At 62.8% G+C, this 57,671-nt stretch carries 51 protein-coding genes (2 of these 51 running past the window's edge); 20 read left to right on the top strand and 31 right to left on the bottom strand.

Annotated features, from left to right (window positions below; all coding sequences use genetic code 11):
* From ACT6Q8_RS04580 to tyrS, 3 genes are all read right to left on the bottom strand, one after another.
* On the bottom strand, positions 1-662 hold the 5' portion of the coding sequence (locus ACT6Q8_RS04580; RefSeq protein WP_444734568.1) for an ATP-dependent helicase. It extends 1,663 nt beyond the left edge of the window; the window shows 662 of its 2,325 coding nt (coding positions 1-662); the start codon lies at positions 660-662; the stop codon falls past the left edge of the window.
* A gap of 61 nt (positions 663-723) precedes the next feature.
* On the bottom strand, positions 724-1,308 hold the full coding sequence (locus ACT6Q8_RS04575; RefSeq protein ID WP_082372172.1) for a hypothetical protein: 585 nt from the start codon (positions 1,306-1,308) through the stop codon (positions 724-726).
* A gap of 376 nt (positions 1,309-1,684) precedes the next feature.
* Positions 1,685-2,956 carry a tyrosine--tRNA ligase gene (tyrS, locus tag ACT6Q8_RS04570; protein ID WP_444739347.1) on the bottom strand — a complete coding sequence of 424 codons (1,272 nt, stop codon included), beginning with the start codon at positions 2,954-2,956 and terminating at the stop codon, positions 1,685-1,687.
* 83 nt (positions 2,957-3,039) lie between these two features.
* On the opposite strand from tyrS, the gene ACT6Q8_RS04565 reads away from it, so the two are divergent.
* Complete coding sequence (locus ACT6Q8_RS04565; protein ID WP_444734124.1) at positions 3,040-4,122, top strand: anhydro-N-acetylmuramic acid kinase; 1,083 nt, start codon at positions 3,040-3,042, stop codon at positions 4,120-4,122.
* On the opposite strand, the gene ACT6Q8_RS04560 is transcribed toward ACT6Q8_RS04565, so the two are convergent.
* Complete coding sequence (locus tag ACT6Q8_RS04560) at positions 4,106-5,368, bottom strand: MFS transporter (protein WP_156344520.1); 1,263 nt, start codon at positions 5,366-5,368, stop codon at positions 4,106-4,108. The two genes, ACT6Q8_RS04565 and ACT6Q8_RS04560, sit on opposite strands and share 17 nt — an antisense overlap.
* A 115-nt stretch (positions 5,369-5,483) precedes the next feature.
* On the opposite strand from ACT6Q8_RS04560, the gene ACT6Q8_RS04555 reads away from it, so the two are divergent.
* On the top strand, positions 5,484-6,239 hold the full coding sequence (locus tag ACT6Q8_RS04555; protein WP_054167400.1) for an AraC family transcriptional regulator: 756 nt from the start codon (positions 5,484-5,486) through the stop codon (positions 6,237-6,239).
* 127 nt (positions 6,240-6,366) lie between these two features.
* Positions 6,367-8,499, top strand: coding sequence for a prolyl oligopeptidase family serine peptidase (locus ACT6Q8_RS04550; RefSeq protein WP_444734123.1), 2,133 nt, complete (start codon positions 6,367-6,369; stop codon positions 8,497-8,499).
* A 217-nt stretch (positions 8,500-8,716) separates the two neighbouring features.
* On the opposite strand, the gene ACT6Q8_RS04545 is transcribed toward ACT6Q8_RS04550, so the two are convergent.
* The 11 genes from ACT6Q8_RS04545 to ACT6Q8_RS04495 all read right to left on the bottom strand — a co-directional run bounded on the left by ACT6Q8_RS04545 (position 8,717) and on the right by ACT6Q8_RS04495 (position 18,575).
* Positions 8,717-9,256 carry a thioesterase family protein gene (locus tag ACT6Q8_RS04545; protein WP_444734122.1) on the bottom strand — a complete coding sequence of 180 codons (540 nt, stop codon included), beginning with the start codon at positions 9,254-9,256 and terminating at the stop codon, positions 8,717-8,719.
* A 141-nt stretch (positions 9,257-9,397) separates the two neighbouring features.
* Positions 9,398-11,020 (bottom strand): tetratricopeptide repeat protein, encoded by a 1,623-nt coding sequence (locus tag ACT6Q8_RS04540; RefSeq protein WP_444734121.1) that lies wholly within the window; start codon positions 11,018-11,020, stop codon positions 9,398-9,400.
* Between the two features lie 209 nt (positions 11,021-11,229).
* Positions 11,230-12,411, bottom strand: a complete 1,182-nt coding sequence (locus tag ACT6Q8_RS04535; RefSeq protein ID WP_444734120.1) for a GNAT family N-acetyltransferase — start codon at positions 12,409-12,411, stop codon at positions 11,230-11,232.
* Positions 12,412-12,504: 93 nt separating this feature from the next.
* Positions 12,505-13,683 carry a GNAT family N-acetyltransferase gene (locus ACT6Q8_RS04530; RefSeq protein WP_054167395.1) on the bottom strand — a complete coding sequence of 393 codons (1,179 nt, stop codon included), beginning with the start codon at positions 13,681-13,683 and terminating at the stop codon, positions 12,505-12,507.
* 88 nt (positions 13,684-13,771) lie between these two features.
* The gene (locus tag ACT6Q8_RS04525; RefSeq protein ID WP_054167394.1) at positions 13,772-14,239 is read right to left on the bottom strand and encodes a RidA family protein; all 468 of its coding nucleotides are present in this window, start codon (positions 14,237-14,239) and stop codon (positions 13,772-13,774) included.
* Positions 14,240-14,317: 78 nt separating this feature from the next.
* Positions 14,318-15,985: an ArnT family glycosyltransferase gene (locus ACT6Q8_RS04520; protein ID WP_444734119.1), complete on the bottom strand. Its 1,668-nt coding sequence runs from the start codon at positions 15,983-15,985 to the stop codon at positions 14,318-14,320.
* Positions 15,982-16,296 carry a lipid-A-disaccharide synthase N-terminal domain-containing protein gene (locus ACT6Q8_RS04515; RefSeq protein WP_054167392.1) on the bottom strand — a complete coding sequence of 105 codons (315 nt, stop codon included), beginning with the start codon at positions 16,294-16,296 and terminating at the stop codon, positions 15,982-15,984. Before ACT6Q8_RS04515 ends, ACT6Q8_RS04520 begins: the two co-directional genes overlap by 4 nt.
* Positions 16,293-17,015, bottom strand: coding sequence for a glycosyltransferase family 2 protein (locus ACT6Q8_RS04510; RefSeq protein WP_444734118.1), 723 nt, complete (start codon positions 17,013-17,015; stop codon positions 16,293-16,295). The genes ACT6Q8_RS04515 and ACT6Q8_RS04510 overlap by 4 nt, the downstream gene beginning before the upstream one ends.
* A gap of 102 nt (positions 17,016-17,117) precedes the next feature.
* Complete coding sequence (gene pncA, locus ACT6Q8_RS04505) at positions 17,118-17,750, bottom strand: bifunctional nicotinamidase/pyrazinamidase (RefSeq protein WP_444734117.1); 633 nt, start codon at positions 17,748-17,750, stop codon at positions 17,118-17,120.
* 11 nt (positions 17,751-17,761) lie between these two features.
* Complete coding sequence (locus ACT6Q8_RS04500) at positions 17,762-18,238, bottom strand: nucleoside deaminase (protein WP_444734116.1); 477 nt, start codon at positions 18,236-18,238, stop codon at positions 17,762-17,764.
* 184 nt (positions 18,239-18,422) lie between these two features.
* On the bottom strand, positions 18,423-18,575 hold the full coding sequence (locus ACT6Q8_RS04495) for a DUF3309 domain-containing protein (protein WP_082372169.1): 153 nt from the start codon (positions 18,573-18,575) through the stop codon (positions 18,423-18,425).
* Positions 18,576-18,881: 306 nt separating this feature from the next.
* Between ACT6Q8_RS04495 and ACT6Q8_RS04490 the strand changes: the two genes are divergently transcribed.
* Positions 18,882-19,283, top strand: a complete 402-nt coding sequence (locus ACT6Q8_RS04490) for a GreA/GreB family elongation factor (protein ID WP_054167388.1) — start codon at positions 18,882-18,884, stop codon at positions 19,281-19,283.
* Positions 19,284-19,356: 73 nt separating this feature from the next.
* Here ACT6Q8_RS04490 and ACT6Q8_RS04485 read toward each other — a convergent pair whose 3' ends face one another.
* A complete protein-coding gene (locus tag ACT6Q8_RS04485; protein ID WP_444734115.1) occupies positions 19,357-19,893 on the bottom strand; it encodes a hypothetical protein in 537 nt (178 codons plus the stop codon).
* Between the two features lie 672 nt (positions 19,894-20,565).
* Between ACT6Q8_RS04485 and ACT6Q8_RS04480 the strand changes: the two genes are divergently transcribed.
* Genes ACT6Q8_RS04480 through ACT6Q8_RS04470 form a run of 3 tightly spaced genes read left to right on the top strand, consistent with a single transcriptional unit; the run spans position 20,566 to position 23,874 of the window.
* Positions 20,566-22,122: a circularly permuted type 2 ATP-grasp protein gene (locus ACT6Q8_RS04480; protein WP_444739346.1), complete on the top strand. Its 1,557-nt coding sequence runs from the start codon at positions 20,566-20,568 to the stop codon at positions 22,120-22,122.
* A 14-nt stretch (positions 22,123-22,136) separates the two neighbouring features.
* Positions 22,137-23,111, top strand: a complete 975-nt coding sequence (locus tag ACT6Q8_RS04475) for an alpha-E domain-containing protein (protein WP_054167386.1) — start codon at positions 22,137-22,139, stop codon at positions 23,109-23,111.
* A 34-nt stretch (positions 23,112-23,145) separates the two neighbouring features.
* On the top strand, positions 23,146-23,874 hold the full coding sequence (locus ACT6Q8_RS04470; RefSeq protein ID WP_054167385.1) for an arginyltransferase: 729 nt from the start codon (positions 23,146-23,148) through the stop codon (positions 23,872-23,874).
* Between the two features lie 2 nt (positions 23,875-23,876).
* On the opposite strand, the gene ACT6Q8_RS04465 is transcribed toward ACT6Q8_RS04470, so the two are convergent.
* Positions 23,877-24,266: a nuclear transport factor 2 family protein gene (locus ACT6Q8_RS04465; protein ID WP_444734113.1), complete on the bottom strand. Its 390-nt coding sequence runs from the start codon at positions 24,264-24,266 to the stop codon at positions 23,877-23,879.
* The gene (gene gstA, locus ACT6Q8_RS04460) at positions 24,266-24,874 is read right to left on the bottom strand and encodes a glutathione transferase GstA (RefSeq protein ID WP_444734112.1); all 609 of its coding nucleotides are present in this window, start codon (positions 24,872-24,874) and stop codon (positions 24,266-24,268) included. Before gstA ends, ACT6Q8_RS04465 begins: the two co-directional genes overlap by 1 nt.
* A 146-nt stretch (positions 24,875-25,020) precedes the next feature.
* Here gstA and ACT6Q8_RS04455 point away from each other — a divergent pair, with 146 nt between their 5' ends.
* From ACT6Q8_RS04455 to ACT6Q8_RS04445, 3 genes are all read left to right on the top strand, one after another.
* On the top strand, positions 25,021-25,389 hold the full coding sequence (locus ACT6Q8_RS04455) for a winged helix-turn-helix transcriptional regulator (protein WP_444734111.1): 369 nt from the start codon (positions 25,021-25,023) through the stop codon (positions 25,387-25,389).
* Between the two features lie 132 nt (positions 25,390-25,521).
* Positions 25,522-26,385, top strand: a complete 864-nt coding sequence (locus ACT6Q8_RS04450; protein ID WP_444734110.1) for a DUF2189 domain-containing protein — start codon at positions 25,522-25,524, stop codon at positions 26,383-26,385.
* 78 nt (positions 26,386-26,463) lie between these two features.
* Complete coding sequence (locus ACT6Q8_RS04445; protein ID WP_444734109.1) at positions 26,464-26,835, top strand: hypothetical protein; 372 nt, start codon at positions 26,464-26,466, stop codon at positions 26,833-26,835.
* 139 nt (positions 26,836-26,974) lie between these two features.
* Here ACT6Q8_RS04445 and ACT6Q8_RS04440 read toward each other — a convergent pair whose 3' ends face one another.
* The 5 genes from ACT6Q8_RS04440 to ACT6Q8_RS04420 all read right to left on the bottom strand — a co-directional run bounded on the left by ACT6Q8_RS04440 (position 26,975) and on the right by ACT6Q8_RS04420 (position 33,398).
* Positions 26,975-28,768 carry an acyl-CoA dehydrogenase C-terminal domain-containing protein gene (locus tag ACT6Q8_RS04440; protein ID WP_054167380.1) on the bottom strand — a complete coding sequence of 598 codons (1,794 nt, stop codon included), beginning with the start codon at positions 28,766-28,768 and terminating at the stop codon, positions 26,975-26,977.
* A gap of 132 nt (positions 28,769-28,900) precedes the next feature.
* Positions 28,901-29,266, bottom strand: coding sequence for a hypothetical protein (locus tag ACT6Q8_RS04435; RefSeq protein ID WP_444734108.1), 366 nt, complete (start codon positions 29,264-29,266; stop codon positions 28,901-28,903).
* 58 nt (positions 29,267-29,324) lie between these two features.
* On the bottom strand, positions 29,325-31,667 hold the full coding sequence (locus ACT6Q8_RS04430; RefSeq protein WP_054167379.1) for a 3-hydroxyacyl-CoA dehydrogenase/enoyl-CoA hydratase family protein: 2,343 nt from the start codon (positions 31,665-31,667) through the stop codon (positions 29,325-29,327).
* Positions 31,668-31,696: 29 nt separating this feature from the next.
* Complete coding sequence (locus ACT6Q8_RS04425) at positions 31,697-32,839, bottom strand: thiolase family protein (RefSeq protein WP_054167378.1); 1,143 nt, start codon at positions 32,837-32,839, stop codon at positions 31,697-31,699.
* Between the two features lie 124 nt (positions 32,840-32,963).
* The gene (locus tag ACT6Q8_RS04420) at positions 32,964-33,398 is read right to left on the bottom strand and encodes a MerR family transcriptional regulator (RefSeq protein WP_054167377.1); all 435 of its coding nucleotides are present in this window, start codon (positions 33,396-33,398) and stop codon (positions 32,964-32,966) included.
* A 194-nt stretch (positions 33,399-33,592) separates the two neighbouring features.
* Here ACT6Q8_RS04420 and purU point away from each other — a divergent pair, with 194 nt between their 5' ends.
* The gene (gene purU, locus ACT6Q8_RS04415; RefSeq protein ID WP_054167376.1) at positions 33,593-34,465 is read left to right on the top strand and encodes a formyltetrahydrofolate deformylase; all 873 of its coding nucleotides are present in this window, start codon (positions 33,593-33,595) and stop codon (positions 34,463-34,465) included.
* 37 nt (positions 34,466-34,502) lie between these two features.
* Here purU and ACT6Q8_RS04410 read toward each other — a convergent pair whose 3' ends face one another.
* From ACT6Q8_RS04410 to lpdA, 5 genes are all read right to left on the bottom strand, one after another.
* Complete coding sequence (locus ACT6Q8_RS04410) at positions 34,503-34,751, bottom strand: helix-turn-helix domain-containing protein (protein ID WP_054167375.1); 249 nt, start codon at positions 34,749-34,751, stop codon at positions 34,503-34,505.
* The gene (locus ACT6Q8_RS04405; RefSeq protein WP_444734107.1) at positions 34,751-35,392 is read right to left on the bottom strand and encodes a DUF2975 domain-containing protein; all 642 of its coding nucleotides are present in this window, start codon (positions 35,390-35,392) and stop codon (positions 34,751-34,753) included. Before ACT6Q8_RS04405 ends, ACT6Q8_RS04410 begins: the two co-directional genes overlap by 1 nt.
* Positions 35,393-35,714: 322 nt before the next feature.
* On the bottom strand, positions 35,715-36,146 hold the full coding sequence (locus ACT6Q8_RS04400; protein ID WP_054167373.1) for a type II toxin-antitoxin system RatA family toxin: 432 nt from the start codon (positions 36,144-36,146) through the stop codon (positions 35,715-35,717).
* A 26-nt stretch (positions 36,147-36,172) separates the two neighbouring features.
* A complete protein-coding gene (gene lipA, locus ACT6Q8_RS04395; RefSeq protein WP_054167555.1) occupies positions 36,173-37,132 on the bottom strand; it encodes a lipoyl synthase in 960 nt (319 codons plus the stop codon).
* A gap of 165 nt (positions 37,133-37,297) precedes the next feature.
* On the bottom strand, positions 37,298-38,707 hold the full coding sequence (gene lpdA / locus ACT6Q8_RS04390) for a dihydrolipoyl dehydrogenase (RefSeq protein WP_444734106.1): 1,410 nt from the start codon (positions 38,705-38,707) through the stop codon (positions 37,298-37,300).
* A 308-nt stretch (positions 38,708-39,015) separates the two neighbouring features.
* On the opposite strand from lpdA, the gene ACT6Q8_RS04385 reads away from it, so the two are divergent.
* The gene (locus ACT6Q8_RS04385) at positions 39,016-40,437 is read left to right on the top strand and encodes a methyl-accepting chemotaxis protein (protein WP_444734105.1); all 1,422 of its coding nucleotides are present in this window, start codon (positions 39,016-39,018) and stop codon (positions 40,435-40,437) included.
* A 6-nt stretch (positions 40,438-40,443) separates the two neighbouring features.
* Here ACT6Q8_RS04385 and ACT6Q8_RS04380 read toward each other — a convergent pair whose 3' ends face one another.
* The 3 genes from ACT6Q8_RS04380 to ACT6Q8_RS04370 all read right to left on the bottom strand — a co-directional run bounded on the left by ACT6Q8_RS04380 (position 40,444) and on the right by ACT6Q8_RS04370 (position 45,871).
* On the bottom strand, positions 40,444-41,805 hold the full coding sequence (locus ACT6Q8_RS04380) for a hypothetical protein (protein WP_054167371.1): 1,362 nt from the start codon (positions 41,803-41,805) through the stop codon (positions 40,444-40,446).
* Between the two features lie 179 nt (positions 41,806-41,984).
* On the bottom strand, positions 41,985-44,501 hold the full coding sequence (locus ACT6Q8_RS04375; RefSeq protein ID WP_444734104.1) for a penicillin-binding protein 1A: 2,517 nt from the start codon (positions 44,499-44,501) through the stop codon (positions 41,985-41,987).
* Positions 44,502-44,611: 110 nt separating this feature from the next.
* Positions 44,612-45,871 carry an N-acetylmuramoyl-L-alanine amidase family protein gene (locus ACT6Q8_RS04370; protein WP_444739345.1) on the bottom strand — a complete coding sequence of 420 codons (1,260 nt, stop codon included), beginning with the start codon at positions 45,869-45,871 and terminating at the stop codon, positions 44,612-44,614.
* A 576-nt stretch (positions 45,872-46,447) separates the two neighbouring features.
* Here ACT6Q8_RS04370 and ACT6Q8_RS04365 point away from each other — a divergent pair.
* From ACT6Q8_RS04365 to mutL, 8 genes are all read left to right on the top strand, one after another.
* A complete protein-coding gene (locus tag ACT6Q8_RS04365) occupies positions 46,448-49,510 on the top strand; it encodes an Rne/Rng family ribonuclease (RefSeq protein WP_444734102.1) in 3,063 nt (1,020 codons plus the stop codon).
* A 168-nt stretch (positions 49,511-49,678) separates the two neighbouring features.
* Positions 49,679-50,413 carry an SDR family NAD(P)-dependent oxidoreductase gene (locus ACT6Q8_RS04360; RefSeq protein ID WP_444734101.1) on the top strand — a complete coding sequence of 245 codons (735 nt, stop codon included), beginning with the start codon at positions 49,679-49,681 and terminating at the stop codon, positions 50,411-50,413.
* Between the two features lie 271 nt (positions 50,414-50,684).
* Positions 50,685-51,311, top strand: a complete 627-nt coding sequence (locus ACT6Q8_RS04355; RefSeq protein WP_444734100.1) for a hypothetical protein — start codon at positions 50,685-50,687, stop codon at positions 51,309-51,311.
* A gap of 3 nt (positions 51,312-51,314) precedes the next feature.
* Entirely contained in the window at positions 51,315-51,863 is a 549-nt protein-coding gene (locus ACT6Q8_RS04350; RefSeq protein WP_054167365.1) for a hypothetical protein, read from the top strand.
* Between the two features lie 196 nt (positions 51,864-52,059).
* Positions 52,060-53,724, top strand: coding sequence for a glucose-6-phosphate isomerase (pgi, locus tag ACT6Q8_RS04345; protein ID WP_444734099.1), 1,665 nt, complete (start codon positions 52,060-52,062; stop codon positions 53,722-53,724).
* A 142-nt stretch (positions 53,725-53,866) separates the two neighbouring features.
* A complete protein-coding gene (locus tag ACT6Q8_RS04340) occupies positions 53,867-54,757 on the top strand; it encodes a DUF817 domain-containing protein (protein WP_444734098.1) in 891 nt (296 codons plus the stop codon).
* Between the two features lie 119 nt (positions 54,758-54,876).
* On the top strand, positions 54,877-56,163 hold the full coding sequence (locus ACT6Q8_RS04335) for a pentapeptide repeat-containing protein (protein WP_054167362.1): 1,287 nt from the start codon (positions 54,877-54,879) through the stop codon (positions 56,161-56,163).
* A gap of 161 nt (positions 56,164-56,324) precedes the next feature.
* Positions 56,325-57,671, top strand: partial view of a DNA mismatch repair endonuclease MutL gene (gene mutL / locus ACT6Q8_RS04330; RefSeq protein WP_444734097.1) — the 5' portion only. 507 nt of this gene lie beyond the right edge of the window; the window shows 1,347 of its 1,854 coding nt (coding positions 1-1,347); it begins with the start codon at positions 56,325-56,327; its stop codon lies beyond the right edge, outside the window.

Raw genomic sequence — 57,671 nt, 5'->3', positions numbered from 1 at the left:
TGCTGCTGGAACAGCGTGATATTGTGCAGCAGCAGATCGCCGAAATCGCAGCAGTTCAGGGACAGGAGGCGGTCCTGATACTGCTTGTAGATGGACAGGATGCGGCCATTGGCGGCATCGCCGGCATCCTCGGGCTTCAGCTTGTCCGGGGTCAGGGCCCGGTCCTTCCACCGTTCAATGATCGACAGCAACATCCGCGCCGGCCATTTCTTGGCGTCGATATTCTCGGCTTCCATCAACTGTTTCACCAGACGGATCTGATCGTCGGTGTCCAGGATGGTGAAGCTGGGCTTCAATCCGATCAGTTCGGCATGGCGGCGCAGGATGCGGGCGGCCAGCGAATGGAACGTGCCCATCCACCAGCCCTCCGACTGGCTGCCCAGCAGGTTATCGACGCGGTCGCGCATCTCCCGCGCGGCCTTGTTGGTGAAGGTCACCGTCAGCACGTTCCACGGGCTGATCCGCCGCGACAGCAGCAGATGCGCCAGCCGCGTGGTCAGCACCCGCGTCTTGCCCGTGCCGGCTCCGGCCAGGACCAGGACAGGCCCGTCAAGCGCCTCCACCGCCTGCCGCTGGACCGGGTTCAACCCGTCTAGATAGGGGCGGTGCGCGGGGGCGGGCGGGTGCGCCGGAAACGGCTCGTCGATCAGATCGTCAATCATGGTGGGGAGAACATATACAGAATTCTCCGCCCTGACAAAGGGTCCGACCGGCCCTTTTTTCTCAATCCTGTACCCAGCGCGACATCACCGGATAGGGGGGTAGGCCGTTGCCGGCCCCCATCATGGCGAACACCCCCGCCGGGCCGGTCATGCCGACCCGCGCCAGAGCCGCCGGCCCGTAATGGGTGCCGCTTTCGATCCAGGTCCGCATCGGATGCTGGCCCTCATAAACATCCACTTTGTGGGAACCGGGAAAGAAGATGCAGTCCGGCGTCACGCCGATATGCAGGGCGGCGGCATAGGACCAGGCCTGGGCCATGAACTCCCCCTGCTGCTTGGGAACACCCAGAATCGGATCGTCGGGAATGCCCGGCCCCGCCTCCTGCTCAATCAACCGATGCATATCGGCATCCAGATCACTACCCAGTCCGGAACGGAACCGTTTGGGCAGCACCGCCATATGCCCCGCCTCATGCAGCAAGTCACCGGGTGCCACCAGGGTGTCGGGGTCCACATGGATCACGCCGGCACGGATATTCACCCCCGGCAGAAAGCCGCCCTGCGCGCCGGGACCGAATTCCACGCCGAACCCGATATCGCGCAGGAAGGCGACAATCGGCTCCAACGCCTCCGGGTGATACTTCAACTTCCCCTCCTGGTTTTATCAGCAGGAAGGATGATCGCGCAAAGAGGGTCGGCAAGGCAAGGGGCACGGGTGGGGCGAGACACCGCCAATGCGATTATAAGTCTATGTATTTTATCTTAAATAGTCAGAAAAAACCATGACATAACGAAAACGGCGGCCCGGAATTAGCCGGACCGCCGTCAACGGAGGTAAAGAGGCATGAGAAAGATGCCCTTTATCCTGTTGCTCCGGTTCACGATCTGGCGGCGGCGTGTCATCCACGTCACCATCACGATCCACCGGGCATAAGGAGGGTGGGCCGGTGTTAGCAGCACCGTCCCACCTTCTCCCGATTATAAGACAAATCTTCCCGTTTGACCAGAAAGACCAGACAAGGTCACACCAGTTTCACCAGCGCGTGGCGCTTCTTGCCGGCGGACAGCTTGATGACACCATCATCGCCGACATGAGAAGCGAACAGCTTGTACGCCTCGTCCGACACGGCCCCATCATTGACCTTCACGCCATTGCCCTTGATCAGACGGCGGGCCTCGCCCTTGCTGGCCGACAGACCGGCCTGCACCATCAGGTCGGCCAGATAGGCACCGTCGGCCAGGGCGGCCGATGCGACCTCGATGGTGGGCAAACCCTCGGCGGCCGCCCCTTCCTCAAACGTGCGCCGCGCGGTTTCGGCGGCCTGTTCCGCCGCGTCGCGACCGCGCACCAGGGCGGTGACTTCCGTGGCCAGGATCTTCTTGGCCTCGTTGATCTCCGCGCCTGCCAACGCCTCCAGCCGCGCGATTTCCGACAAGGGCAGATCGGTGAACAGCTTCAGGAAGCGACCCACATCAGCATCTTCGGTGTTGCGCCAGAATTGCCAGAAATCCAGGTGGGACAGGCGATCCTCATTCAGCCAGACGGCACCCGCCGCCGTCTTGCCCATCTTGGCACCCGACGCGGTGGTCAGCAGCGGCGAGGTCAGGCCGAACAGCTGCGTATTGGCGATGCGGCGACCCAGCTCGACACCATTGACGATGTTGCCCCACTGGTCCGACCCGCCGCACTGCAACGTGCAGCCGAAGCGGCGCTGCAGCTCCACGAAATCATAGGCCTGCAGGATCATGTAGTTGAATTCAAGGAAGGTCAGCGGCTGTTCACGGTCAAGGCGGAGCTTCACGCTGTCAAAGGTCAGCATGCGGTTGATGGTGAAATGCCGGCCCACATCGCGCAGGAACGGGATGTAGCGCAGTTCGTCCAGCCAGTCGGCATTGTTGGCCAGCAGGGCATCTGTCGGCCCGTCGCCGAATTTGATCAGCCGGTTGAACGGCTTCAGGATGCCCTGGATATTCTGGTCGATGACCTCATTAGTCAGCAGCGGGCGCGCCTCATCCTTGAAGGTCGGGTCGCCGATCTTGGTGGTGCCGCCCCCCATCAGGGCGATGGGGCGATGACCCGCCTGCTGCAACCGCCGCAGGATCATGATCTGGATCAGCGAGCCGACATGCAGGCTCGTCGCAGTCGCGTCGAAACCGATATAGCCGGTGACGATCCCGTCTGACAATTGCTTGTCCAGCGCCTCAAGATCGGTGGCCTGATGATAATAACCACGCTCCACCATCACGCGCAGGAATTCGGACTTGATGTTCGCGGGAACGGTGGTGGTGCTCATCTTTCATAGACCTTGATGTTCGAGAATGGCCCCAATGGCCAAGGGCGTGGTAGCACATCTAGAAATCCAGAGCATGGTGCGTGATGGCATTGCAGCGTTTCCTGACCGTCGGCTTGATGAGCGGCACCTCCATGGACGGCATCGACGCCGCCCTTGTCCGCACCGATGGCCATGGCTTTGTGGAGCCTCTGGGCTTCATCTTCACCCCCTACCGCCGTGCCTTCCGCGACCGGCTGCGCGCCATCCTGGGCGGTGTGGGCGATGTACAGGGCGTGGAAGAGGAACTGACCGACCTGCATGCCGAAGCGGTGGCAAGCCTGCTGCGCGTGCAGGAGGTTGAGCCGGCGGCTGTGGATCTGATCGGCTTTCACGGCCACACCATCCTGCACGCGCCCGACCGCCGCCACACCTGGCAGATCGGGGACGGCGCCCGGCTGGCGACCGCCACGGGCATCGATGTAGTCCATGATTTCCGCACAGCCGATGTGAAGGCCGGCGGCCAGGGTGCGCCGCTGGTCCCGCTCTATCATCAGGCGCTGGCCAGTGACATGGACCGCCCCCTGGCCATCCTGAATATCGGTGGCGTCGCCAACATCACCTGGTTGGGCGAAGGACCGCTGGATGTGGTGGCCTTTGATACCGGGCCGGGCAATGCCCTGATCGACGATTTGGTTTTGTCGCGCACCGGGGAGCCCTACGATGATGGCGGGCGCATTGCCGGCGCGGGCCATGTCGATGATGACATGCTGGCCCGGCTGCTGAACCATCCCTATTTCGCAGCAAAGCCGCCAAAATCGCTGGACCGCGACGCCTGGGCCAAGGCAGCCATGTCCAACCTGTCGACGGAGGACGCGGCGGCCACCCTGACGGCCTTCACCGCCGAAACCATCATCCGCGCCCTGGACCATGTGCCGGCAAAGCCCAAGCGTTGGCTGATCTGCGGCGGCGGGCGGCGGAACGAGACCTTGATGTGGATGCTGGCCGACCGGCTGGACGGGGTGCCCGTGGCGCCCGTGGATGGCCAGGGCTGGAACGGCGATGCGTTGGAGGCCGAAGCATTTGCCTATCTGGCGGTCCGCTCGCGCCTGGGCCTGCCCCTGTCGCTGCCCGGCACCACGGGCGTGCCGGAACCGATGACGGGCGGGCGGTTCAGCCCCCGGCCCTGACCCGCCGTTCCGGTGACGCCGGCAGCAGCGCCGTGACAAAACCCAGCAGCGGCAGATAGGCACAGAACTGGTAGACCCAGGTGATGCCGTGGATATCGGCCAGATTGCCCAGGGCCGCCGCCCCGATGCCGCTGATCCCGAACATCAACCCGAACATCAGGCCGGACACCAGCCCGACCCGGCCGGGCACAATCTCCTGCGCATAGACGACCAGGGCGGCAAAGGCCGACGACATGATCAAGCCGATGGTGATGGCCAGCACCGCCGTCCAGAACAGGTCGGCATGCGGCAGCAACAGGGCGAAGGGTGCCACGCCCAGGAAGGAGACCCAGATCACCGCCTTGCGCCCGATCCGGTCCCCCACCGGCCCGCCGGCAAAGGTGCCCGCCGCCACGGCGGCCAGGAAGCAGAACAGGTACAGCTGCGACTGCTGCACCGACAGGCCGAACCGTTCGATCAGGTAGAAGGTGAAGTAATTGGTGATGGCGCCGATATAGATGAACTTGGCAAACATCAGCACGCCGATCACCGCCAGCGCCCGGATGATCGTGCCCCGGTCATGGCGGAAGGCAGGCGCCAGCCCCGCCACGGCCACCCTGGCCTGCGGGTGATGCAGCCGCCAACGCGTGACGCCGAACAGCACCCAGATGGCCGCAACCGCCGCGATGGCGACCCAGCCGATGGACGTCTGACCAAAGGGCAGGATCACGGCAGAGGCCACCAGCGGACCGATGGCCGATCCGGTATTGCCCCCCACCTGAAACGCCGACTGTGCGGTGCCAAACCGCCCGCCCGACGCCATGCGCGCCACCCGTGACGCCTCCGGATGGAAGGTGGCGGACCCGATGCCGATGATCACCGACGACATGATCAGCATGGGATAGCTGCCCGACAAAGCCAGAAAGATAACGCCTGCCAAGGTCACCCCCATGCCCATGGGCAGCAGCCAGGGCTTGGGATGCTTGTCTGTGTAAAGCCCGATCCAGGGCTGCAACAGCGAGGCCGTGAACTGATACGTCATGGCCAGCCAGCCGATTTGCCCGAAGCTCAGCGTGTAATGCGCCTTCAGCATGGGATAGATGGCGGGCAGTACCGCCTGGATCAGATCGTTCAGCAGATGGGCGACAGCCACCGCGCCTACGATACGGACAACGAATTGCGGGGCCGCCGGGGTAGCGGCGATCGGTTCCGGGGCCGACTGCGTATCGGCAAGGCTGGCCGTCTGAAGGGTCACGATGATGCTCACTCAAACGCTGTTCTGATCGGAAGCTGACTTCTATCCCGTCACTTTAGGGGATTGGCTTTGATCCCGCTTCGTTGCGTGAGACAATAATTTCTGAAACTGGGACAGAGCGCATGCAATGCACACAGACCAGAACATCCTGGCACGGCGGCCCGCCGTGGCCCGTGGGGAGCATTATCCGCCGGCCTTTGAGCTGGCGGAGCATCAGCATCGCCGCAGCCAGTTCCTTTATGCCGCCAGCGGGGTGATGGCGGTCAGCACCCCGCATGGCGCCTGGGTGGCCCCGCCGGAGCGGGCCGTCTGGATCCCCGGCGGCACCCCGCATGCCGTACGCATGGTGGGCGCGGTGCAGACCCGCAGCCTGCTGATCGAGCCGGACCAGTGCACGGCGCGCGGGTCATCCTGTCAGGTGGTGGCTGTGTCTCCCCTGCTGCGGCAATTGATGGTGGCGTCCGCCGACATCCCCCCGGACTATGACGAAACGGGGCGCGACGGGCTGGTGATGAAACTGCTGCTGGCAGAGATCGACCGGGCGCCGCTGCTGCCGCTGGCGGTGCCGTTTCCCGCCCATGCCGGGCTGGCCCGCCACTGCCACGCCTTTCTGGGGCAGCCGCAGGCGACGGCAACCATCGATGATTGGGCCGACGCCCTGTCCATGAACCGGCGCAGCTTCACCCGCCTGTTCCGCGCTGAAACCGGCATGAGCTTCGCCGAATGGCGGCAGCAGGCCTGCATCTCGGCAGCATTGCCCCGGCTGGCAGCGGGGGAGACGGTGACGTCGGTGGCACTCGACCTGGGCTATGAAGGGCCGGGCAATTTCTCCACCATGTTCAAGCGGGTCACCGGCATGTCGCCCAGCCGGTACCTACCCTGACAGCTAACCCGATTTGTTTCAGCTTTGTATCACCCGCTTACCCCAACCACGCCGCGATGATACGCAGGAAGCCATAAGAACCGTTGGCTTCGGACGGCCATCGGAGGCAACAAAGGATACGCGGATAATGTCAGTACGGAGCGCGTTGATGACGGCGGCAGCCCTTATCGCCCTTTCGGCGACCCCCACCCTGGCGGCCGATGCGCCGGCGGGCCATCCCTTTGCCGAGGCCCAGGCCAAGCAGGACCCGTTCTTCTGGCTGGAAGAGGTGGAGGGCCAGAAGGCGCTGGACTGGGGCAAGGAGCATAATGAGAAAAGTTTCGCCCGCCTGAAGAATGACCCGCGCTTCGAGACCATCCGGGCAGAGGCCGAAAAGGTCCTGACCGCCAAGGACCGCATCGCCTATGGCAGCCTGGAGGGCGGCAAGGTCGATAATTTCTGGCAGGATCAGACGCATGTGCGCGGCATCTGGCGCCGCGCCACCCTGGACAGCTACAAGGCCGCCGACACCGCCTGGGACACGATCCTGGATATCGACAAGCTGTCGGCGGATGAGGGCAAGAACTGGGTCTATAAGGGCCATAACTGCTTTGGCGCCGATGCCAGCCGCTGCCTGGTCTATCTGTCCGATGGCGGCAAGGACGCCGTCGTGGTTCGCGAATTCGATGTCACAGCAAAGTCCTTTGTGAAGGACGGGTTCCAGACCGTTGAATCCAAACAGACTTTGGATTGGATGGACAAGGACACGCTGCTGGTCGCCACCGATTTCGGCGCCGGCACCATGACCGACAGCGGCTATGCCCGTCAGGTGCGCCTGTGGAAGCGCGGGACCGATCTGGCCGCCGCGCCGGTCGTGCTGGAGGTTGGTGTCAAGGATGTCTGGGCGCGCCCCTGGGGCATCCACCGTCCCGAAGGCAGCACCATCCTGTTGCAGCGCGGGCCCGACTTCTTCACCGAGGAATGGTTCCAGCTGACGCCCGAAGGCAAGGTCGTGAAGCTGGCCCTGCCGCTGGGTGTCGATATGAAGGGCGTCATGAATGGCGACCTGATCGTGGCCCTGCGTGAGGATTGGGCCGTTGCGGGCAAGTCCTTGAAGAAGGGTGACCTGATCGCGGTGCCGCTGGCCCAGGCGGCGGCAGGCAAGGTGGAAAAGGTCGATGTGATCTATTCTCCCGGTGAGACGGCGGCCATCCAGGGCGTGGGTATCGCCAAGGATGCGATCTATCTGGATCTGCTGGACAATGTCGTGGGCCGTCTGGTCGCCACGCGCAAGGGGGCATCCGGCTGGACCCAGGCCGATATCGCCCTGCCCGCCAATGGCAGCCTGAACATCGTCTCGACCGATGGCAGCAGCACCGATGTGCTGGTCAACTACACCAATTTCCTGCAGCCCGACACGCTGTACATCATGGAAAATGGCGGTACGCCGCAGGCCATCAAGTCTCTGCCTGCCCGCTTCGATGCCGCCAACCTGACCGCTGAACAGCGCTTTGCCGTGTCCAAGGACGGCACGCGCGTGCCCTATTTCATCGTCCATAAGAAGGACATGAAGCTGAATGGCGACAATCCGACCCTGCTCTATGGCTATGGCGGGTTCGAGATTTCGATGACCCCGGCCTATATGTCGGTGTTCGGGAAGGCCTGGCTGGAACAGGGCGGGGCCTATGTCGTCGCCAATATCCGGGGTGGTGGCGAATTTGGTCCCCGCTGGCATCAGGCGGCGCTGAAGGAAAACCGTCAGCGCGCCTATGACGACTTCCAGGCCGTGGCCGAAGACCTGATCAAGACCAAGGTGACCAAGCCGGCCCGCCTGGGCATCCAGGGCGGGTCCAATGGCGGCCTGCTGACCGGAGTCACCATGACCCAGCGTCCGGACCTGTTCGGCGCCGTCATCGTGGCGGTCCCCCTGCTGGACATGATGCGCTACCACACCATGCTGGCCGGGGCCTCCTGGATGGGTGAATATGGCGACCCGGAAAAGGCCGATGAACGCGCCTGGATCGCCAAATACAGCCCGTACCAGAATGTGCGCAAGGGTGTGAAATACCCGGAGGCCTTCGTCTACACCTCCACCAAGGATGACCGCGTCCATCCCGGCCATGCGCGCAAGTTCGTGGCCAAGCTGGAAAGCCAGGGCCACAAGGTCATGTATTATGAAAACATGGAAGGCGGCCATTCGGCGGCGGCCAACCTGAAACAGCGGGCCGAGGTCACGGCGTTGCAGGTCGTGTACCTGACGCAGAAGCTGATTGATCGTTAACGGTTACGGCGGATCAGAGAAAGGGGGGCTTCGGCTCCCCTTTTTTTATGTTGCTCCCTCACCCTGCCATTGGCCGACGCCAACGGGCCCCTCCCTCTCCCACTGACGTGGGCGAGGGGCAAATCTCATTGTTTACGCCCCTCGCCCGCGTGCGGGAGAGGGAGGGGCCCAAGCCTGCCAAGGCTTGGGAGGGTGAGGGAGCAACAGCCCGAGAGCCTCACCCCTCCTTCGCCCGGTCGCTGGCCGCCTGCTGCGCCTCCTGCCAGGCGCGGATATCGTCGGGCATGGGCGGACTTTCCAGGTCAATGCCCATATGGTGCATCAACACCGACGTATCGATGGACCGGCCACGTTCAAGGAACACGCCCTTCACGACGATCACCGCCGCCAGATGGCCGTCCATCGCCTCGAACACATGTTCCAGATAGATCCACTTGCCTTCCCAGCACAGGACGCGGGTTTTCAGGCGGTAGGGCTGAAACGGCTTCAACTCCCGCCGGAACCGGATCATGGCCCCGCCCAGCACCGGCGCCCATTTGCGCGCCATCAGCATTTTCAACATGCCGGTACGGATCATCAGATCGACGCGGCCCAGATCGGCGATGGTGAAGTACCGGCCATTATTCATATGCAGGTTCGTGTCGATATCGTTCAACCAGACACGGAAGCCCAGCAGCGATGTCCCCAACGGCTCCAGCCGCCGGCCCGACAAAAGGGCGGCCAGCACGACGCGAAGCAGACGGAAGATCAAATTCATCGACAGCACCGGAACAGCGGAAAATACAAAGGGCGGCGCCCTTTTGGCACCGCCCTTTGTTTTGGGCAAGGATGATAGGGGTTGAGGTCCGGCAAGAAATCAAGCCCCAACCATCCTTGCTTATCCGCGATCCATTTCCGTTCAGATATAGAAGTGGATCTGCGTCCGGTCATAGCCCGTGCCGATCATCACCGGCTGGCCCTTCACGACGGGCAGGTCGTGATTGAAGAAATACACGGCCTGCTTCCAATGGTTGGTGCGGGTCGGCGACTTGGAGTGGTAGTCGACCTTCTCATCCATGTGCAGGTCGAACCAGAAGGCAATGCCATGGGCGACACCCGTCTCCGAGGCGGTGACGGTCAGGACCTTGGCGTCGCTGTCGGGCATGTTCTTGTAGAAATCGAAGAACCAGGCCTTTTCCGGTTCGGACAGCATGCGGTGCGCATCGGCGGCCAGATCGATGGTGCAGTAACCCGGCGTGCGGAACTGATCGAATTTCGACATGTCAAAACCGGAGACGGTGCGCACCGGGCTGATGCGGCGCATGTCGTCGGCCTGGATCAGCGAGGCATAGACGGTAGCCGCCGCCGGGATGATCTTGGCACCGGGCTTCAGCAGGTTCTGGCGGGCATGCTGCAAAATGGTCAGCATGTCGGGCGCCAGCATGCCGACATTGATCAGTTCGGACACAAAGACATCGGCCTTTTCCGGCATATCCTGGCCCACCACCAGATCGGTGGACTTCTTGCCGATCACGGTGATGTGCTTGTCATAACCGTTCAGCGCCACCGTCTCGCGGGCCACCTCGACCAGTGGCTTGTGCATCTCGCAGGTATAGACATGGCCGGCACCGGCACGCGCCGCCATCATGGCGACCAGGGCGGAACCCGTGCCGATCTCCAGCACCGTATCCCCCGGCTTCACATTGTTCAGCAGGGCCGCCTCGTAGGCGTCGTTGCGTTCATGATCGTTGATCATCGGGATGTGCCACGCGGGAACCTGGGTGGAGCGCAGCAATTGCAGCGCGAACAGCACGGCGGCATTGTCGGGCATGCGGTTATGGGCACCGGTCAAGAGCGCAATGGCATCGTCGATGCGGCCCTGCCCCTGGAAGACCTGGGCCAGACCGATGGCTGCCTCCGCCCGGCTGGGATCACCCGCCAGGACATTGGCGAACAGGCGGCCAGCCTCGTCCAGACGGTCGGTATAGAGCAGCAGGGCTGCGAGATTATAGGCAGCGTCCAGGTTCTTCGGGCGCAGGGCCAGCGAGTGACGGAAGCAGAATTCCGCCTCGGCCAGAGAACCCATCTCGCGCAGGGTGTTGCCCAGATTATTGTGCGCCTCGGCATAGGAGGGGCGCAGTTCGACAGCCTTGCGGAAGCAGGGCTCGGCCTCGGCCAGCTTGCCCTGGGCACGCAGCGCATTGCCCAGATTGTTGTAGGACAGCGGATCGCTTTCATCCAGGGAAACGGCCTGGGCGAACTCAACCTCCGCCTCCTCAAACCGGCGGCAGCCATACATCAGCACGCCGCGGCTATTGTGGAATTCGGCCTTGGCGCCATCCAGCGCGATGGCCTTGGAAAACAGCTCGTTGGCCTCGGCAGCGCGGTTGGACCGCAGCGCGATGATACCCAGCAGGTGCGTGGCCTCCGAATGGGCCGGTTCGGCCTGAAGCGCCGTGCGGCAGCTCATTTCGGCTTCGGCCAGGTAACCGGCCATCAGGTGCTGACGGGAGATGCTGACGCAATCCTGGACGAAGGACATGGGGGTGCTCCTTGGCTTGGCGCTTCACGGCCCATCCGGGCCAAATCGGTTCGAGGCCATAAAAGCAAAGGGTATGCCAACCACCAGAACCCAAGGAAATCTGCGGATTTTTGAGCAAGGGGCAAAAGATGCCGGGTGGGATGATGTCCCTGTCGGCGTTTCTTGCCCGCAAGGGGCGGGTAAATGTCGCCGCCCCTCCGCTAATCGGCTCAACGACGCAGCAACGGCCCCCGGCGATAGGCACCCTGCCCTGCCAGATTGAGGTGCTCCCGCGCCACCAGTGCCCCCTCCTGCCTCACCAACCCTGCGATGGCATTGTCCATGGCTGGGTCCAGCATATGGTGGGCGGACCAGGTGGTGACAGGTTGATAGCCGCGCTTCAGCTTGTGCAGGCCCCCGATGCCGCCATCCAATGTCGCCAGCCCGCGTTCAATCGCAAACTCGATGGCGCGATAGTTCGTGACCTCGAAATGCAGGAAGGAAAAGCCCTCCACGCCGCCCCAGCTGCGGGAAAACAGCGTCCGGCTGCCCAGAATGTTCAATGTCGCGCCGACATAGCGCCCGTCCGCCCGGGCCATGACCAGAACCACGCGGTCGGCCATCCGTTCCCCCAACATTAGGAAATAGTCACGGGGAAGCAGGGGCAGGCAATTCTTCTTCTCGAAGGTTGAAAGATAGAAGCCGGCAAAAACATCCATATGCTCTTCGCGCAGATCAGGCCCGGTCAGGATCTGGATATCCACGCCGCGCTGCGCCACCTCGTGACGTTCCGACCGGATCATGCTGCGCCGGCGGGAGATAAGGGTATCCAGGAAATCATCAAAGCTTTGATAATCCTGATTCTGCCAATGAAACTGGATATTGCTGCGGGCATGCCATCCCGCCTTCTTGAATAAGTTCAGGTCGCCTTCATTCACATAGGTGGCGTGGGCGCCGGAAAGATTGCTGGATGCGGCCGACCGCGTGACCAGCCCGATGATCCGCGACAACAGCTGTTCCGGCGCGTCACGGCGGCGCAAAAGACGCGGTCCCGTCACCGGACTGAACGGGGCACAGATCTGAAGCTTCGGATAATAGGGACGACCGGACCGCCGATGCAGATCAACCCAGGCCTGTTCATTCACCAGATCACCGAACGGACTGGCTTTGACAAACATGGGGATTGCCGCAACCAGCCGACCGGCGGCATCCCGCGCCGTCAGATAGCGTGCCGCCCAGATCCGGCCCTCGATGGCACGACAATCTTCAAGAATACGCAGATGGGCATGCTGTAAAAACGGGTGATCGTCGCCCCCAGGTGTCTCAAGAAGACAGCCATCCCAAGCATCGGCATCAATGTTCGAGATACGATCAGTAATACTGACCGTAAATTGATTGGGGCAATCAACCACTACCAAACATCCGAATTATGTTAACGCGTTAAAACACAATTGAGATATACGATAGTGTGTTTTTTGGATTCTTGGCATCGCTCTTTTGGAAACTCAGCCCTCCTGCCGATAGGGGCTTTCCTGCATCAACTCCGCCATATGCTCCTCTATCGCCGCCCGTTCCTTCAGCAGGAAATCGGTGACAGCATAGCGCAGGCCGCGATGGGCGATGTAATGCGCGGAAAAGGTCTTCACGGGCAGATAGCCGCGCTGGATCTTATGCTCTCCCTGCGCACCGGCCTCAACCCGCGTCAAGCCATGTTCGATGGCAAAATCGATGGCGCGGTAATAACAGGCCTCGAAATGCAGGAATGGATAAGCCTCCGACCCGCCCCAGTTGCGGCCATATAAGGTCGTCTCGCCCAGCATGTTGAGCGCGCCACCCACCCAGCGCGTGCCATCGCGCGCCATGACCAGCACGACCCGGTCGGCCATGTCTTGGCCCAGTTGGAAGAAGAACTCCCGCGTCAGATAGGGTGAACCCCATTTCCGGTCGGACGTGGACCGGTACAGGCGGTCGAACGCGTCCCAATGCTCGTCCCTGATATCCGCCCCGGTCAGGGTGAACAGTTGCAGCCCGCTTTCGGCCACGCACTGCCGTTCCTTGCGCACCATCTTGCGCTTGCGGCTGCTGAAGGCACCCAGGAAGTCGTCAAAGCTGCGATAGCCGCGATTATCCCAGTGATATTGCATACCGATGCGCGACAGCCAGCCGGCCCCCACGAACCGGTCATGGTCGGCCTCATTGGGAAAGGTGACATGGGTCCCGGACAGGTCGTTGCGCCGGGCCAGACCCGACAGCGTGGCGATGATGGCCCCATGCACCCCCGGCGGCGCATCGGCCCGGACCAGCAGGCGCGGGCCGGTCACGGGTGTGAAGGGCACCGCCGATTGCAGCTTGGGGTAATAGTTGCCGCCCGCCTGGTCCAGGGCATTGGCCCAGCCATGGTCGAACACATACTCGCCATAGGAATGGTACTTCACATAAAGCGGGGCAATGCCCAGAAGACGGCCCGTACCGTCGCGCACCGCGACATGGCGGGGGTCCCAGCCCGTATCGCCGCCGACCGACCCGCTGCTTTCCATGGCCGCCAGAAAGGCGTGGCGCAGAAAGGGATTGTCGGCACCGCCCGGCGTATCCCGCAGGCAGGCATCCCAGTCGCCCGCCGATATCACGCGGATGTCATCGACAAGATCGATGCTGAGATTGTCCAGTTCCTGACCGTCGGGCATGGGCGTCGCCGTGCTGTTGAGAGGTCAGGATATAGAACGGGCAGGGTCGAGGCCAAGCGTCGCGACACCACCCGTTCAGCACAAAGCCTTACGCCACTTCCAGAATCGCCTCGATCTCCACCGCCACACCAAACGGCAGCGAGGCGGCGGACACGGCGGAGCGGGCATGCTTGCCGGCATCGCCGAAAATCTCCCCGAACAGTTCGGACGCGCCGTTGATCACCTTCGGCTGGTCATTGAAATCGCCCGTGGAATTGACGAAGCCCACCAGCTTCACCACCCGCACGATCCGGTCCAGATCACCATCAAGCGCCAGCTTGGCCTGGGCGATGATGTTAAGGGCGCAGGTGCGGGCCGCCTCGCGCCCTTCTTCAATGCTGTAGCCGGCGCCCAGCTTGCCGACATGGCGCAGTTCGCCATTCCACATCGGCACCTGGCCGGAGATGAACAGCTGGTTGCCGGTGCGCACGGCCGGCACATAGGCGGCCAGCGGCACGGCGGCCTTCGGCAGCTCGATATTCAGTTCGGCCAGACGCGCATCGATACGACCCGCCATAAAAAACCTCCATCACAAGAATGCGTTGCCGCCTTGATAGCAGCAGGCAGGCGGCAGGGCAAAGCCCGTGGCAATGGCTTATGGAGCAATAACCCGGTTTGACAGCGTGTAGAAATGCAGGACGGCCTTCTTGCCACGCGAATAGTTGAAGCCCGAAAGCTCGCTGACCAGAAGGGGCTCACGCCCGGCGGCGCGCAGGGCGGCATGGAACGCCTCCTCCTCCCGCCCCGTGGTGACCATGCCGATGGCGCAAGCCGGGTCGGACAGCAGGTGGGCCGCCACCCGTTCCCCGCCACCTAGCCGCGTTTGCGTGCCGACCAGGAAGACCATCGACGGCTCATTATAGCCACCGGCGGCAAGGATGCTGCCGGGGCACGGCTTGTTCTCGTCGAAAACCTGCTTCACCTGCGGGCTGAGCCACATCGGCGTCAGGTTGGGCAGCGCCATGGCAAAGATGCCGATATAGGCGAAAACAGTGCCCAGCACGACATAGGCCGCCGCATCGCCACGGGCCGACCGGATCAGCCACACCACCAGCCCGGCGACGGCCAGGATGGCCAGAGCCGCCAGCACAGACCCCGCCTGCACCTGCCCCATCAACTGCACCGGAAAGCCGATGATGGCCCCGGCAAAGGCGACGGAAACGATGACCGTCATTGCCGTGGCCGCCCAGACCCAGCCACGGGATAAGACCGGGCGGCGGTTATTGATCACCATGGCCGCCGCCAGCAAGGCCAGCGCCGGCAGCACCGGCAGGGTGTAATGCGGCAGCTTTGTCACCACCGCCTCATGGATCACCCAGGTCGGGATGATCCACGCCAGACAGAAGCGCACCGAAGCCTCATGCCGCCGCGCCCAGATCAGCGGCAGCGACAGAAAGACCACCGGCGCCCAGGGCCAGAAGCTGAGCCAAAAGGTCGCCAGGAAATATCCCGGCGGGCCGGCATGGTTTTCCTGTCCCGTGGCCGCCTTGCCCAGAAATTCATGCCCCACGGCGGTACCGAAGAACGCGCCCTTGGTGGCGATGGTGATGGCGATCAGCCAAGGCAGGATGATGGCCAGGAACAGCGGCAGTCCCAGGGTCGGACGCAGCCGGCGCAGCCACCACACCTCCCGGTCGATCAGCCACAGCGCCAGGATGGCAGTACCCACCACCATCAGGATCACACCCTTGACCAGCACCCCGATCCCCAGCGCCACCCAGAACAGCAGAGCCGTCGACAGGGGCAAGGCCCGGTCGGGCCGCAGATAGGCCCGCGCCAGCACGCCGAAGCAGCCCAGGATGCAGGCCAACTGTACCGCGTCCGTCTTGGCCATGCGCGCTTCCACGCCCAGGATGACGCAGGTGGCCATCATCATGGCGGCGATGGTCCCCGCCCCCGGCCCGAACAGCGCCAGTCCGGCCCATGCCGTCAGCAGGACGGCGGCGATGGCCCCGATCAGCGACGGTAGCCGGTACACCCAGACCGGCCCCGTATCATCCCCGCCGGTCAGCAGATGGACGGTCGCCGCCTGCATCCAGTAGATGCCCACAGGCTTCTTGTGCCTTGCCTCATCCTGGAACCGGATATCGATGAAATCGCCGGTTTCCAGCATCTGATGGCTGGCCTGGACATAACGGCTTTCATCCCGGTCGAAGGGCGGGATGGTGGCGAACCCCTGGATGAAGGCGGCAAAGGCCAGCAGGGCCAGGAACAGCCAGACCTTGCCGCCCATCCCCTGGTCAGGCGCCCGATCCGGGTTCATGCCCCCGCCCCCCGCCGTTCGCGGCGGATCAGGTGCAGGTTGCGGGAATAGATGATCAGGGCCGGCAACTGCCCCGCGATGATCACCAGCTCATGTTTCAGAAAGCCATAGATGGTCAGCAGCAGGCCACCGCCCAGGCTGAACCACCAGAAGGCGACGGGCATCACGCTGCGGCCTGCGCGTTCCGAACTGATCCACTGCACGACAAAACGCATCATGAACATGGCCTGGGCCGACATGCCAAACAGGACCAGCCATTCCTGACCGTCCACGGCGGCGTGCCACCATTGGCTCAACTGGGTCCAGATCATGGTGCCTTCACCTCTGTCGCCCCACCGGGCCGTTTCTGCCGCCGGATCAGCCACAGGATGCCGAACAGGTCCCAAAGCCCCACGGCGGCCCGGTGCAAATTGGTGTATTTGGAGGTGCCGGCTAGGCGCGGCCGGTCATTCACGGACAGGTTGGCATGGGTCAGCCCCCGCCCCTTCACCAGGGCCGGAATGAACCGGTGCAGACAGTCGATGGCCGGTAGGTCCAGGAACAGATCGCGGCGGATCAGTTTCAGCCCGCAGCCTGTATCCGGGCAATCATCATGCAGGATGGCCTGACGGATGGCGTTGGCGGCGCGTGATGCCAGACGCTTGGACAGCGTATCCTGCCGGCGGCGGCGCACGCCATTGACCAGGACCAGATCCTCATCCCCTTCCACCTTGCGCAGCATGGGCGGGATGTCGGCGGGATCATTCTGCCGGTCGCCATCGATGAAGGCCAACCACGCCCCCTGCGCCGCGCGGGCACCGGTGACCAGGGCCGCACTTTTGCCGGCACGGCTTTCATGGCGGATCAGGCGCAGGGTCGGGTACTCGGCCAGGGCCTTTTCGACCCGCGATGGGGTGGCATCGCCCGACCCGTCATCAATCACCAGCACCTCAAACGCCGGACAGGCGGCCAGGGCCGCGTAAATCTCTTCCAGCAGCGGCAGGATATTGTCCTGTTCATCCAGGACCGGGATCAGAACGGAAAGCTGCACGCAACCTCCAGCCGGTGCGGAACCATGACCAAGGCGGGATAATCCGTTCGGGGCAGGAAGAAAAGTGACGCTTTCATGCGCCTGCCCCCCGCCCCATGCCGATCAGACCGTTTCCACCACCGTGACCCCCGCCGCCGACAGCCGCGCCATCGCGGCCTCCAACGATCCGTGCAGGTCGATGGCCCGGCTGGAACCCGTCAGCAGGACGGACGCAAAGCCGCAGCGCGCCGCATCCTCCGCCGAATAGGCGACACAGAAATCGGTGGCCAGCCCGGCGAAGAACAGGCGCGCGAAGCCCCGTTCCCGGCAATAGCCGGCCAGACCCGTCGGTGTCCGACGGTCATTCTCGAAAAACGCGGAATAGCTGTCGATACCAGGGCGGAAGCCCTTGCGCACCACCAGCGACGCCATGGGCACATCCAGGCCTGCATGGAATTCCGCCCCCCGCGTACCCTGCACGCAATGGGCCGGCCACAGGGTCTGCTCCCCATAGTCCAGTTGTATGGCGTCGAAGGGCTTTGCCCCCGGATGGCTGTTGGCAAAGCTGGAATGGCCGGGCGGATGCCAGTCCTGGGTCAGGACGACACCGCCCCCTGCCGCATGGAACCGCCGGGCCAGTTCATTGGCCAGCGGCACCACCGCATCGCCATCGGCCACGGCCAGCGCCCCGCCGGGGCAGAAATCATTCTGGATATCGACCAGGACCAGCAGGTCGCTCGCACACAGCGTCACCATCACCTCCGGCGTCAGTAGGGCACGCGATCGGCCTTCTCCGCCCAGTCGTTGAAGACCGACAAGGCATCGTCATTGGGCCGGTGGTCGCAAGCGATGATACGCTGGTCCGGGGCCGCCGCCACCTGTTCATAGATCACGGCGTCGTCAAAGCCGATCGCCGCCGCCTGGAACCGGTCATTGGCATAAACGATACGGTCCACCCGCGCCCACAGGGCAGAGGCCAGGCACATGGGGCACGGCTCGCAACTGGCATAAAGCACGGCCCCGCGCAGGTCGAACCGGCCAAGGGTGCGGCAGGCATCGCGGATGGCCACCACTTCGGCATGGGCGGTGGGGTCGTTGGTGGAGGTGACCTGATTACAGCCACGCCCGACCACCTTGCCGTCCATCACCACCACCGACCCGAAAGGCCCGCCCTGCCCGCCTTCCATGCCCTGGCGGGACAGATCGGCGGCGAGTGACAGGAAATGCTGGTCTTGACCGGACATACGGACGCTATCCCTTAAAGCTGTTATCAGCCCCAAGGGATAGCGTCCGCATACGGGCCCTGTCACGAGCTTATACCGGGGGGCATGGTCCATGCCCCCAGGCCGGCGACCGCCGGCCCGCAGGCACGTGCCTGCGTAAGCCCAAGCTGCCGGAGGCAGCGCCCGGCGCTTGAGGGGACGGGTCTTAAATGCGTCCCAGCAGCACCAGGATCAGCAGGACGATCAGCACGGTCCCCAGAAGGCCGGACGGGCCATAGCCCCAGCCGCGGCTATAGGGCCAGGCGGGCAAGGCACCGATCAGGATGAGGATCACGATGATCAGCAGGATCGTCGTCATAGGGCACTCCATCTTCTGTTGTCATTACGCCCACCTTCTCAACAACACAGAAGCGCAAATGGGTGCGGGCGATTACGGGCTACCCCTTTCGCGGCGCGACGTCGCGGTGGGTTGACCTTTGCCAACAGATGGGGCCTGCTGTGCCCGCCCCCGTTTTCGGGGGTATTTTTACAAAGAGGTGTTTTCGGTTGACCGAAGACACCTCCGGCGGCGACTGCCGCCGCGGCGCTCATGCGCCGTGAAGCCAAGCCGCGGATGCGGTGCCGGCGTTTGAGGAACTGAACAGAACACGCTTTAGAGGAAAAGATGAATCGCAAAGTCCAGATCGGCGACCCGCCCATCCGCATCCTGCGTGATGATTTGCAGAAACTTGAGACGTTGCTTGACAGCATGCACCGTTCTTATGCGCGGATTTCGATGTTCCTGCAGCAGGAGGTCCTGCGTGCCGACATCGTGGATCAGGCGACGCGCCGGCCCTTTGTCCGCCTTGGGTCGCAGGTGCATTTCACCGATGATATCGGCACCAGCCACAGTGGCACCCTGCATATGCCGGAAGAAGGCTGCCCGGTGCCGCCCGACGCCATCTCGATCCTGACGCCTGTGGGCTGCGCCCTTCTGGGCCTGTCGCCGGGGCAGACCATCACCTATCAGACCGTGGACCGCCGGGAAAAGCGGATCACCGTGACCAGGGTGGTGAATAACGGCTGATATAGGGAACCAAGCCTGCCCTCACCCTCCCAAACCTGGGAAGGGTGAGGGGGCGCCCTACCAATCCGCCCAATTATCCGAAATTCAACATTCCCGGCGCCTTGTCGATGATCTCTTCCAGGATCAGTTCGGCCGTTTCCAGATCGCCCTTCAACTTGTCGCCCATGGTGGCGGAATATTCGGGCCGGCGCAGCTTTTCCGCCGCGTCGTGCAGGCTGCGCAGTTCTGCGATGAAGATGTCGCGGGCCCCCATGGGCAGCATGGTCTTGGCCGACAGCACAAAGAAGAACCGCATCGACGCCCGGACCAGAAGGCCCAGCATCAGCGTATCCAGCCGCGCATATTCCTCTTTCAGGTCATCGACCCGCGCCGTATCGACGGATTTCAGGCGCCCCTCGATCAGGATGCACAGCGCCCTGAACTCCCCCACCTTGTTGCGGAAGTCGTTATAGGCCAGGAAACTATCCTTGGCCGCCTCTTCCTCCGCCTGCTTGGCCAACCGAATGGCCTCCCGCGCCTGGCCTTCCAGGGCGCCCAGCAGGTCCTGCACTTCCTTGCGGGTATAGGTGCGCTTCATGATCGGGGTAATCGCCACAAGCCGGAGCATCATTGCGGCCCCTATATAGGCGGTTGTGACGCCGACCGAAAGAGTTCCTGCATGAATGGCTGGCAGGGTGGGGGCGCGGGGGCTTGGGTCACAGGCTTGGTTCCTTTTAAATGGATCGTTCTCACCATCTCAGCAATGGCCCCAACCGCTGACTTTCCGCCGCTACTGTGCTAAATTACTTCCATCATCGCCGCCCTCACACCTGCATGCCATCCCCATCACGGCATTCGGAGCTGCTTGCTTTCGGAGCGGCAATAGCCGGCCCTCCGGAACATACCCTTATTTTATGTCGCACAACGTTGCACGAGGGGCGTTGGCCCGCTCCTTCCGGGGCCGCCCCCCCAACCTTGTGAAACACCCCCTCATTTTATGGTGCACAGCGTTTCATATACCGGCCTTCATTCGCAGGTAGTGCTTTTCGGAGCGGTATCACCGCCCCCTCCGAAAAAGTGTTTCACACGGGAGTGCGGACGCCAAAGCCACAACTGTCAGCCACTCTCCGCCTCACCGCAGGGCAAAAAAATCACAACTGTTAAAACCGTTGCGAGCGTTCACACAGCCTCTGGTCAAACCTTACTGATCTGTTAATCTCAATCTCGCGGATGCGAAACGAAGCCATTGTCGGCATCGCCCTCGACAGCGGATCGCATGGCACGAAGGGCGCAGGGGGCTCTGTTGAGCGGGTCTGGAAAAGGTGTTGACGACCTGTTGTCGTCCTATGATGCCAACGGCTTCTATGATGAGCTGTTTGGATCGGCCAGCAAACCGGCATCGCATACCGAAGCCGTGAAGGACCGGCTTCGACAGTTGCAATATGATGATCTGCGACGCCGCGCGTCCGACGCGGAGCGGGAGCTGTATAATCTGGGCATCACCTTTCTGGTGTATAGCGATGCCAAGGCCGTTGACCGTATCCTGCCCTTCGATGTGATCCCCCGCATCATCGCGGCCAAGGAATGGGCGCATCTGGAAAAGGGCGTGCAGCAGCGCATCGCGGCGCTGAACATGTTCCTGCACGATATCTATCATGACCAGCATGTGTTGAAGGATGGGATCATTCCCGCCGAACTGGTGCTGGGCAATGCCAATTACCGGCCGCAGATGCAGGGCATCACCCTGCCCTTCAAGACCTATATCCACATTGCCGGCGTCGATCTGGTGCGTGACCATGAGGGCACGTTCCGGGTGCTGGAGGATAATGGCCGCGTGCCGTCGGGCGTGTCTTATGTCGTTGAAAACCGCCACATGATGCTGCGCGCCTTCCCCGATCTGATGGGGGATATTGGCCTGCGCAATGTGGAGAATTACGGCGCCAAGCTGCTGGAGGCCATGTGCGAGATCGCACCGCACCGCGCGGATGTCGACAGCTATGACCCGCAGGTGGTGCTGCTGTCGCCCGGCGCCTACAACTCCGCCTATTTCGAGCATATTTTCCTGGCGCGCGAGATGGGCGTGCCGCTGGTGGAAGGGCGCGATCTGGCCGTCATCGACGACAAGGTCTATATGAAAACCACCGGCGGCCTGCGCCGCGTGGACAGCATTTATCGCCGCATCGGCGATGATTTCCTGGACCCCAAGGCCTTCAATCCCGATAGCCTTTTGGGCGTGCCGGGGATTTTCGAGGCCTATCGCAAGGGCAATGTGGCGCTGGCCAATGCCATCGGGACGGGTGTGGCCGATGACAAGGCCGTCTATGCCTATGTCCCGCGCATGATCAAATATTACCTGGGTGAAGACGCTCTCATCCCCAATGTCGATACCCATATCTGCCGCGAGCCTGACGCGCTGCAATATACGCTCGACAATCTCGACAAGCTGGTTGTGAAGCCGGTGGGTGAGGCAGGCGGCTATGGCATCACCATCGGCCCGCGCGCCAGCAAGGCAGAGTTGGAGGAATGCCGGGCCAAGCTGCTGGAGGACCCGGCCAATTATATCAGCCAGCCAATGGTGCCGCTGTCGGTCTGCCCCACCCTGACGGAGGAAGGGATAGAGCCGCGCCATGTGGACCTGCGCCCCTTCGCCATCACTGCCAAAAGCACCTGGGTACTGCCCGGCGGGTTGACGCGCGTGGCCTTGAAGAAAGGCACCCTGATTGTGAATTCCAGCCAGGGCGGTGGGTCCAAGGATACCTGGGTGCTGACGGAAGGTGGAGAGGCGGAGACCGAGCCGGTGGCCGATGACAGCACCGATCCGTTCCATACCCAGTCCCAGTCACAGTCGCAAAGCCAGTAAGGGGAGAACCGGACATGGCAGCCCTTCTCGCCCGATACGCCGAATGCATCTTCTGGATGGCCCGCTATATGGAGCGTGCCGAAAATCTGGCCCGCATCCTGGACGTGCATGAAACCTTCGCCCGCGACAGTTTCGGGTCCACCAACTGGTTACCGATCCTGCGCCTGAACGCCGATGAAAAGCGCTTCTTTGAGCTGTACCCGACGGCCAGCGTCAAGAATGTGCTGAACTTCTACGTTCTGGACCAGAACAACCCCACCTCGATCATCGCCGCCATCGCGTCGGCACGGGAGAATGCACGGCAGTTGCGGCCCCTGATCTCGACGGAGATGTGGGCGCATCTCAACATGTTCTATAACCGCCTGCTGGCGCTGGAACCCGCCACCGATCTGGCCCAGCACAATATCCAGCGGCTGTGTGCCTCCATCAAAGAAGCCTGCCAGACCCATACCGGTATTACCGAGGGCACCTTCTTCCGCGACCAGGGCTGGTACTTCTATCAGCTGGGCCGCAATCTGGAGCGGGCAGATCAGGCAACCCGCGTGCTGGACATCAAGTATCACACCCTGCTGCCCAGCCCGCGCGACATCGGCACCCCCATCGATATCAGCCAGTGGAACAGCCTGCTGCGCTCTGCCGCCGGCTACCACGCTTTCCGCCGTGTCTATCCTAGAGGCATGACCCCGGCGGCGGTGGCGGGCTTCCTGCTGTTCAATGACAATTTCCCGCGTTCCGTGCTGGTCTGCATGCGGGAGGTGGACAGTCTCTTGAACCGGCTGAATAGCAAGTATCGCCTGCGTCGCGGCACCCTGCCGCTGGAACGGTCGGACGAGCTGTTGGGGAACCTGTCGAACCAGACCATCGAGTCCGTCATTTCGGTGGGCCTGCACGAATATCTGGACGGTTTGCAGATCAATTTCGGCAAGCTCTCCAATGACATCGCACAGGCCTTTTTCCTGATCGACGAACCGGGTACCCTATCGGCCTGATCCCCCGCCCCACCACCCCGCGCCAGGGCCACGAATGAGTGTCATCCCACCCCTGCACCGGCCCTTGCAGCAATTCTTCCGCTCCGGCCCCATGCCCTGCCCCTATCTGCTGGGCCGGGTGGAGCGGAAGCTGTTCACGCGGCTGGTGGGGCCGCAGGCTGCAGAGGTGAATTCGGCCCTGTCTCGGGCCGGCTTCCGCCGCAGCCACGACATCGTCTATCGCCCCGTCTGTCCGGGGTGCAGTTCCTGTGTGCCGGTGCGGGTGCCGGTCGCCACCTTCGCGCCGGGCCGGACCAACCGCCGCATCCTGCGCGCCAACACCGATCTGGTGCTGGATGTCGTTCCCGCCGCATCGACGATGGAGCAGTTCCAGCTTTTCGCCCTCTACCAGGATGCCCGCCACAGCGACAGCGACATGAACCGTATGACGCCCGGCGATTTCGCCTCCATGGTGGACGAAGGACAGGTCAATACTTTCATGGCCGAAACCCGTGACGAGGCGGGCCGGCTGCGCGGGGCGATGCTGGTGGACCGGCTGGAGGACGGCTATTCCGCCGTCTACAGCTTCTATGATCCTGAAGATCCCAAGCGCAGCCTTGGCACGCATCTGATCCTGGCCATGATCGAACGCTGCCGCCAGGAAGGGCTGCCCTATCTCTATCTGGGCTATTGGATCGAGGGCAGCCCCAAGATGGAATACAAAGCCAACTTCCAGCCGCTGGAAGCACTTGGCCGCGACGGCTGGGCGCCGCTGACGATTTAGGTTTACGTCAGATCAAAATGGAAGGTCTTGGCAATGATCTGCCACTGGCCCTCCAGCTTCACCAAGCTGAGAAAATCCGTGAAATGCTTGGGTCCGATGGCGCAGCGCGCCTGGACCAGGGCCGTCACGGGGCCGGCAAAGGTGATGGAGACCACCTCATCGCGCCGCGCCTCCCCCCGACTGGCCGGGGATTGCCGGGCAGCCACGATGGGCAGGTAGACATCCATGGTCAGATGGGTCAACCGCCCCTCCGTCGCGCAGGCATAGATCGCCTGCGGATGGAAAATCCGGCCAAGACGGGCCGCATCAGAATGATACAGCCCGTCGAAATAATCGGCCATCAGGGCGGTGACCCCGGCGAAGTCAGGTGCTGCCGGGGTCGTGGTGTCCATCAGATCAGGCCTTCCGCCTTCAACGCCGACTGCACGCCCGGACGGGCGGCGATGCGGGCGCGATAGGCCGACAGGTTCGGCCACTTCACCAGGTCCAGCCCGATATAGGGCGACCAGCCCAGGACCGTGAACAGATAGCCATCGGCAACCGTGAAGTCAGGCCCCAGCAGATAGGCGCGGCCATCGGCCAGCTGCGCCTCAAGCGCATCGAAGCGACGACCGACATTGGCCGGCACGGCGGCCTTGGTTTCCGGGTGCGTGGTGGGGTTGAAAAAAGGGCTGAAACCCTTATGCACCTCGGTTGCGATGAAGTTCAGCGCTTCCTGCACGCGGGCACGGGCCAGCGTGGCCGGCGGCGGCAGCAGCTTGGCATCGGGCTTCAGGTCGGCCACATACTGCATGATGGCCACGCCTTCGGTCAGCAACTCACCCTCGTCCGTGATCAGGGCGGGGACATAGCCCTTGGGGTTGATCGTATAGAAATCAACACCGCCGGCAGTCTTGTGGGTGGGCAGGTCCACCACCTCAATCTCCGGATTGAAGCCCGCCTCGCGCAGGGCGATATGGGAGGCAAGAGAGCAAGCGCCGGGCTTGTAATAGAGCTTCATCTTGTTTCCTCAGTCTGGATCATCGCCCCGTTCAGGGGCCTGGTTGATGGCGCGGAGAATGGCGAAGATGGTTGCCATTGTATAGCTGGTTACTTCTGGTAACCTGCATTTTGAAGTTTCGAACCGGTAACCGGAATCTCCCCGCCATGGCCTTGAAAATCCGCAAGAACCCCGTCGTCCCAGCCCCCTACTGCCCCGTGTCGGAATTCATGAACATGTTGAGCGGCGCCTGGACCACGCACGTGCTCTGGCATTTGCAGGCGACGCCGCGTCGGTTCGGGGAATTGCGGATCGACATGCCGCAGATCTCGGCCAAGACGTTGACCGCCCGGCTGCGCATGCTGGAACAGCATGGGCTGGTGGTGCGGACCGTCATGCCGACCTCACCACCCTCCACGGAATATGGGCTGACCGATCTGGGCCGCGAATTGATCCCGGTTTTGAGTGCGATTGCGGAGGTGGGGCGGAAACTGAAGCTGAGCCGGACCGGCGAAATCTGCCAGGAAGCGGCATAGGGCTTCAACGTTTACCGGTGCAAAAGCCGCCAAAGCTGCTATCATTTGCCGCAGTGGGTTCGACCGATCGCCCCTTGCAGCAGCCGTCACCCGGTATGCCGACTTTGATTCTCCGGGCCAAATGGCCGAACCATGACACGCCGGCCATTCATCTTGATGGTGGACAGGCTGGCCTTTGGGGAGGTTGAGGATATGGCTTATCGCATGGCCGCCGATCAGGCGGCGATGAACCACGACCGTTCCGTCAGCATGCCGGAAATCCGGCACATCACCGTGCATGATCTCATGGAAGCCCTGTCCATGGGGGTGCGCGACTTTATGGCCGCCCCAACTCAGCTGCTGTTCCTGGGCCTGATCTACCCCGTCGTGGGCGGTCTTGCGGCAGCTGCGGCGGCTCAGAATGATCTGGTCCCCCTGCTCTACCCTGCCCTGGCTGGCCTGTCGATCATGGGTCCCATTGCAGCGCTGGGTATGTATGAGCTGTCGCGGCAGCGGGAGATGGGTGTGGAGATCACCTGGCGCAACGCCCTGGATGTGCGCAGTTCGGGGCAGATCATGCCCATCGCCTGGCTGGGCGCGATGCTGCTGGCCGTGTTCCTGGTCTGGCTGGGTGTGGCAGAGCGGATTTACATGGCGACGCTGGCCAGCCAGCCGCATGACGGGATCGCCAGCTTCATCAATGCGCTGATCAGCACCCGTGAAGGCATGATGATGTTCATCATCGGCAATGGTGTCGGGTTCCTGTTCGCCATGCTGGTGCTGACCATGACGGTCGTGTCTTTCCCCATGCTGCTGGACCGGCGTGTCGGGGTGCTGGACGCTATGGTTACCTCGGCCCGTGCCGTCTGGCGCAATCCCGTCATCATGGCCGTCTGGGGCCTGATGGTGGCTGGCTTGCTGCTGCTGGGCAGCCTGCCGCTATTTGTCGGGCTGGCGGTGGTGATGCCGATCCTGGGACATGCCACCTGGCACCTGTATCGCAAGCTGGTAGTCTGAACAAGCAATGCTAAGTTGTTGAGCAGGCAGCGAAAGCATGCAACCTTTCCCCTGTTGATCATAGATGGGGGCGTTATCATGCATGCTTTCGCCAAGGCTTTGTTGGGCCTTTCAGCAACGGCACTGTTGGCCGTTCCTTCCGTATGGGCGGAGGGAAAGCAGAATTTCACGCTTAACAACAAGACCGGCTACACAATCTCTGAGGTCTATGTCTCGCCCAGCAAGGCATCCAGCTGGGAAGAGGATGTGTTGGGCCGTGATGAAATGCCCGATGGCGAAACTTTTGATATTGAGTTCAGCCGCTCGGAGAAGTCCTGCAATTGGGACCTGAAGGTGGTCTACGACGACGGTACGCCGGCCGAATGGTCCGGCTTCAACCTGTGCGAACTGTCGACCATCAGCATTTATTACGACCGCAAGAAGGACAAGACCTGGGCCGAGTATGAGTGAAGCCAGGACCTGACGTTCATGAAAGGGCCGCCGGCGGGGAACCAGCGGCCCTTTTCTTTTGCGACCACCGATAAAGAAAAAGGCCGCCGGGTCGCACCGGCAGCCTTTGAGTTGCAGAGCAGTCCACCCTGTCGAAAAATCAGAACTGTTCGACGTCCAGATCCATCATGGACTTGGCGCCGGACATCAGGCTCTTGAAGCGGAAATCCACCTCCGGCAGCATCTTTTCCACGAAGAAGCGGGCCGTCTTGATCTTGGCGTCGTAGAAGGCTTCCTTGCCATCGGCACCTTCGGCCAACTTGGCCTGCGCCACCTTCACCATCTTCAGCCACATCCAGCCGACGCTGACCAGACCGAAGATGCGCAGATAGTCGGTAGAGGCGGCACCCGCCTCATCCGGGCGGGCCATGCCCTTCTGGGCGACCACGGCCGTGGCCTGCTGCAACTTGCCGAACGCCTTGGCCACGGGAATGACGAATTCCAGCAGCGTCGGGTCTTCCTGGCTCTGCTCCAGCTCCGCCTGCATCGGGTGGAAGAAGCGGCGCAACAGGCGGCCCAGATTCTGCGGCATCTTGCGGCCGACCAGATCCAAGGCCTGAATGCCATTGGCGCCTTCATAGATCATGGCGATGCGGGCATCGCGCACGAACTGCTCCATGCCCCATTCACGGATATAGCCGTGACCGCCATACATCTGCTGGCTGTTGGTGGCGATCTCATAGCCCATGTCGGTGAAATAGGCCTTGATCACCGGGGTCAGCAGGGCGACGAAATCATCGGCCTCCTGACGGGCGACCGGGTCCGGGTGCTTTTCCACCAGATCGATCATCATGCCGACCCAATAGCCCAGCGCACGCGCGCCCTCGATGAAGGCCTTGCCCTGCATCAGGTTCTTGCGCACATCGGGATGAACGATGATGGGATCGGCGGCCTTGTCCGGCGCCTTGGTCCCCGACAGGGCCCGGCCCTGCAACCGGTCCTTGGCATAAACAACGGCGTTCTGGTAGGCGACGGACGCCACGCCCAGACCCTGCATGCCCACACCCAGGCGGGCGGCGTTCATCATGGTGAACATGGCGCGCATGCCCTTGTGCGGCTCACCCACCAGCCAGCCCTTGGCATCGTCGAAATTCATGACGCAGGTGGCGTTGGCCATGATGCCCATCTTATGTTCGATGGACCCGCACATGACGCCGTTGCGCACGCCCGGCTCGTTATTCTCGTTGGGCAGGAACTTCGGCACCAGGAACAGGCTGACGCCCTTGATGCCCGGCGGGCCATCCGGCAGCTTGGCCAGCACCAGATGGATGATGTTGCTGGTCAGGTCATGTTCGCCGGCGGAGATGAAAATCTTGGTGCCGGTGATGCGGTAGCTGCCATCATCGCTGGGGACGGCCTTGGTCTTCATCAGCCCCAGGTCGGTGCCGCAATGCGGCTCCGTCAGGCACATGGTGCCGGACCATTCGGAAGAGACCATCTTGGGCAGGTACTGGGCCTTCAACTCGTCCGACGCATGGGCGCGGATGGCGTTCATGGCGCCATGGGTCAGGCCCGGATACATGGCAAACGCCATGTTCGACGAACACATCAGTTCTTCCAGCACGAACCCGATCGTATGCGGCAGTCCCTGCCCGCCATATTCGGGATCGAAGGCCATGCCCTGCCAGCCGCCTTCCTTGTACAGATCATAGGCTTCCTTGAAGCCCTTGGGCGTGCGCACCACGCCGTTCTCATAGTGGCAGCCTTCCTCGTGACCCGACCGGTTGATCGGCTGCAACACGTTCTCGCAGAGCTTGGCAGCCTCTTCCAGGACGGACTGGATAAGGTCGGGGGTCGCATCCTCGAAGCCGGGAAGCTGGGTCAGCGACTGGGCATTCAGGACGTCGTTGAGGACGAAGTTGATGTCTTCGAGCGGGGCTTTGTACATGGGCATGGGAGGGTTCCTTCCTTCCATTGGTCGACGACGCATGGCCCCCGGCAGGAGGCGGAACTGCTCCATTCGGGGAAGACAGGCACCGGCAAACCGGGTTGCAGACGGGTTTAGGACAATGACCTAACGAATTCACTACAGTCCCAGATAGCTGAGCAACATCATCAACGGGTCCCATATCAGGGCCAGGATCACATAACCATCCATGACGCAAACTAGCAGGACAGTCGGAGCCGACAGCGCCAGAGCAAGGCCGGGCTTCTTCAGCTTCGCGTTCACCCACCGGGACAGAAAGAACGGAATAAGAAGCAGACTGAAAATCGGCATCAAAGCTTCGGCAAAATAAGAACTATCATCACGGACCACTTCCGGACTGAGAACGGAAAAGCCGATGGCGAAATAGGCAAAAAGGATCACCGGCAGGGAAGCAAAAAAAAGAATTTGGCCTCGTACGTGCCAGAGATCGAACTTCCTTCGCCTCATTTCGGCAATAGACATCATGTCTCAATCCGAAAATATGGTGGAGCCAGCTTTGACGCCAGCCCCACCATTCGACTCCTCAATTCCGCAGCGGCTTGCCGGTTTCCAGCATGTGCTCGATGCGGTTGATAGTGCCGTTGGTCTTGGTCAGGGCCAGGAACCCTTCCCGCTCCAGCGTCAGCAGGTCGTCTTCGGTCATCACCTGTGTGATGTCGGTGTTGCCACCCGACAGCACGAAGCCGATGGCCTTGGACACGACCACGTCATGCGGCGTGGCCTTGCCCTGCTGGGCGAAGCCATCCACGGCCATGGAGAAGGCAGCGGCGGCCGTCGGACCCGGCAGGCGGATTTCCGGTTCCTGCGGCGGGGTATAGTTCGCCGCCAGTTCCAGGGCCTTGGCCTTGGCATCGGCCAGCAGACGATCCTTGTTGAAGGTGATGCCGTCGGTCGGGCGCAGGATCAGCATGTCGCGCGCCTCGAACGCCGATTTGGCGACCTTGGCCGTGCTGATGGCCTCGAATGCCTGGCTCAGGGCCGGCATGGGGCCGCCCGGACGACGCTTGTTGGCCAGATGGCGGATCACCATCTCCTTGCAGCCACCCCACCCCGGCAGCACACCGACGCCGACCTCGACCAGACCCGAATAGGTCTCGGCATGGGCCTGGACGGCGGAGCTGTGCAGCAGGATTTCGCAGCCTCCCCCCAGCGCCATGCCCGACGGGGCCGCGACGGTGGGGAACGGCGCGTATTTCAGGGCCTTATAGGTGTTCTGGCCCTCGGCAATCGTCGCCTCAATCTGCGGCCACAGGCCGATATTGATGGCGAACAGGGCCAGACCCAGATTGGCACCGACGGAGAAGTTCTGCGCCTCATTATGGATGACCAGGGCCTTGTAGGCACCGGACTTGCCATCACCGATGATGCCCATGGCCTTGCGGATCATGCCCATGATGTCCTGATCCAGGGCATTCATCTTGGACGTGAATTCCAGGCACAGGACGCCGTCGCCGATATCCCACAGGCTGGCGGAACCGTTCTTGGCGACCGGCTTCGACCCGCGCTTGATATCGGTCAGCAGCAGCACACCGTCCGGACGCTTCACCTCGGCATAGTTGCCATCGGTGCCCAGGAACAGCAGCTTGGAGCCTTCCACCTTATAGAAGGGACGGCCGGCGGCCACCTTCACCATGTGCGGAACGGCCTTGCCCTCGGCGGCCAACTTTTCCGCGAACCAGCCGGTGCCCAACTGGTCGATCAGCTCAAACGGGCCGGACTTCCAGTTATAGCCCAGGCGCATCGCCTCATCGACCGCCGTGATCTGTTCGGCAATCTGCGGGACCAGATCGGCGGCGTAAGACAGCGCCTGCGACAGCACACGCCAGGCATAGGCCCCACCAGCGTCAGCGGTTTCCACGAGCGCCTTCAGGTTCTTGGCCGAAGCAGACGCCAGCGTGGCCTTTTCCGACGTGCGATAGACGCCCGTCTTCAGGTCGATGGCTTCCTTGACGCGGCGGCCATCAGCGGCCTTGGTCTGGCGGTAGAAGCCGCCCTTGCCCTTACGGCCCGTATAGCCGTCGGCGATCATCTTGTTGGCCAGCGCGTTGTCGCGATGGATACGGCGATAATCATCGTCAGCCGGCAGCGTGGACAGCAGCGACTTGGAAATCAGCGGCATCAGGTCCAGACCGACCAGATCGATCAGACCGAAAGTGCCGGTCTTGGGGATGCCCATGGGGCGACCGGTGATGGCGTCCGCCTCTTCCACCGTCAGGCCGCCATCGATGGCCTCGTTCACGGCGACGGCCATGAAATAGGTACCGATGCGGTTGGCGATGAAGCCCGGCGTGTCCTTGCATTCCACCACGCCCTTGCCCAGGACGCGGTCGCAGAAGGCGCTGACGGTGTCGAACGCATCCTGGCGGGTTTTCGGACCCTTCACCACTTCCAGCAGACGCATATAGCGCGGCGGATTGAAGAAGTGGGTGATGCAGAAATCGGTCGCAAACCGCTCCGACTGACCTTCCAGCAGGATGTTCAGCGGGATGGTGGAGGTGTTGGACGAGACGATGGAGCCGTCCTTCCGGACCGCTTCCAGCTTCTGATACAGGTCGTGCTTGACCTTGGGGTTCTCCAGCACGGCCTCGACGATCCAGTCGACATCGGCCAGCTTTTCCAGGTCATCCTCGATATTGCCGGGGGTGACGAGGCTGGCGGCCTTCTTGTGCATGAAGGGGGCCGGGTCGGTCTTCAGCATCTTGTCGATGGCGGTCTTGGCAACGACCGAACGGTCGCCGCCATTGTCCTTCACCGCCTGCGGAACGATGTCCAGCAGGTAGACGGGAATGCCCGCATTGGCGATGTGGGCAGCGATACCGCTGCCCATGACGCCGGAGCCGATGACGGCGGCTTTCTTAATAGTCATGGGTGTTTCCTCCCGCTTGAAGCCGCCGATCAGACCGCTTCCAGGACGGTGGCGATGCCCTGACCGCCGCCGATGCACTGGGTGGCCAGCGCCAGGGACTTGCCCTCACGCTGCAACAGGCTGGCGGCCTTGCCGGTGATGCGGGCACCGGTGGCGCCCAGCGGGTGACCCAGTGCCAGCGCGCCGCCATCCAGGTTCACCTTGGACGCATCGAAGCCCAGCTCCTTGGCGACCGTCATGGACTGCACGGCAAACGCCTCGTTGCTTTCCACGATGTCGATGTCGGCGATGGTCACGCCGGCACGGGCCAGCGCCTTCTTGGATGCCGGGACCGGGCCATAGCCCATGATGGTGGGATCGCAGCCGGACACGGCGATAGAGCGGATTTTAGCCAGGATCTTCAGGCCATGGGCCTTGGCAAAATCTTCCGAGCAGACCAGCGTGGCCGACGCGCCATCGGTCAGCGGCGATGAGGTGCCAGCGGTGACGGTGCCGTTTTCGGCATCAAAGGCCAGCTTCAGGGTCGCCAGACCCTCCGCCGTCGTGCCGGCGCGGATGCCGCCATCCTGGCTGACCACCTTGCCGCCGGGGACGGTGATGGGGACGATCTCAGCCTCAAACCGACCCTCGGCCTGCGCCTTGGCGGCCTTGGCGTGAGACTCGACGGCATAGGCTTCCTGCTGGGCGCGGGTGAAGCCGAACTTCTTGGCAAGGTTTTCCGCCGTGATGCCCATGGCCATGTAGGCGCCCGGATTGGCAGCATGCAGGACGGCGTTGGGCATCGGGTTGTAACCGCCCATCGGCACGCGGGACATGCTTTCCACACCAGCGGCGATGAAGCAGTCGCCAGCGCCCATGGCGATGGCGCCGGCAGCCTGATGGATCGACTGCATGGACGAACCGCAGAAACGGTTGACGGTCGCGCCCGCCACCGACTGCGGCAGACCCGCGATCATGGCCACCAGCTTGGCGACGTTGAAGCCCTGCTCACCTTCCGGGAAGGCACAGCCCATGATCAGGTCTTCCACGGCGGCGCCGTCAACACCGGTACGGGCCAGCAGTTCCTTCACGACAGCGGCGGCCAGATCATCCGGGCGCACCTTCGTCAGTTCGCCCTTGTTGGCGATGTGGAAGGGTGACCGGGCGTAACCGGCAATCACGACGTTCTTCATCTCTGGAGCACTCCTCGCCTGGGGTTGGCTGCGGCCCGTCTCTGTCGGACGGTACCGTTGATTTTGGGGACAGGATAAACCATTCAAACGAGCGTATGAAATCATTCCGCCCGGGAAAAGAAGCTTATTCGGTTTGAACCGGCACACCCTTGGAATGGAGATGCGACACGATCATGCCGTCGATCTCATGCAGTTCCTTGAGCGTCTGCTGGACATCGCGCAGTTGCTGCTCCAGATGCACGATACGGTCGCGGGCGCGGCGCAGCAGATAGGTCATCTGCTCCACCTGCGCCTCGTCCGTGTCATACAGGTCGAGGAAATCCTTTATTTCCCCAATGGAGAAGCCCAACCGCTTGCCCCGGCAGATCAGCTTCAGCCGGGCGCGGTCACGGTGAGTGTAGATTCGCGTCTGGCCCATCCGGGCCGGTGAGATCAAACCTTCATCCTCGTAAAACCGCAGCGACCGCAGGGTCAGGCCGAATTCGTCGGCCAACTGACCGATGGTGAAGGTTTGCGCCGGGTTATAGGCGGACTTGGCCTGATCGATGGTGTTCAGCATGAGAGCTGCCCTTGTCGCTGACAGGTGGCTTACGTTTACGTAATAGGTAAGTTAAGCTTCCGCGCACGTCAAGCGGTTTTTGCATGGCGGCCATCCTTTCGCCGCCTTTATCTAATCTGGGGGTGGACAAGCCCGCGCGCCAGTCGCAAGTCTCCTGCCCGATCAAATTTTTGATAAAATGGCGGGTGCGTGACATGTCGGTAATTGCTGAGCAGGGTCCTTATGTACTGATCGTGCGGTGCCCGGACCGCAAAGGGATCGTGGCGGCGGTTTCAACCTATCTTGCCAAGCATGACGCCTCGATCACGGAATCGAACCATTTCAATGACGCGCTGAACAATCTGTTCTTCATGCGCACGGTGTTCCGGGCGGACGGGGCCGATTTTCCCGATCTGGACGCGCTGAAGGAAGGTTTCGCCCCCATCGGGCGCCAGTATGACATGCACTGGGAACTGCACGACCTGTCGGTGCGGCCCAAAGTGGTGATCGCCGTATCGAAATTCGGCCACTGCCTCTATGACCTGCTGCATCGGCAGCGGTCGGGCAGCCTGCGCATGGATATCCCGGCGGTAGTGTCCAACCATGACGATATGCGCAGTTTCGTGGAATGGTCGGGCATCCCCTATCACCACCTCCCCGTACCCAAGGGTAACAAGGAAGCGCAAGAGGCGCAGTTCACGAAGATCATTCAGGATAGCGGCGCCAATCTGGTCGTGCTGGCCCGCTACATGCAGATTCTGTCGCCGGAATTCTGCGAGGTCCTGTCAGGCCGCTGCATCAACATCCATCACAGCTTCCTGCCCAGCTTCAAGGGCGCCAAGCCCTATCATCAGGCGCATGAGCGTGGTGTGAAGATCATTGGCGCCACAGCCCATTTCGTCACCAACGTCCTGGATGAAGGCCCGATCATCGAACAGGATATCCAGCGCGTGGACCACAGCCACACGCCCGAGGATCTGGTCGATATGGGCCGCGACGTCGAATGTGCCGTGCTGGCGCGGGCCGTGCGCTGGCAGCTTGAACACCGCATCATCATGGATGGATCGCGGACGGTGATTTTTAAGTGAATGTAAAAAGGGGGCCTTTTGGCCCCCTTTTTTGTTTTCAAATACCGTCATCGGCTCCCGCCCCTGGTTCCGGCGGGTGCTCATCCGGTCGATATTCCAGAATGTCGCCCGGCTGACAGTTTAGAACCATGCAAATCTGATTCAGGGTCGCAAAGCGAATACCCTTTACCTTCCCGGTTTTCAGCAAGGACAGGTTGGTCAGGGATATTCCAACCTCCTCTGCAAGCTTGGTCACCGACATTTTGCGTCGGGCCAGCATCACATCGACATTGATGATGATGGCCATCAGATGATCCCCTCCCCTTCAACCTTCAGGTTGCGTCCAATGCGGAAGGCTTCTGCCAGAGCAAGAAGAACCAGACCGCAGAGTGCCAGCCAGCCATCGAGATCGGCTTTGACCTGAGCATAAGGTGTGGATGGCAAGCCGAATGATAGAGGGCTGGTTACCAGAGCACGCCCATCCGCCAACGTGATACCGGACAGCGTCAGCGGCAACAGGCAGGAAGAGACCAGTGTCGCTGCGTTTACACCGATCAGCAGCCAACCCAGCCATCGCAGGCGCGGCACAGCCGTCTCAGCAAAAGGGTCACCCCCGGCAATATCCCCGACCAGCCGCCGCAAGGTGATGGCAGCGTAAAGCCATAACCCGACCACCAGCGCCGTTGAGACGCCAAACAGGAACTTTATCCACATCTGGTCGACTGCAACGTTCAAGGTAGCGCGGTCAGCCAACAGATGACCAACCACCGCCTGGGCGTCACCCAACAGGTCTGTAGAGCCGGCTGGGCCCAGGACAATCGGAAACATCATGAACCACGGCTTACCGGCCAAACCTCCGTAAAGGCTGACGCCAAGGATCAGCAGGATACCAAGACCGAGCAGCCAGATGGATGCGGTCAGTATCCAGTTCAGGACACGCAGTGACATGTTTTGAAACTCCATTCGTTACAGACATGGAGCTTCTATATATCATCCATAATTTTATGCAAAACATAAAATTTAATATGCGTAACGAATATCGCATCCATTGTCTGAGCAGACGTGCCCAGGCATGATGGCGGCCAGAGGCCCGCCATTCGGCGGTACTTGAAAGCGATGGGATTGCAACGGGATAGCACCGGGCAACAGCGATTGCCCGCATACCCACGTTGGGTATAGGGCGCAGCGAAATGATGTCCGCAGGACAATCGACGACGACTACGGCCGTCGCGACATTATTTAAGCGTGAAGAGCGGGAAGCGTTGGCTGCTTACCCGTAAAGCTGCTTCGCCCGCCCCTCGAACGCCGCCACCATGCGCTTGACGGCCTCGTTGAACAGCGCGCCGATGATGGTTTGCAGGACCTTGTTCTTGAACTCGAAATCCACGAAGAAATCGACGGCGCAGCCATCGGCGTGGGGTTCGAAAACCCAGTGGTTGTTCAGGTAATGAAACGGGCCGTCGACATATTCGACATCCACCCGCAGGGCTTCCGGGTTCAACGTCACCTTCGACGTGAACCGCTCACGGATCATCTTGAAGCCGATGACAAGATCGGCCCAGATCACCGGTTCCTGCCGCTTGCGGATGCGGCAGGCCACGGCCCAAGGCAGGAATTCCGGGTAGCGCTCCACATCGGCGACAAGCGCGTAGAGCTGCTCCGGCGTGTGCGGCAGGATGCGCCGTTCGGCGTGCGTCGGCATGGGATGTCAGTACCCTGGCATCAGTATCATTCGGCGGCGGGGCGGTTGCCCGCCAGCTTGGCCTCGCGTGCCGCACGCAGCTTCCGGAAATCATCCCCGGCATGGTAGGAGCTACGGGTCAGCGGGCTCGACGACACCATCAAGAAGCCCTTGCCGCGCGCCAACGTGGCGTAGCTTTCGAACTCATCCGGCGTCACGAAACGGTCCACCGGCGCATGCTTGGGCGTGGGCGCCAGATACTGACCAATGGTCAGGAAATCGACGTCGGCGGCGCGCAGATCGTCCATCACCTGCCCGACCTCTTCCTTCGTTTCGCCCAGGCCAACCATGATGCCGGACTTGGTGAAGATGGTGGGGTCCACTTCCTTCACCCGCTGCAACAAGGCCAGCGAGGTGAAGTAACGCGCACCGGGCCGGATGGAGGGGTAAAGGCGCGGCACGGTTTCCAGATTGTGGTTGAACACATCGGGCCGGGCCTTGGCCACATGCTCCACCGCGCCGGGCTTGCGCATGAAATCGGGCGTCAGGATTTCGATGGTGGTGGCGGGTGCCGTCTTGCGGATGTTCAGGATGGTGCGGGCGAAATGGTCGGCGCCGCCATCGGGCAGGTCATCGCGGTCCACCGAGGTGATGACCACATGTTCTAGGTTCAGGCTGCCCACAGCCTCGGCCACCTTCTCCGGCTCATGCGGGTCCAGGTTCAGCGGCTTGCCGGTGGCTACATTGCAGAAGGCGCAGGCGCGGGTGCAGATGGCCCCCAGAATCATGAAGGTGGCGTGCTTCTTCTTCCAGCATTCGCCAATGTTCGGGCAGGCCGCTTCCTCGCACACCGTATGCAGCTTCAGGCCGCGCATCAGGTCGCGGGTTTCCGCATATTCACGGCTGGTCGGCGCCTTTACGCGCAGCCAATCGGGCTTGCGCTGGATCGGGTTGTCCGGGCGGTTGACCTTTTCCGGGTGGCGGACGCGGGGTTCTTCGATCGTCATGGCCCTGACCTTGGGAATTGCCTTGGCGCAGAACATAAGCCGCCCCGGCCCATGAACCAAGCGTGGCGTTCCGCCACCCTCCCCCGCACAGGCTGCAAGGCGGCCAGCAAAAAAGGGCCGGAGCGACGGCTCCGGCCCTTTCTCAATCAATACATTGACGGCACATCACATATGGATGGCGCGGCCATCCACGGCCAGGGCCGCTTCCTTGATGGCCTCGGTCAGGGTCGGGTGAGCATGGCTGGTGCGGGCGATATCTTCGGCGGATGCGCCGAACTCAATGGCCAGACCCAGTTCCTCAATCATCTCACCGGCCGACGCGCCGATGATATGGGCGCCCAGGATGCGGTCGGTCTTGGCATCGGCCAGGATCTTCACAAAGCCGTCGGTGGCGTTCATGGAACGGGCGCGGCCATTGGCGGTGAAGGGGAACTTGCCGGCCTTGTAGGCGACACCTTCGGCCTTCAGCTGCTCTTCCGTCTTGCCGACAGAGGCCACTTCCGGCCACGTGTAGACGACACCGGGGATGGCGTCATAATTGATGTGGCCCGTTTGACCGGCCAGGATTTCGGCGAAGACCACGCCCTCCTCCTCGGCCTTGTGGGCCAGCATGGCGCCGGCCACCACGTCACCGATGGCATAGATGCCGCGGACATTGGTCTGGAAATGATGGTCGATCTTCACGCGGCGGCGTTCGTCCAGCGCCACGCCCACGGCTTCCAGGCCCAGGCCGCTTGTGAAGGGACGGCGGCCGATGGCGACTAGGACGATGTCGGCTTCCAGCGTTTCGGCATTACCGCCGGCGGCCGCCTCAATGGTCAGCTTCACAACCTCACCCTCGGTCACAGCGGACGTGACCTTGGTGGAGGTCTTGAAGGACAGGCCCTGCTTGGCCATGATGCGCTGCATCTGCTTGGACACTTCGCCATCCATGGTCGGCAGGATGCGGTCGAAGAATTCGACCACGGTCACCTGCGCACCCAGACGCTGCCAGACAGAGCCCAGTTCCAGGCCGATGACGCCGCCGCCGATTACGACCAGACGACCCGGCACCGTGTCCAGAGCGATGGCACCGTCGGACGACACGATGCGCTTTTCATCGATGGTGACGCCCGGCAGGGGGGCGACGTCGGAACCGGTGGCGATCAGGATATTCTTGGCCGCCACATCTTCCGCGCTGCCATCATCCTTGGTGACGGTGACGACACCGGCGGCCTTGATGGAGCCCAAACCCGTGAAGCGGGTGATCTTGTTCTTCTTGAACAGGAAATCCACGCCCGTGACGTTGGACTTCACCACCTCGTCCTTGTGCTTCATCATGCCGGGCAGGTCCAGCTCGACACCGCTGACCTTCACGCCGAAAGCACCCAGATGGTGCTTGGCCTCGCTGAACTTCTCCGACGCGACCAGCAGGGCCTTGGACGGGATGCAGCCGACATTCAGGCAGGTGCCGCCCAACGTCTTGCGCTTTTCCACGACCGCGACGCGCATGCCCAGCTGGGCGGCGCGAATGGCGGCGACATAACCGCCGGGACCGGCACCGATGACGACGAGGTCGAACTGCGTATCAGCCATTTGAATGACCATCCGTTTTTGTGCGACCCCGTCTAGGGTCCTGGAATTTGTTCGCGGGATTTATGGCAATCCCTGACGCCCATGTCCATCGCGCGACCTTGGGGACAGATGCCGCCGATGCACATGGCTGGACATAATCTGCAGCATTGATGGAAAAATCGGAAAAATTCTTTCTGCTGCGGCGCAACAATCGACTAAAGCCTATATACCTTTGGTTAGGAAAGGATGGGATGATCACCTGTTAGGGCAAAAAAGCCGGGCTGCCGCCGATCAGCGGAACAACACCGGCACCGGTAACGGGAGGAAACATGGATCAGGCCGCAGGCTGGCAGGACACCGCCACATCCACGCACCGGACACAGAACGCCATCGCCGAACTGGCGCAGGAAGTGGGAACGCTGGGCGTTTCCATTGCCGATGTCGCCGGCCATGTCGGCGATGTCTCTGTCCGCATCGCCCGGCAAGCCGCCATCTTTGAGGAACTTCGCCGGCAGGCGCACGACATGGCCGACGGTAACAGGAAGGTGACGGGCGCCGCCTCTGCCGCACGTGAGGTGACCACCCGCGCGCGGCAGGAAGTGGCGCAAAGCCGGAGCCAAGTGGATCACGCCCTGGCCGATATCCGCGCCCTGGCGGAGGATGTGAACGGCATCGAACGGCAGCTGACCGGGCTGACCGACGCGCTGAACCGGGTGGGAAGGGTTGCGGCGGAGATTAACACCATCGCCAAACAGACCAACCTTCTGGCGCTGAATGCCACCATCGAGGCGGCGCGGGCCGGCGATGCCGGGCGCGGCTTTGCGGTTGTCGCGACGGAGGTGAAGGCCCTGGCCAACAAAACGGCGGAGGCGACGCAGGAGATTGACGCCACCATGCGCGACCTGGGCGAACAGGTAAAAGCCCTGTCGGCCAGAGGGGCCGCCGGTGCCGCTAAAGCCACGGCGGTGCGCAATGATACGACCCGCATCGGCGATGTCATGACCACGCTGGACCGCGCCATGGCGGAGGTCGACAGCCAGCAGGACCAGATCGACCGCGCCGCCCGCGCCATTGCCGGCTCCATCGCCACCGTGGAGGGCCGCATTGACGGTCTGGCCGGCGATGTGAAGGACAGCGCCAGCAGCCTGTCGGTGGCCGGCGACCGGCTGAACAAGCTGCTGGCCACATCGGAACGGTTGATCGGGCACAGCGCGGAACTCGATGTTGAGACGGTGGATACACCCTATATCCGCACCGTCCGCGAAATCGCCGCCCGCATGGCCGCCACCTTTGAACGCGCGGTCGCCGACGGGACCCTGACGGTGGCTGACCTGTTCGACGACAAGTATCAGCCGATCCCTGGCACCGAGCCGGTCCAGCATCGTACCCGCTTCACCGACCTGACGGACCGTCTGCTGCCCGACATCCAGGAGCCGGCGCTGGCCCTGTCGGACAAGGTGGTGTTCTGCGCCGCCGTGGACCGCAACGGCTATCTGCCCACCCACAACCGTAAATTCAGCCAGCCGCAGCGGCAAGGCGACGTCGCCTGGAATACGGCCAATTGCCGTAACCGCCGCATCTTCGATGACCGTGTCGGCCTGGCCGCCGGACGCAACACCAACCCCTTCCTGCTCCAGGCCTATCGCCGCGACATGGGCAACGGCACCTTCGCCCTGATGAAGGACTGCTCCGCCCCCATCATCGTCGCGGGCAAACACTGGGGTGCCGTGCGGCTGGCCTATAGGGTGTGACCCAGACTACCGCCGCAACCGTCGCTCCAGTTCGGTCACTGCCTCTGCCTTGCCGAAGGCGCGGCACATTTCCAAGATGGGGGTGATGTTGGAGGCGGTGGTGTGGCGGGCCTGGGGTGCCATTTCGTGGCTGCGCAGGTAGCGGTCGATATCATCCACGGCCTTGTCACCTAGACGCATGCGCAGCTTGTGCGCGCGATTGCCGCGTTCACCATTGTCGATCAGCAGCAGCAGGGCCGGATAGATACCAGCCAGCGGGCCCAGCACCATGGTGGCTCGCATGCGCTTGTCCGCCGGCCCCATCAGCACGTCATGCAGCCAGTCCATCAAAGCCTCGCCCAGCCGTTCGACGGAGTCGAAGCCAAGGCGGGCGCGCAGAAGCTGAACCAATCCTTCCGCCCCCGCCCCTTCCGTCCCGAACAGCGGGATACGGCGCAGGCGGATGACCAGATGGTTCAGGGCAAAGACCCGGTCGGCAAGGTTCAATAGAATTTCGGTCGGTTGTGTACGCGGCGGTCGGCCCAGAAGGGTGGCCGTATCCGCCGCCAGATTATCCAGCCGGTGGTGAAGCCACTGCACAGCCAGGCCCGACGGTTCCGTCATGGTATCGAAATAAAAGGGAAAGGCGTCGATGACGTCCACAGGGTTTGGTGTCATCTCGAACAGGTACAGGACATAAAGATCGAACTGCGTATCCAGCAGTTCGAATACGCCGTACCAATTCGTGTAAAGCCGTAACGCCTGCACCTGATTGCTCTGTCGGGCCTGTGCCTGCTGGAAATAGCGGACATTCGGCATGACCAGCCGGTGCCATTTCAGGACCCGCGCGATAAAGCGCACCACCGCGGTTTCCGCCGCCGACAGTTTAAGTCGAGCTGGGATATTCATGGCGTTGTTCAAGATAAAGGCCGCCAGATCCACCACCTGATGCGCTACCTGATCCAGGGCCATCTGGTCACCGTCGAAACAGGCGGTCAGGTGACGGCGACGCAACTGGTCCACCAGATCGGCATTTGCCGCCTCGATCAGTTCCCAAAGAGGCCGCAGCATTCGGCGGGGAACCACCCATGGAACGCCCTGCACCACCTCCGTCTGGTCGGTCAGGAACCGTTCCAGTGGGCGCCAACACATGCGTTCCACCGACCCCACCCGTTCCGGCTGGACCTGACGCAGGCGTGGGCGCAGCGCCGACAACAGGTCAGGTGGCTCTCCCTCCAGCACACCTTGGAATTCCAGGGACCGAGCCAGATGGCGGACATCCGCATCCGACAGCGACGCCAACCCACGGCGCAAGGCCTCCGCCCCGCCCGCAGTGCGGACCAGATGCAGACGGTTGAACGATAGCGGCGTGGCGGGATCGGCAGGCATGGGAACGGTGCTGGCAAAAGGACCGGCACTATACAAAGACATCAGCGCCTGTCAAACGGACAAACGAAGTTAAACATGGTTAAAGATTGGTTGATATCAAGAGATCACAGCCGCGATCTCTTGACACCGACGGACAATCATCAAATCGAAACCCGATGCGGGATTCGATTTGATACCGATCAGTAAACCCCGCCCGTACCGGTGCCGACCGTTGGCTGCGGCGTGGTACCCGTCGGCTGTCCCGGTTGTCCCTGGACAAAGCCGGCACCGGCATCACCGCCATCCAGAACGCCCTGCTGTCCCTTTGGCTCCGTACCCGGAATGAAGCCTTCCCAGATGGCGTTGCGCTGACCCGGCGATGCCGGCTTGCCAGTTTCGGGATCGATACGGACCAGTTGCAGGCCGGGCGGCACGCGGAACGGCGTGGCCGGTGCATCCTTCAACGCGGCGGACATGAAGTCCTTGGCAATCGGTACCGCGATGGTCGATCCGCTTTCATGGTCACCCATGGAACGCGGCTGGTCGTAACCGACGAAGATGCCCACGGCCAGATCGGGGGAGAAGCCGACGAACCAAGCATCCATGGCGTCATTCGTCGTACCCGTCTTGCCGGCCAGCGGCTTGCCAATCTCCCGCAGGCGCACGCCGGTGCCACGCTGAACCACGCCTTCCAGCATAGACACGATCTGATAGACGGTACGCGGATCGGCAATCTGTTCGCGCAGATCGGGGATCAGCGGCAAGGCGTTGGGATCGGCGGCGACAGGGGCAACGGCGGGTGCCGCCGGCTGCACCGGCACCGTTCCGGCGGGCACGGGCGCTGCTGCCACGGGCAGGACCGTCTGACACCCGGCGCAATCGCGCATATCATGGCGATAGACGGTTTTGCCCGCCTTGTCCTGCACCCGGTCGATGAAGCTGGGATCGATCTTGCGCCCGCCATTGACCAGCATGGAATAGGCGGCGGTCAGGCGCAGAACCGTCGTCTCCCCCGCCCCCAGGGCCATGGACAAGGTGGGCTGCAGATCATCCTTGATACCGAAACGGCGGGCCACATCCACAATCGGCTCCATGCCGATATATTGTGCCAGCCGCACCGTCATGACGTTACGCGACTTCTCGATCCCGACGCGCAGCGGGGTCGGGCCATAATATTTCTCGGTGTAGTTAGACGGCTTCCACTTGCCCAATCCACCACCCTGGTCCAACGCGAAGGGGGCGTCCAGCACCAGCGTGCTGGGCGTGAAGCCCTGATCAAGCGCCGCCAGATAGACAAACGGCTTAAAGGCCGACCCCGGCTGGCGATAGGCCTGGGTGGCGCGGTTGAACACGCTGATCCGGGCGCTGAACCCGCCCGACATGGCCAGAACGCGGCCCGTATGCGGATCCATGGCGACCAGCGCGCCCTGCACCTCCGGGATCTGGCGCAGGCCCAGGCTGCTGGCCTTTTCGTCCAGCGGCTCCACCAGCACCACCTCACCCGGCGACAGGGCGTCGGATGCCTTCTGGATGCTGGGGCCGACGAACTTGCCGTCCTTGACCTTGCGCGCCCATTTCAGTTCCGACAGCGGGATCTGACCCTTGGAGCCGTCGGCCAGACCAACTTCCACCGCGTCCGCCCCCGCCGACAGCACGACGGCCAAGTCCCATTCCTCCCCGCCCGGCGGGGTGCGCACATCCTCCAACTGCTCCTGCCAGCCATCCAGGCTGTCGAAGCGGGTGATGGGCCCGCGCCAGCCGTCGCGGCGATCATAGGCCAGCAGACCATTGCGCAGCGCCGTGGACGCCGCCGCCTGGATATCGGGGTCCAGGGTGGTGCGTACCGACAGGCCACCGGCATAAAGCGTCTGCTCTCCATAAAGCTTGGCCAGCTCGCGGCGCACTTCCTCCACGAAATAATCGGCGCGGACATTGCTGTCATTGGACCGGTCGGCGAAATTCAACGGCTCGGCCCGTGCGGCCTCCGCCTCCTCCCGCGTGATGTATCCATCCTCCTCCATGCGACCGATGACATAGTTGCGGCGCGCGATGGCGGCGTCGCGGTGACGCTCGCGATAATACCGGTCCGGCGCCTTGGGCAGGCTGGCCAGGAACGCGGCTTCGGCGATGGTCAGTTCATCCATCGACTTGTTGAAATAGTTCAGGGCCGCCGCACCGACGCCATAGGCGCGGTTGCCCAGAAAAATCTCGTTCATATAGATTTCAATGATCTTGTCCTTGCCCATCGCGTCTTCGATGCGGCCGGCCAGGATGGCTTCCTTGATCTTGCGGACGTAGGAGACCTCGTTCGACAGCAGGAAGATGCGCGTCACCTGCTGGGTGATGGTGCTGGCGCCGATGGGGCGGCGGCCCTGGCCGATATTCTTCACATTCTGCAATTGCGCACGCAGCACAGCGAACCAGTCCACCCCATGATGGGTATAGAAATTCTGATCCTCGGCGGAGATGAAGGCGCTGGTCACCCGCTTGGGGATGGCCGCGAATGGCACGAATACCCGCCGTTCGCTGGCGAACTCAGCCACCAGACGTCCGTCACCCGCATGCACACGGGTAGCAACCGAGGGGTTGTAATTGGCGAGCGTCGTGTGATCGGGCAATTCCTTGCTGAAATAGACCCAGGCGCCCCCGGCGGCGGCCATACCCAGCACACCCAGCGAGACACTGGCGACCAACAAGCCCTTCACAACGCGATTCATAATTCCAACCCCTGAAGGCCCCGGACGGGACCGCATAGATATGTGCCAGCACCCGCGACGGACGGGTACCGTTCGGCCATTAGTACAAGATGACGCTGATTATGTCGCGGTCATGACCGCGGCGGCACCGCGTTGCCGGTAAAGTAGCTATCCACGGCACGCAGCAGTGAACCCGCCATACGTTTGCGGTGCGTATCGCTGCCCAGCAGCTTGGCATCCTGGCTGTGCGACAGATACCCCATCTCCACCAGGATGGCCGGCACGTCGGGCGCCGTCAGCACGGCAAAGCCAGCCGACCGCAAGGGGCCGGGCAGCACCGCGACATTGGGGTCCAGGTTCTTCAAGACCAGCGATGCAAAGCGCCGCGACTGGTTCATCGTATCACGCTGCGACATGCCGATCAGGATATTGGCGATGTCGGCGGACTGCACCGACAGGTCCATGCCGACAATGGCGTCGGATTGGTTCTCCCGCTGGGCCAGCATCTCCGCCTCGCGGTCCGATGCCTTCTCCGAAAGGGTATAGATGGATAGCCCGCGCACCTGCCGGCCCGTGATGCTGTCGGCATGGAGCGAAATGAACAGGTCCGCCCCCTTGGCCCGCGCCAGGGCTGGACGGTCGCGCAGCGGGATGAACACATCCTTGTCGCGGGTCAGGGCAACGCGGTAACGGCCCGTGGCCAGGAGCTGCCGACGCACCTCCTTGGCCATGGCCAGGGTGATATCCTTTTCATAGGCGCCACTGACCGCGACGGCGCCGGGGTCCTGACCACCATGACCGGGATCGATGACGATCATCGGCAGGGGTGGCTTCGGCTTCTCCTTCGGCACCGGCGGGTTCATCATGCTGGCGCTGGCGGGGGTCAGCACGGCACCCGGCCCAGCCTTGCCCGCCGCCAGATCCATGACGAAACGCGGGGGCATGCCATCACGCGGCGGAATGATCTCCGCCAACTGCACCCGCGCCGGGCCAGTGGTTGCCAAAATCAGGCGCAGATGCCCGGCCTTGGCACCGGGCCGTACCGAAACGGATTTGACCAGACCCTTGGCCGGCGGCAGGGCGGCATCCAAGGCCGCCTCCATCTCCACCGCCACACCACTGGCATCTGGCAGAATGGTGAAGGGCGCGTCGCGTGTCAGTTCAAGAACGAAACGCGTCTTGTCACCATGATCCCCCAGCCGGGCCGCACCGATGCGGGCGGGTTCCGGCATCATGCGGGCGGACGCGACGGAGGCGGTCTGCACCGGTGTCTGCGCCACCGCGATCCCCGTCGCCATCCACAGAAGACACAGGCACCCAATCGCCAGCAGCGCACGCGCCGCCAACGCCGTCTTCACGGCCATGGACTGGATTGCCCCCTTCTGCGACAAGCGGCCCTTCCCCCTTGGGCGAATCGGTCATGATGGTTGGTTTCACCAACACTATAAACACGGCGAATCAGTGACTTCAACGCCTATCATAACCTGCCGACTCAATCCCGCCCTCTAAACACGCCGACACGCCCATCACCGGCATGACCAAATGCGCTTTTGGCAATTCTCCCATTGTGGAATGGGGGGCGGAGTGTTTATGGTGACAACCGCGACAGACCGCGCCTCGCCAGGGCCCTGAAACGGGCTTTGGCGTCGCCCCGGGGACCCCGCCGCCGGCTGTGACGCCGGCCCGAGCCGCCCCCAGGATGTGACGCCTCACGGGTTCGACCCCAACGGGGTGCGGTGTAGTGGAAACCTTGGGGCTGGCCAGTCCGGTTCATCCGGTACAGGCCCGTCATCAGCGTTGGTCCATCCTGGCTGCTCCCCCCTGCTTCCCATATGGGATAATGGCGGCGGGCGCTGTTTGAGGACCCAAGACGCCGGTGCCGACAGGTCCCTCACCGCAATGGTGGCAGGGTCCGTCTTCCGTCCCGTCGCGCGGAAGGGCGGCAGCCCTGGCCACGGGGAAGACATATGGCCAAGCGTATGCTTGTCGATGCCACGCATCCGGAGGAAACTCGGGTTGTCGTGGTGAATGGTAACCGCCTGGAAGAGCTTGATTTCGAGATCGCCTCCAGGAAACAGCTCAAGGGCAATATCTACCTGGCCCGCGTGATCCGGGTTGAACCGTCGCTTCAGGCGGCGTTCGTTGAATATGGCGGCAACCGCCACGGCTTTTTGGCCTTCTCTGAAATCCACCCCGACTATTACCGCATCCCGGTCGCCGACCGCGAAGCGCTGCTGCGCGAACAGCAGGAACTGGCGGAAGAGCGGGAAGCCCGTGCCGAACGGGGCGAAGACCTGGACGATAATGGCCATGTCGAGGATGCGCCCCCCGCCCCGCCGCCGGAGGAAATCGGTGGTGCCGCCCCGGCCCCCATCGTGGCCGACGATGTCGGCGAGCCGGTAGGCGCCGATGATGGCCATGATGTAGTGGAAACTGGCGACGCCGAAGGCGTGCCGACCGAGGAAGAGCATGCCGGCGGCGATGCCGATGGCGAAACCGCCGATGTCGGCGAGACCGGCTCCCCCTTCGTGCATTCATCGGGCCGTGGTGGGCGGGAACGTTCGCGCCGCTATCGTCCGCAGGCCGCCCAGGCCGAAAGCAATGACGAAAGCGTCGAAGAAGAAGTGGAAGAGCAGCGGCAGCCGCAGCAGCAACGCCGCCGCCCGCTAAAATCCTATAAGATCCAGGAAGTCATCAAGCGCCGTCAGATTCTGCTGGTGCAGGTCACGAAGGAAGAGCGTGGGAACAAGGGCGCCGCCCTGACCACCTATCTGTCGCTGCCGGGCCGCTATGCCGTTCTGATGCCCAATACGCCGCGCGGCGGCGGCATCAGCCGGAAGATCACCAATCCGGCCGACCGCAAGCGCCTTAAGGAGATGCTGGAAGATTTCGACATTCCGTCGGGCATGTCGGTCATCCTGCGCACCGCCGGTATCGAGCGGTCGAAGCCGGAAATCCGCCGCGATCTTGAGTATTTGATGCGCCTGTGGGACAGCATCCGCGAGACGACGCTGCAATCCGTCGCTCCGGCGCTGATCTATGAGGAAGCGAACCTCATCAAGCGCACCATCCGCGACCTGTATTCCAGCGACATTGACGAAGTGCATGTCGAGGGTGAGGCAGGCTTCCGCGTGGCCAAGGACTTCATGCGTATGCTGATGCCCAGCCACGCCAAGAAGATCCAGCTCTATAACGATCCCTCGATCCCGCTCTACCACCGGTTCCAGGTGGAAGGTGCCATTGAGACGATGTTCAACCCGATCGTGCAGCTGCGTTCGGGCGGTTATATCGTCATCAACCAGACCGAAGCGCTGGTCGCCATCGACGTCAATTCGGGCCGTTCCACCAAGGAACGCAATATCGAAGAGACGGCACTGCGCACCAATCTGGAAGCCGCTGAGGAAGTGGCCCGCCAACTGCGCCTGCGCGATCTAGCCGGTCTGGTCGTTGTCGACTTCATCGACATGGAAGACCCGCGCAACAATTCCGCCGTTGAAAAGCGTGTGAAGGACGCGATGAAGGCGGATCGCGCGCGCATTCAGCTGGGCCGCATCTCCGCCTTCGGTCTGCTGGAACTGTCGCGGCAGCGTCTGCGCCCGTCCTTGCAGGAAATCAACTTCGAACGCTGCCCGCATTGTCAGGGCACCGGCATGGTCCGCAGCCTTGAAAGCGCTGCCCTGGCCGTGCTGCGTGCGGTCGAGGAAGAGGGTATCCGCAAGCGGTCGGCAGAAATCACCGTCACCTGCGCCAGCCATGTCACGCTCTATATCCTGAACCACAAGCGCGAAGCGCTGGCGGATATCGAGCGGCGTCATGGCCTACGCGTCTATCTGCAGGGTGATGACAATCTGATTGGCCCCAGCCATCAGATTGACCGTATCCGCGCCCGCACCGCTGCCGACGACATTGTCGCCGCTGCACCGGTCAGCGCCGAACGCGTGATGGCACAAACCGAACGCGCCATTGAGATCGAGGAAGCAGAGGCCGAGGCCGAAGCCACCGAGATCGAGGCCGAGGCCGAGGGCGAAGAAGAGGAAGCCAAGCCCCAGGGTCGCGCGGAAGGCCGTGGTGACCGCGATGGCGACCGTGACGGTCGTGGCCGCCGCCGCCGCCGTCGCCGCCGCCGTGGTGAGCGTGGCGAGAATGGCGGCGCGCCGGAGGCCGGTGATGGCGACGGTGACGACGAGGCCGATGGTGAGGAGGGTGATGCTCCTGCTGAAGGTGAAGCCGTCGAAGCCGAAGTTGTTGGCGAAGGTGAAACCCCCGCTCCCGCCGCTGGCGAGGATGATGAGGCAGCTCGCGCCAAGAAGCGTCGTCGTGGCAAGCGTGGCGGTCGCCGCCGCGGCCGCCGTGGCGAGGATGGCGTGACCGATGGCGCCGGCGATGAGGGCGAGGATGACGGCGAAGGCGATGAACAGGGTGCCGAAGAGGCTCCGGTTGTCGCCGCCGCAGCAGCACCTGCTGCCGAGCCGGTGGCAGAAGCTGCTCCCGCAGTGACCGAAGAAGCCCCTGCCGCCCCGGCAGAGGAAGCTCCGGCACCGAAAAAGCGCGCCACCCGAAGCCGCAAGAAGGTTGCGGAAGCCGAGGCGGCACCCGCCGAAGCCCCGGTTGAGGCGCCTGCCGCTGTCGAAGCCGCTCCTGTCGTGACCGAGGAAGCCGCTGCCCCCGCAGAGGAAGCCCCGGCACCGAAGAAGCGTGCAACCCGCAGCCGTAAGAAGGTAGCGGAAGCCGAGGCAGCCGCCGAAGCTCCCGCCGCCGTCGAAGTTGCCGCCGTCGTGGCCGAGGAAGCGCCCGCCGCACCGGCAGAGGAAGCCCCGGCACCGAAGAAACGGGCACCGCGTACCCGCAAGAAGGCCGCAGAGGCCGAAGCGGCGCCGGTTGAGACCGTGACGGAAGTGGCCGCAGAGGTCGCCCCCGCCGCCACACCGGCGGAGGAAGCCGCACCGGCCCCGACCCAGGCAGAGTTGGCCACCGAGGTGAACCCGACGGTGGAGAAGCCTAAGCGCGGTTGGTGGAGCCGCAAGTCGTAAGACTTGTTCCGCTATCGCAATAAATGGGGGAGGTGTTTCGGCACCTCCCCTTTTTCATATCGAACGCGGAATGATGCCGACGATAGACAGAGCGGCGATCCGCCGCTTTCCCGCCGCGCCCGAATGCGCTAAGCACGCCTCCCGAACGGAATTCTTCAGAGACCCGCCATGACCGGTTCCACCCCCCTTCCCTCCCCGCGCCTGACCGGCCGCGTCGCCCTGGTGACGGGTGCTTCGCGCGGCATCGGTGCCGCCGTGGCCGAGCAACTGGCGCGCGAAGGCGCGCATGTCGTCCTGCTGGCCCGCACACTGGGCGCGCTGGAGGAACTGGATGACCGGATCAAGGCATTAGGTGGGGCTGCAACCATCATCCCGCAGGATCTGATGGACAGCGCCAAGCTGGATAGTCTGGGCCCCGCCCTTTATGAGCGGTTTGGCCGTTTGGACATCATGGTTCATGCTGCGGCGCAGCTGGGTACGCTGGGTCCCATCGCCCATTCCGATCCCAAGGACTGGGATCGCGTCATGGGCGTGTCGATTGCCGCCGGCATGCGCCTGATCCGCACCACCGACCCGTTGCTGCGCCTGTCGGATGCCGGCCGCGCCATCTTCCTGACCGACCGGGTGGGCCGTGAACCTACCGCCTACTGGTCTGCCTATGCGGCGTCCAAGGCGGCCCTGGACATGATAGCCCGCACCTGGGCGGCGGAAACGCTGAACACCAATCTGCGGATCAATCTGGTCGATCCGGGCCCCGTCTCCACGGGCCTGCGGGCCAAGGCCTTCCCCGGTGAGGATGCGGCAACCCTGCCGACGCCCGCAGATACGGCCCGCGCCATTGTGGAGTTCACGGTGCCGGCCTGCGCCCTACATGGCGAATTGATCGATTTGCGCACGGCGTGACACGGGTCACAGCGGCGGGGAGACGGGTGGGGTTACTTTCCAATCACTGACCGTTCCCCGTTCAGTGGCCGGATGGGTTCCATCCCTTTTCCCATTCCGCCGACGACCCCGCCTTGAACCCGCCGCCCGCACAGGGCCGGCGGGTTTTCTTTTGCTGTCCACCGGGAGACACCGGCTTTGCCGGTCAACAAAACCTTCCGCGCCCTGCGGCCTTCACACTATAATACGGACGGCGGTTTTCGCCGTTGCTGGGGAACCGGTACCATCAAGCATGCTTGAAAAACTGACCGAAGCCGTGATCGCCTTCCTTGTGATCTCCGGCCTTGCCTATGTCATCGGCACTGGCATCGCCAGCGCCGCCGAGAATGCCGTGCGCAAACGCCAGGCGGATGTCGGGCTGGATGGGCGGTTGCAGAAGCTGGGCATCCTGGGGCAGAGACTGCAATCGCGAAAAGACAAGATGCTTCCGCGGCTGGCCAAGCTGGATGCTGAACTGAAATCGGCACGCCGCCGCCATTACATGGTCAACAAGAAGATCCTGGACCTGAAAATGGCCCGGTCACAGTTGATGCGCGTCCTGGGCGAAGAAGATGCCTTTTTGCGGATGGAACGGCCCGCCCGCAAGTTCATCGCCAATATCGTCAACCGGCATGTTCAGCGCGCGCAGATGGACCAGAAGGAACATCCGTTCCTGTCCCGCGCCTGGTCACGCACGCAGCAGGCGACCATCTGGGCCCCCACCATCGGCGATGCCAAGCTGATGGTGGAGAAGTCCTTTCCACCGGCCACCGGCTTCTTCATCGCCTCTATCGCCGAACCCCAGGGCGATGGGGAGGAGGACCTGACAGCGCTGGAGAGTGCCGAAATGGAAGCGGTTGCACAGGAACGGGGTGGCTGAGACATGCTGAGTGCACTTTTCGCCAGCCTTCCGATTTTATTTGGCATTCTGGGCGGGGGCGTGGTCGCCCTGCAAATGGTCGCCCATACCCGTAAACGCCTTCGCCGCGCCCAGAAGATGCATCAGGGCCAGCAGACCCGTGTCGCCACCGTCAGCCGGGCCACACGTGAACAGGCGGGCACGACCCTGTCACTGCGGCGGGAGGAACGGCAGATGCGCCAGGAACTGGAGCGGCTGAACCACGCCATTGAGCAGGGAGAGCAGCAGGCGGAACGTGAACGGATGGGCGAGTCGCAGATTTACGTCTTCGATGAGCGTAAGAACATGGGCGACACCGCCTTTGTATTCCAGATCAGCCATCCGGACTTCAACGCCCTGGCCCGCAATGCCCCGGATGAGGTGATCCAATCCTGGAAAGCCGGGCGCCGTTATATGGTGTGGGCCGCCAGCGAGAAGATGGCCACCGCCAAGGCCAGCATGCGCTTCAACCAGGACAAGGGCTATCGCGTCAGCGCCCCCAGCCCCTTTGAAGGGGACCCGGAAGCCTTCTGATCCGTTGCACGGGCAGGGTCGGTTATGTAGCGATGTTACATAATTCAGACTGACCGCCTTTTATCGCCACAACATCAATATTACCCCGAAAAATCGCTGTCCTGGGCGAAATCAGCACGGTTTGCGCCTTGTGGACAGCGCCCTTCATGCTATCAATCTGAAACAGAGTTTCAGCGTTCGGCCGGAGAGAAAGCCCATGTCCGCCCTGACCCAATCCCCCGCCTGGCAGGCCCTTGCTGCCCACCGCGCCGCCCTGGAAGGGGTGTCGATGCGCGACATATTCGCCACCGATCCCGGCCGCTTCGACCGCTACCGCATCACGTTCGATGGAATGATGCTGGATTACGCCAAGAATCGCGTGACGGACGAGACGCTGTCCCTGCTGGTTGATTTGGCCTATCAGCAGAACCTGGAAGAGATGCGCGACGCCATGTACCGGGGCGAACGCATCAATATCACTGAGGACCGCGCCGTCCTGCATGTCGCCCTGCGCAGCCGTGTCGATCGACCCATTCTGGTGGATGGACAGGATGTGATGCCGGGCGTGCATGAGGTGCTGGCCCGCATGTACGCCTTCTGCCACAAGGTGCGCGACGGCGAATGGCGCGGCTATGACGGGCAGGCCATCACCGACATCGTGAATATCGGCATCGGCGGCTCCGACCTGGGCCCCGTGATGGTAACGCAGGCTCTGACGCCCTGGCACCACCCGCATCTGGCGGCGCATTTCGTCTCCAATGTCGATGGCACCCATATTGCCGAGGTGCTTCGCCGCGTCGACCCTGCGACTACCCTGTTCATCATCGCGTCCAAGACCTTCACAACCCAGGAAACGCTCGCCAACGCCCACACGGCGCGCGACTGGTTCCTGGCCAATGGCGGCAGCGCCGATGATGTGGCCAAGCATTTCGTGGCCGTGTCGACCAACGCGACCGAGGTGGAGAAGTTCGGTATTGACACCGACAATATGTTCGGTTTCTGGGACTGGGTCGGCGGGCGCTACAGCCTCTGGTCCTCCATCGGCCTGCCCATCGCCCTTATGGTGGGACCGGAAAAGTTCGGCGAACTCCTGGCCGGTGCCCACGCCATGGACGAACATTTCCGCACGGCGCCCCTGGCGAAGAATATGCCCGTGATCATGGGCCTGCTGGGTGTGTGGTACGGCAATTTCTTCGGCGCTGCCGCCCATGCAGTCCTGCCCTATGACCAGTATCTGGCCCGCCTGCCCGCCTATCTCCAGCAGTTGGACATGGAAAGCAATGGCAAGTCGGTGGACCGGCAGGGCAACAGCGTGGATTACGCCACCGGCCCCATCATTTTCGGCGAACCCGGCACCAATGGCCAGCACGCCTTTTATCAATTGATCCACCAGGGCACGCACCTGATCCCGTGTGATTTCATCGCCCCGATCAACAGCCAGAACCCGACGGGCCGGCATCATGCCATGCTGCTGTCCAATACGCTGGCCCAGACCGAAGCGCTGATGCGCGGCAAGAATGCCGATGAGGTGCGGACCGAGTTGACCAAGGAAGGCAAGTCGGGTCCGGCGCTCGACGCCCTGCTGCCGCACAAGATCTTCACCGGCAACCGCCCCACCAATACGATCCTGGTCGATCAACTCGACCCCTATCGCCTGGGCATGCTGGTCGCCCTTTATGAACACAAGGTGTTCGTGCAGGGCATCATCTGGAACATCAACAGCTTCGACCAGTGGGGCGTGGAACTGGGCAAGCAGTTGGCCAAGGTCATCCTGCCCGAACTGGAAGGCGAAGGCGCCAAGCCGCACGACGCCAGCACGGCGGGGCTGGTTGGCGTGGTGAATGGGGGCAAGGTGGGTGAAGGCGTTCTTCTCCCATCCTGAGACTGCTGATAGGCTGGCCATCCATTGCTGGATGGTCAGCATCATAGAGATTCAACTATCGGAACATCGTCGGCATTAGCGCCATCTTTTCGCCGCGCCTAGCTGTCAGAACGCCGCCTGAACTTCTCTTCCGGCGTCCCTCATGCTGAAACCCCACCCACCCAGCGCGACACGCGACTGGCCCCTGCTTTCCCGGTTCATCGCGCGGGAGGCTGCCCTGGGCGGCGCCGTGAAGGCGCGGGGTCCCTGGACGGCTGGCTTCTATGAGTTTTTACGTTTCGGGGTGAAGCAAGCCTGGGCCTGCTTTTATGGCGGGCTGATGCTGGCCCTGCTGCTAGGGACCTGGCTGCTTTACCCACGTGATGCCGCCCTGCCCCGCTATGATTTTCTGACCCTGGCCGCCCTGGCGCTGCAGGTCGCGCTGATCGGCTTCCGGCTGGAGACGAAGGAGGAGGCGCTGGTCATTCTGATCTTCCATCTGGTCGGAACAGGGATGGAGATTTTCAAGACGGCGGTGGGGTCCTGGGCCTATCCGGAGGAAAGCTATCTGCGGATCGGCGGCGTGCCGCTGTTCACCGGCTTCATGTATGCCGCTGTCGGTTCCTATATCGCGCGCGTCTGGCGGCTGTTCGATTTCCGGTTCAGCCACCATCCGCCGCTATGGTCCGTGCTGCTGCTGGCAACTGGCATCTATGCGAACTTCTTTCTGCATCATTACTGGTGGGATTTGCGCTGGGGCCTGTTCGCGCTGGCGGCCCTGCTGTTCGGGCGCTGCTGGGTCTATTTCCGGGTGTGGGATGTGGACCGGCGTATGCCGCTTCTAGTTGGATTCGCGCTGGTCGCCCTATTCATCTGGTTCGCGGAAAACCTGGGTACCTTCGCGGGCGCCTGGATTTATCCCAACCAGAAGCAGGGCTGGACCATGGTATCCTTCGCCAAATTCGGGTCCTGGTATCTTTTGATGCTGATCTCCTACAGCCTGGTCGCAATGATCCGGCGGCCACAGGAGCGGAAAGACACCGTATCGCTGTGACAACCAACGACCGCTGCTATCAAGCCCACACAAATCAGCAGGTGTTCATTATTTCTTTGCAACACCCTACGCATGATGTCTCAACTTGAACAAAATTAGGCTGGTCGGGGAGAGAAGCGTTGGTCGAACAGCGACCACTTTACAAGGTGACGCAGGAACAACTCGATGCGATGCTGAAGCGGCATGAGATGTTCCGTAATGCCCGCATGGGCGGCGCCCGCGCGGTCCTGACCAATTATGACCTGACCGGGCTGAACCTTGCCGGGCGCGATCTGGCTCATGCCGATCTCACCGGTTGTATCCTGCGCCGCGCCAATATGGCCGGGGCCAATCTGGATTGCTGCACCCTGTTCGCCGCAGACCTGCGGGAAACCAACCTGACCGGCGCCTCCATGGTGAAGGTCGATCTGCGTGGCGCCAGCTTGCGGGGGGCCGACCTTACGGGCGCCAATCTGGTCAGCGCCGATCTGCGTGACGGGTCGCTGGCCGAACGCGCCGCCGATGGCAGCCTGAAAATGGTGGTGGTGGAAAGCGATGCCAGCCCCGCCGACATGCAGGGCGCCAAGCTGGCCCATGCCAACCTGTCCCAGGCCAAGATGTCGGGCGCCATCGCCCAGCATACCGACTTCACGGATGCCGTGATGCGCGGGACCAAGCTGGTGCGCGCCAATCTGCGCAACGCCACGCTGGACGGTGCCATCCTGGAAGGGGCCGACATGTCGGGCGCCGATGTGCGCGGCGCCAGCCTGAAAGGCGCGGTGCTGACGGGTGCCGTCCTGATGATGACGGAGATGGCGGGCGCCGACATGGCCGGCGCCCTGACCGACAAGCCAGCGGGCAAGCCGGCCAGCGCCCTGCCCCGCCCGCTGGAAGAAATGCTGAAGCTGCATGCCGAATGGGTGGGTACGGCGGGACAGGCGGGGCTGGCGCTGGACCTGACCGGCTATGACCTGCGCACCGCCGGCAGCCTGTCCCATACCTGCCTGACCCGCCTGCATGCGCCCGGAATCATTCTCTATGGTATGGACCTGTCCTCGGCGCAGATCCAGGTGGGCAATCTGGCCGGGGCCGATTTGCGCGGGGCCAACCTGTCGGGCTGCGACCTGCGCGGCATCAACCTGACCGACGCGCAGTTGGGCAATGCCAACCTGTCGGAAGCCAATCTGGGCTTTCTGAAGATCGACGCCACCCGTTTCGTGCGGTCGGAACTGGCAGGGGCCAGGCTGCGTTATGCCAACCTGACGGGTGCCAGGCTGGTGAAGGCCAATTTCTCAGGCGCCGATCTCTCCTTCGCCAATTTGCTGCTGGCCGACCTGAAGGAAACCGACCTGACCAGCGCGCGCCTGTCGGGCACCAAGGTAAAGCGGGAACAGTTGGGGGAAGTGGTAGGGTTCAAGGTGCCATAGTTATGTGTTCCCTCAGGCGCCGGGCGCCCACATCCGTGGGCTTGGCTTACGCGCACATGGGTGCGCGGGCCGGCGGTCGCCGGCCTGCCATGGCGCAGACGCCATGGCCATAACTTGTGGCCGTCTTGGCGTGCACCCCCAATCGGTGCTATGACCACCCCATGCCGATCATCCGCCGCCTTCCCGATAATCTCGTCAACCAGATCGCCGCCGGCGAGGTGGTGGAGCGTCCTGCCGCCGCCGTGAAGGAGTTGGTGGAGAACGCGCTGGATGCCGGTGCCCGGCGCATCGACATCACCCTGCGTGATGGCGGCAAGGCGCTGCTGTCGGTGGCCGATGATGGGTGCGGCATGGACCCGGAACAGCTGGCACTGTCCGTGGAACGGCACGCCACGTCCAAGCTGCCCGATGGCGACCTGACCGATATCCGCACGTTGGGCTTTCGCGGTGAGGCCCTGCCCTCCATTGGCGCCGTCAGCCGCCTGACCATCACCAGCCGTACGGAAAGCGCGGATCATGCCAGCGCCATCCTGGTGGAAGGCGGCAGTGTCCACCCCGTCGGTCCGGCCCCCGGTGGCCTTGGCACACGGGTGGAGGTGCGGGACTTGTTCTTTGCCACGCCGGCCCGCCTGAAATTCCTGAAAACCAGCCGCACGGAAAGCCAGCATGCCATCGACGTGGTCGAACGCCTCGCCATGGCCCATCCGCATGTCGCCTTTACCGTGACAGATGAAGGCCGGACGCCCGTCCGCCTGACGTCAAACAGCGGGGAGGAAGAGGCCGCGCGCCTGTCCCGCCTGGGTGCCGTCCTGGGTCGGGAGTTTCAGGAAAATGCCATCCCGGTGAATGCCGAACGGGCCGGTGTGCGGCTGGTCGGGCATATCGGCCTACCCACCTATAACAAGCCCACCGCCGCCGGACAGTATCTGTTCGTCAATGGCCGTCCCGTGAAGGATCGGTTGATGGTGGGCGCGGTGCGCGGGGCCTATGCGGATTTCCTGGCGCGCGACCGGCACCCTGTGCTGGCCCTGTTCTTGTCGCTGAACCCGCATGACGTGGATGTGAACGTGCATCCGGCCAAGACGGAGGTGCGGTTCCGCGATCAGGCCCTGATCCGGGGCCTGATCGTCGGCGCGTTGAAGCATGCCCTGGCCGCCGCCGGCCACCGCGCCAGCACCACCGTCGCCGCCGATACGCTGGCCAGTCTGACCCCGCGCGTGGCCCCCCAGACCAGCCTGCTGTGGGAACCGCAGCGCCCGGCAGCACCCCCGCCCTATGCCCACACCCACCATGCCCCGCCGCCTGTGAACCGGGAAATGGCGGAGGCGGCGTGGCAGTTCCAGGCACCGCAGCCGATGACGGCCCCCGCGCAAAGTTTTGCCCCGGCGGCCCGTGCGGAGGAAGCCGATGCCATCGCCGCCACCCCTCCCAGCTTCCCGTTGGGTGCCGCCCGCGCGCAGCTTCACGCCACCTACATCGTGGCGCAGACCGAAAACGGCATCGTCATC

This window comes from Niveispirillum sp., assembly GCF_052437035.1.
Taxonomy (GTDB): Bacteria; Pseudomonadota; Alphaproteobacteria; order Azospirillales; family Azospirillaceae; genus Niveispirillum.
Note: the sequence above shows the minus strand (reverse complement) of the source record. Positions and strands in the feature narration are given on the sequence as shown.

Bases quoted from the DNA above. Each gene is read 5' to 3' on its own strand.
- tyrS (WP_444739347.1), bottom strand. From the start codon at position 2,956: ATGAGCACCACCACCGTTCCCGCGAACATCAAGTCCGAATTCCTGCGC.
- ACT6Q8_RS04565 (WP_444734124.1), top strand. From the start codon at position 3,040: ATGGCATTGCAGCGTTTCCTGACCGTCGGCTTGATGAGCGGCACCTCC.
- ACT6Q8_RS04555 (WP_054167400.1), top strand. From the start codon at position 5,484: ATGCACACAGACCAGAACATCCTGGCACGGCGGCCCGCCGTGGCCCGT.
- ACT6Q8_RS04550 (WP_444734123.1), top strand. From the start codon at position 6,367: ATGTCAGTACGGAGCGCGTTGATGACGGCGGCAGCCCTTATCGCCCTT.
- ACT6Q8_RS04545 (WP_444734122.1), bottom strand. From the start codon at position 9,256: ATGAATTTGATCTTCCGTCTGCTTCGCGTCGTGCTGGCCGCCCTTTTG.
- ACT6Q8_RS04540 (WP_444734121.1), bottom strand. From the start codon at position 11,020: ATGTCCTTCGTCCAGGATTGCGTCAGCATCTCCCGTCAGCACCTGATG.
- ACT6Q8_RS04530 (WP_054167395.1), bottom strand. From the start codon at position 13,683: ATGCCCGACGGTCAGGAACTGGACAATCTCAGCATCGATCTTGTCGAT.
- ACT6Q8_RS04525 (WP_054167394.1), bottom strand. From the start codon at position 14,239: ATGGCGGGTCGTATCGATGCGCGTCTGGCCGAACTGAATATCGAGCTG.
- ACT6Q8_RS04520 (WP_444734119.1), bottom strand. From the start codon at position 15,985: ATGAACCCGGATCGGGCGCCTGACCAGGGGATGGGCGGCAAGGTCTGG.
- ACT6Q8_RS04515 (WP_054167392.1), bottom strand. From the start codon at position 16,296: ATGATCTGGACCCAGTTGAGCCAATGGTGGCACGCCGCCGTGGACGGT.
- pncA (WP_444734117.1), bottom strand. From the start codon at position 17,750: ATGGTGACGCTGTGTGCGAGCGACCTGCTGGTCCTGGTCGATATCCAG.
- ACT6Q8_RS04500 (WP_444734116.1), bottom strand. From the start codon at position 18,238: ATGTCCGGTCAAGACCAGCATTTCCTGTCACTCGCCGCCGATCTGTCC.
- ACT6Q8_RS04495 (WP_082372169.1), bottom strand. From the start codon at position 18,575: ATGACGACGATCCTGCTGATCATCGTGATCCTCATCCTGATCGGTGCC.
- ACT6Q8_RS04490 (WP_054167388.1), top strand. From the start codon at position 18,882: ATGAATCGCAAAGTCCAGATCGGCGACCCGCCCATCCGCATCCTGCGT.
- ACT6Q8_RS04485 (WP_444734115.1), bottom strand. From the start codon at position 19,893: ATGATGCTCCGGCTTGTGGCGATTACCCCGATCATGAAGCGCACCTAT.
- ACT6Q8_RS04475 (WP_054167386.1), top strand. From the start codon at position 22,137: ATGGCAGCCCTTCTCGCCCGATACGCCGAATGCATCTTCTGGATGGCC.
- ACT6Q8_RS04470 (WP_054167385.1), top strand. From the start codon at position 23,146: ATGAGTGTCATCCCACCCCTGCACCGGCCCTTGCAGCAATTCTTCCGC.
- ACT6Q8_RS04465 (WP_444734113.1), bottom strand. From the start codon at position 24,266: ATGGACACCACGACCCCGGCAGCACCTGACTTCGCCGGGGTCACCGCC.
- gstA (WP_444734112.1), bottom strand. From the start codon at position 24,874: ATGAAGCTCTATTACAAGCCCGGCGCTTGCTCTCTTGCCTCCCATATC.
- ACT6Q8_RS04455 (WP_444734111.1), top strand. From the start codon at position 25,021: ATGGCCTTGAAAATCCGCAAGAACCCCGTCGTCCCAGCCCCCTACTGC.
- ACT6Q8_RS04450 (WP_444734110.1), top strand. From the start codon at position 25,522: ATGACACGCCGGCCATTCATCTTGATGGTGGACAGGCTGGCCTTTGGG.
- ACT6Q8_RS04445 (WP_444734109.1), top strand. From the start codon at position 26,464: ATGCATGCTTTCGCCAAGGCTTTGTTGGGCCTTTCAGCAACGGCACTG.
- ACT6Q8_RS04440 (WP_054167380.1), bottom strand. From the start codon at position 28,768: ATGCCCATGTACAAAGCCCCGCTCGAAGACATCAACTTCGTCCTCAAC.
- ACT6Q8_RS04435 (WP_444734108.1), bottom strand. From the start codon at position 29,266: ATGATGTCTATTGCCGAAATGAGGCGAAGGAAGTTCGATCTCTGGCAC.
- ACT6Q8_RS04430 (WP_054167379.1), bottom strand. From the start codon at position 31,667: ATGACTATTAAGAAAGCCGCCGTCATCGGCTCCGGCGTCATGGGCAGC.
- ACT6Q8_RS04425 (WP_054167378.1), bottom strand. From the start codon at position 32,839: ATGAAGAACGTCGTGATTGCCGGTTACGCCCGGTCACCCTTCCACATC.
- ACT6Q8_RS04420 (WP_054167377.1), bottom strand. From the start codon at position 33,398: ATGCTGAACACCATCGATCAGGCCAAGTCCGCCTATAACCCGGCGCAA.
- purU (WP_054167376.1), top strand. From the start codon at position 33,593: ATGTCGGTAATTGCTGAGCAGGGTCCTTATGTACTGATCGTGCGGTGC.
- ACT6Q8_RS04410 (WP_054167375.1), bottom strand. From the start codon at position 34,751: ATGGCCATCATCATCAATGTCGATGTGATGCTGGCCCGACGCAAAATG.
- ACT6Q8_RS04405 (WP_444734107.1), bottom strand. From the start codon at position 35,392: ATGTCACTGCGTGTCCTGAACTGGATACTGACCGCATCCATCTGGCTG.
- ACT6Q8_RS04400 (WP_054167373.1), bottom strand. From the start codon at position 36,146: ATGCCGACGCACGCCGAACGGCGCATCCTGCCGCACACGCCGGAGCAG.
- lipA (WP_054167555.1), bottom strand. From the start codon at position 37,132: ATGACGATCGAAGAACCCCGCGTCCGCCACCCGGAAAAGGTCAACCGC.
- lpdA (WP_444734106.1), bottom strand. From the start codon at position 38,707: ATGGCTGATACGCAGTTCGACCTCGTCGTCATCGGTGCCGGTCCCGGC.
- ACT6Q8_RS04385 (WP_444734105.1), top strand. From the start codon at position 39,016: ATGGATCAGGCCGCAGGCTGGCAGGACACCGCCACATCCACGCACCGG.
- ACT6Q8_RS04380 (WP_054167371.1), bottom strand. From the start codon at position 41,805: ATGCCTGCCGATCCCGCCACGCCGCTATCGTTCAACCGTCTGCATCTG.
- ACT6Q8_RS04375 (WP_444734104.1), bottom strand. From the start codon at position 44,501: ATGAATCGCGTTGTGAAGGGCTTGTTGGTCGCCAGTGTCTCGCTGGGT.
- ACT6Q8_RS04365 (WP_444734102.1), top strand. From the start codon at position 46,448: ATGGCCAAGCGTATGCTTGTCGATGCCACGCATCCGGAGGAAACTCGG.
- ACT6Q8_RS04360 (WP_444734101.1), top strand. From the start codon at position 49,679: ATGACCGGTTCCACCCCCCTTCCCTCCCCGCGCCTGACCGGCCGCGTC.
- ACT6Q8_RS04355 (WP_444734100.1), top strand. From the start codon at position 50,685: ATGCTTGAAAAACTGACCGAAGCCGTGATCGCCTTCCTTGTGATCTCC.
- ACT6Q8_RS04350 (WP_054167365.1), top strand. From the start codon at position 51,315: ATGCTGAGTGCACTTTTCGCCAGCCTTCCGATTTTATTTGGCATTCTG.
- pgi (WP_444734099.1), top strand. From the start codon at position 52,060: ATGTCCGCCCTGACCCAATCCCCCGCCTGGCAGGCCCTTGCTGCCCAC.
- ACT6Q8_RS04340 (WP_444734098.1), top strand. From the start codon at position 53,867: ATGCTGAAACCCCACCCACCCAGCGCGACACGCGACTGGCCCCTGCTT.